Raw genomic sequence first — 56,510 nt, forward strand, 5'->3', positions numbered from 1 at the left:
CATACGGGGCCCTCTACCCGCTTACGTGGGGGCGTTCACCATGCTCTGCGCCGCCATCGTGAAGTAGCCCCAGAGCTGCCGCTCCAGCTCCTCGGGAAGCCCGAGCTCGTCCACCGCGACCCGCATGTGCCGCAGCCACGCGTCCCGCTCGGCGGAGCCGATGACGAAGGGAACGTGACGCATCCGCAGCCTCGGATGCCCGCGCCGCATGCTGTAGGTGTTGGGGCCGCCCCAGTACTGGATCAGGAAGAGGCGCAGCCTCTCCTCGGCCGGACCGAGGTCCTCCTCGGGGTAGAGCGCGCGGAGGTCGGGGTCGTCCGCGACCCCCTGGTAGAAGCGGTGCACCAGCCGGTGGAAGGTCTCCTCGCCGCCGACCGCTTCGTAGAAGGTCACCTGTTCAGCCATAGCGCTCCCACCCTATGTGAGACACGCCCCCTTCCTCACCTTGATCCACTGGGAAGGGGCTAGGGGGCGGGGGTGGCGACGGTGACGCCCGCCTCGTCGAAGGCCCGCTTGACGCGTTCGCGCAGCTCGCGGGCGATGTCGCCCTGCCGGCCCGGCACCGTCTTCAGCACGACGCGGATCACGACGGCGTCGCCCGCGAGGGCCTGCACGCCCCACACCGACGGCTGCTCCAGGACGATGTCGCTCCAGGGCGAGTCCGCGACCAGTTCGTCGGCGGTGGTCTGCAGGATCTCCTTGACCTTCTCGGTGTCCTCGTTGATGTCGACCGGGATGTCCAGGACGGCGCGCCCCCAGTTCTGCGACTCGTTCCCGACCTTCTTGATCTCGCCGTTCGGGACGTACCAGACGGTGCCGTCGACGTCCCGCATGCGGGTGACCCGCAGGGTGACGGCCTCGACCGTCCCCTTGGCGCTGCCCACGTCGATGACGTCGCCGACGCCGTACTGGTCCTCCAGCAGCATGAACAGCCCGGCGAGGAAGTCCTTGACGATGTTCTGCGCGCCGAAGCCGACCGCGACGCCGATGACGCTGGCGCTGGCCAGGATGGGGGCGAGGTTGAGGCCGAGCGAGCCGAGGATGCTGAACGCGGCCGTCCCCATGATGATGATGGACGCGATGGAGCGCAGCACCGAGCCGAGCGTCTGGGCCCGCTGGGCGCGCCGCCTGTTGAGCAGGGCGGGGCTGCCCTCGAAGACCGTCCGGGACCGCTCCCGGACCTTCTCCGACATCGTGCCCTCGGCCATCCGCAGCGTGACCTTGGTGATCATCCGGTGCGCGATGTTCTTCACGATCAGCGCCACCACGAAGGTCACGATGATCCACAGCAGCGTGGTGAGCGGCTTGTCCAGCCAGGTGGCCCAGAACTGGGTGAAGTCGGTGTTCTTCGAGACGTTCCAGACCAGCCGGCACGAGATGCTGGGGTCGGTGTTCTTGCAGGCCGCCTCCGGGGTCCCCTTCTCGGCCCAGGGCAGGAACGGCTTGGCGACCGGCGACGCGGCGAGCGGCACGCTGATCGACGCGAACAGAGACATGGTGTGGCAGACCCTCCCCGGCCATTGCGGTTCCACGCCACCTCGCCGTGGACCGGCGGCGGTACGAGCCCGATCGTAGGGGACGGTTCCGACCGGTTCATACGAACGCCGGGGCTGGTGGCGGGGACCGGCCGGGGAGGGGGGTCCACCGGGCGAACGTGTCCCGCGGGGACCGCGGCTGCCGCGCCCTTCGCCGCGGCCTCGCGGGACACGCCCGGCCTTGCGGGTCGCCCGGTCAGGGCGCCCGAGTCTGTGACGGAGCCCGGGCTCAGCGGCCCGGGGAGCGTCCGCTCACCCCGCGGCGAGCGGCTGGAGGACGTGCGCCAGCTTGAGGGCCGCGCCGCCGACGTCGTCGACGCGGTGCATGCGCTCGCCCCACGACCACCAGAAGTAGTGGTCCTTGGTCTCGGGGGCGGGGGCGCAGGTGACGTCCTCCGCGAGGCTCGCGGCCTCGGGGTTCACGACCCTCAGGAAGGCCGGCCCCGAGCGGGTCCTGACGACGCGCGCGACGAGGCCCCGCGTGTCCAGTTCGTGCTCCAGTTCTTCGAGGTAGCCGACGCGTCTGTCGCTGACCACCTTCGCACCCCCTCCATAGGCGGGCGGATCGCCCGCGGGCCCAGGGCCCGGTCGACCGGACGGTCGACACTCCGGATTCGCTCGATCACAACACGAGAGATTTGCAACTCTCACACTGACCGGTCAAGGGGGCGGCCGAGCGCCGAAGAACCGGATAACCCCACCTCAGGAGAAGTCCTCCTCCCCGCGGAGGAAAAATCTCTACCCGCGGGGTGCGGAGCGCGTCCCGGCCCTCATCAGTTCTCCGGAATCGCTTGGCGGGGACTGTGACGAGGATTACGCTGCGTGCGCAAGAGATTATCTGTTGTGGCCAAAACGACCGGTCGCCGTGGCCGGGACGACCGCCCACCCCCCGAGGAGGGCGGCGTGCCGGCCCGACGGGAGGAGGCCGGATGTCGGACCCCCCTCGGAGAGAAACGGACGTGGCTCGCCGGATACGCGCGCACGCCCTGGCACGGGGACGAGGTCCGGTAGAGATCGCCCAAGAGATCCACGAGCAGTGCGGGCCGCTGTTCGGGACCAGCAGGGTCAAGGCGCACCGGCTGGCCCACGGCGTCGCGCTGTCCGACATCGTGGCGCAGGTCAAGGCGCTCTACGAGGTCGACGGCAAGCCGCCGCCGCGGCTCGGGGAGACGCTGCTGTCCGCCTACGAGAGCGGCTACAAGCGTCCCGGCCCGGAGTACCTGCACTACCTGTGCGCCGTCTACCGAGTGGAACCCGACGCCCTCGACTACCAGAGTCCCTGCATCTGCGGCCGCGGACACGCGGCCCGTGCGGGCGCCGCGAGCGTCCCGCAACCGCGCGCGCCGGACCTGCGTCCGGTACCCGACCCCGACGCCATCGTCGGGGCGATCGTGCCCAGGAGCGAGGAGCGCCCCTGGGCGACCGTCAACGACCTGCGGGGCCATGACCGCGCCGACGGCCCCCTGACCATTGATGTGGGAGAGGAGGACATCGTGCTTCGTAGAACCCTTCTGCAGCTGCTGGCCGGAGCGGGCGTGGCGCTCGACGGTCAGTTCCTTGGGGCGGTCGACAACCTGCGCCGCAAGATGGACGACACCCTGGTCAGCGCGACCGTCTCGCCGACCATGCTCGACCAGTGGGAGGAGACCACCTACGGCTACGGCCGCCAGTACCAGGCGACCCCGTCGCTGCGGATGCTCTGCGACGTGCTGCTCGACTTCAGCGAGGTGCGCCGCATGTGCGACAAGCGCCAGCCGGTCGAGCTGCAGGAACGCCTGTGCCGGATCGCCGCGCAGCTGTCCGGGCTGTCCGGGCTCATCATGATCAACCTGGGGGACCACCGGCTCGCCCGCTCGTTCTTCCGCACCGCGCGGACCGCCGCCGACGAGACCGGCGACCGCCAGCTGCGCGCCTGGGTGACCGTCCGCGAGTCGCTCGTCCCGATGTACTACGGCGACCCGCGCGAGGCGCTGCACCTGGCCCGCAAGGCGCAGGACCTCGCCGGCCGGACCCCCGGCGTCGCCGCCGCCATGGCCCCCGCCGTGGAGGCGCGCGCACTCGGCATGCTGGCGATGCGCGGCCGCGGTGACGCCGCCCCCAGCGCCCGCCGCGCGCTCGTGCGCGGCCGCTCGGTGTTCGACCAGCTCTCCAAGACCGACACCTCCGACCTGGTGTTCGGGTTCACCGACCGGCAGATGGCCTTCTACGAGGGCGACACCTTCACCAACCTCGGCGACCACAAGCAGGGCGACGAGGTGCTCAGCCACGCCCTCACCCTGTACTCGCCCACCGACCGCGTCGACCTGACCCTGGTGCGGCTCGACCGGGCGATGTGCAAGCTGCACGCCGGCCACCCCGAGGCCGCGCTGACGGCGGGCCGCGAGGCCATCTACGACCTGCCGACCGACCACCGGTCCGACATCCTCGTGCACCGCGCCCGGCAGATCGGCGCGGCGGTCGCGACCCAGCACGGCCAGATCCCGGAGCTGGCGGACTTCTACGAGGCCCTCTCCGGCCCGTCGGTGAAGAGCCCGACCCAGGATCAGCCCGCCGCCGTCCGCCCGGGGGAGCAGGTCTGACCGGGATGAGCACCGACAACGCCTCCTGGCAGGGCCACCCCACGCTCGTCCGGCTCCAGGACGAGCCCCCCGAATGGCGCTACGGAGACCTGCGGATCCGCCGGTACCGCGCGGCCGACCACGGCGTCGTCCTGGCCCTCCACCAGAAGGGCCTGGCCCAGGTCGGCCTGCGCCCCGGCGACGGCGTCTACTACGACCACGACTTCTTCCAGATGGAGGACATCTATCTCCGCAACAACGGCGAGTTCCTCATCGGCGAACTCGACCGCCGGATAGTCGCGATGGGCGGCCTGCGCCGCGCCGACCTCATCCCCGGCGGCCGCGCCCGCGCCTACGGCGGCTACGCCCCCGGCGCCCCGGCCCTCGACGCCGCCGAGATGGTGCGCCTGCGTGTCCTTCCGGCGGTCCAGCGCCGCGGCTACGGCACCGCGCTCGTCCAAGCCCTGGAGGAACGCGCGACCGAGTACGGCTACCGCATCCTGCGCGCCGACACCACCGAACTCCAGACCCCCGCCCTGGCCCTCTACAGCAAGTTCGGCTGGACGGAGACCCGCCGCGAGTCCATAGGCGGCATAGTCAACATCTACATCCAAAAACTGATGCGCTGAAGCCCCAGACAACACGACGACAAACCGTCCACAGGAACAACCTCAGCCAGCACCGCAACCACGCAACAACCCCAACGGTTGCGATCGCGTCCGAAGGCAGGTTCGAGCGTGCGAGAACCTGATCGCGCAGCGAGCCGCCAAGGCGAGTCGGAGCGATGCCAGCGATCGCCGCGGTGCTCGACGATGGAGGGCCGCCAAGGCCCGAAGGAGGAGGCATCGCAATAGACACACCCGCTGACCTCGGCCCGCGCCGCAACCACGCAACAACCCCAACGGTTGCGATCGCGTCCGAAGGCAGGTTCGAGCGTGCGAGAACCTGATCGCGCAGCGAGCCGCCAAGGCGAGTCGGAGCGATGCCAGCGATCGCCCGCTTTTATCGACGATGGAGGGCCGCCAAGGCCCGAAGGAGGAGAAAAAAGCAATAAACACAAACCCCCTCCTGGAGGCTTCCCAACCCCAGGAGGGGGTCGATCGTGGGCACGGTTGGCCGTGCGTGTCGCTCCGGCAGCGTAGCGCGATCTTGGGGCGCGTGCTGTGGATCGGTCAGGGGCGACCGGCGGCCACCACCTGCATGAGGGGGTAGCGGCGCCGGCGGACGCCGGTGTAGCCGCGCTCGGTGAGGGCGCGGGTGATCTCGCGGTCGCCGAAGGCGGTGAAGCCGGTGGCGCGGCGCAGGAGTTCGGTGCCGAGGCGTGGGGCGGCGAGCGGGCGCCGGGAGGTGAGGATGACCAGTTTCCCGCCGGGTCTGAGGACGCGGGTCATGCCGTCCAGGGCCGCCCAGGGGTCGTCGAAGAGGTAGAGGGCGCCGAAGCAGCAGACGGCGTCGAACGCGGCGTCGCGGAAGGGGAGGTCGACGGCGTCGCCGCGGACGTAGGTCACGGGGTCGGCGGGGTCGGTGTCGGCGACGGCGCGGGTCAGCATGGTCTCGGACGCGTCGAGGCCGACGACGAGGCCGGACGCGCCGATGCCGGCGGCGAGGGCGCGGGTGACGTTGCCGGGTCCGCATGCCACGTCCAGGACGGTGGCGGGCGGACGGGCGGCGCAGCCGGGTTGCGAGAGGCCGAGCCAGTCGCGGGCCATCGCGTGCTCTTCGGCGGTGTCGGGGCCGAAGGGCCAGCCTTTGGCGAGGTTGAAGCCGACGGGCCGCCACACTTTCTCGTAGATCCGCGGCAGGAACGTCGACTCCATCACCGACTGGGCGAGGGACGGCGACCTCTTCGCGGACGGCCCCAGCAAGTCGAGGTACCCGGCGGACATGTCAGGCTCGCCGGGCGCCTCACGAAGCAGCTTCAGCACCCGCCCTGCCGACTCGCGCAACGTCGTGCTCATCCCACTATTAGATCACGCGTCAATTCATCGCTCGCCAGCGCCCACCTCAGCCACCACCGCAACCCCGCGACGACCTCAGTGGTCGCGATCGCGTCCGAAGGCAGGTTCGCGCGAAGCAAGAACCTGATCGCGCAGCGAGCCGCCAGGCGAGTCGGAGCGATGCCAGCGATCGCCAGCAGTGCCCGACGATGGAGGGCCCTCAGGGCCCGGAAGAGGACCGCACTGCGCAAGCAGGAACGTGAGGGTGTCGGCGGTGAGGTCTGCTGAGCGGGTTACGGAGCGGGCGGCGTGGCCTACTTCGGGTTCGTCGCGTAGGAGGATCGGGGCTTCGGAGGTGGTGGCGTGCTGGAGGGCGGCGCACATCTTGCGGGCGTGGAGGGGGTCCACTCGGGTGTCGCTGCCGAACGTCGTGAACAGGACGGCCGGGTAGGCGGTGCCGGGGTGGACGTGGTGGTAGGGCGAGTAGCCGATGAGCCAGCCGAATTCCTCGGGGTCGTCGGCCGTCCCGTACTCGTCGTTCCATGTCTGGCCGAGGCCGAAGCGCTCGTAGCGGACCATGTCCAGGAGCGGCGCCGAGCACACGACCGCCCGGTAGAGGTCGGGGCGCTGGGTGAGGGCGGCGCCGACGAGGAGGCCGCCGTTGGAGCCGCCGGAGATCGCGAGCTGGGCGGGCGTGGTGAGGCCGTCCGCGATCAGCTTCTCGGCGGCGGCGTGGAAGTCGTCGAAGACGTTCTGCTTGCGGTCCCGCATGCCGGCGCGGTGCCACTGCTCGCCTTCCTCGGAGCCACCGCGCAGGTTGGCGACCGCGTAGACGCCGCCCGCCTCGACCCACGCGAGGATGCTCGCCGAGTAGGACGGCGTGAGCGAGATGTTGAACCCGCCGTAGCCGTAGAGGATCGCGGGGCGCGGCCCGGTCAGGCCCGGACGGGACGCGACGAGCATGCGCACCTCGGTGCCGTCGCGGGAGGTGTAGGCGACCTGGCGCGTCTCGATCTCGGGGACGTCGACCGTGCCGGGCGCCGACGCCCACGGTGTCGTCTCTCCGGTGCGCGCGTCGTAGCGCAGGACCGCCGAGGGGGTCACGTGGTCGGTGTAGCCGAACCAGGCCTCGTGCCCGCCTTCGGGCCGCTCGACGATGCCGCCGATGGAACCGAGGCCGGGGGTCGGGACGGTGCCGAGCCGCTCCCCGGAGGCCAGGTCGTGCACGGTGATCTCGCTGATCGCGTGGCGCGTCCATCCGGCGAGCAGGACCGGGCGCTCCAGGCCGTCGAGGATCGCGAAGTCGGTGAGGACGGCCTCGGGGTCCTGGGGGAGGAGGTCCCGCCACGTCCCGTAGGAGAGGTCGGACGGGTCGGCGACGCACAGCCGGGACCGGGGCGCGTCGCGGTCGGTGAAGACGTAGGCGCGACCGTCGCGGCCCACGTGGATGCCGGTGGAGGCGTCGATGCCCTCCTGCACGGACCGCAGCGCGGGCGCCTCGGGGGAGGACGAGGTCAGGTCGGCGATCCACAGGTCGTTGCGGGGCGCGGTGCCCTGCGACGCGGAGATCGTGAGCCAGCGGCCGTCGCGGCTGACGCCGACCCCGTAGTAGTTGGTCTTGTCCATGTCCGCGCCGAAGACCAGGACGTCGTGGGTGTCGGGTTCGGTGCCGACGCGGTGCAGGTAGACGCGCCGGTGGTACTGCTCCTCGCCCGGCGGGACGTCCTGGGCGGGCAGCCGGCGCGTGTAGTAGTACGCCTCGCCGCCGGGCAGCCAGGCCACCGAGGAGTACCGGGCCCGGTCGATCGGCCCCTCCACCCGGTCGCCCGTCGCGACGTCGATGACGTACAGCAGCGACTCCTCGTCGCCGCCGGTGGACACCTTGTACGCCAGGAGGCGGCCCTCCTTGTCGGGCTGCCAGCCGTCCAGCGTCGTCGTCCCGGCGGGGTCGAGGGCCATCGGGTCGACGAGGACGCGCTCGGATCCGTCGGGGTCCACGGTGTGGAGCACCGGGTGCTCCTGGTCGGCGGAGCGGCGGGTGAAGAAGCGCCGCTCGCCCCGCCACACGGGGGCCCCGACGCTGCCGGCGCCGAGCAGTTCGAGCAGGCGGGCCCGCAGCGCGTCCCGGCCCGGCAGGGCGTCCATGATCTTGTGGAAGAGCCCGTCCTGCGCGGCGCGCCACTCGCCGGTCTCGGCGCTGTCCGGATCCTCCAGCCAGCGGTAGGGGTCGGCGACCCGGTGGCCGTGGATGTCCTCGACGATGTCCAGGCGCTGCGCGGACGGATACTGCGTCATGAATGAACTGTATTGGGCGTTAAGCGCTGGCCGGCCCAGTACTCCCCGCGGGTTCCGTGTTCGAGCGGGTGTGCGGTGGGGGATTATTGGGGTAGCGGACGACCTCCCTCAGACGCCACACTGATTATGGTCGGTTCGCCCCTGGGGAGGTCCTCATGGCGAGTGCGCAGGTGCCGGAGACGATAATCGGGCCTCGGTGGGAGGCGCGCTGCGCCGCGACCACCGGGGCGATCAGGCAGTGCGGCCCGGCGGAGGGCGTCTGATGCGACAGGTCCTCCTCCTGAACGCGACGTACGAACCCCTCACCACGCTGCCTCTGCGGAGGGCGGTCTGCCTCGTGCTTCGCGAGAAGGCGGAGATCGTCCATCACGACACCTCGGGTGACGTGCTCCATTCGGCCACGATGACGGTCGAGATCCCGTCCGTCATCCGGCTCCGCCGCTACGTCCGCATCCCGTTCCGGACCCGCGTGCCCCTGACCCGCGCGGCGCTGATGCGCCGCGACAACTTCCGCTGCGTCTACTGCGGCCGCCGCGCCGAGACGATCGACCATGTCCATCCGCGCAGCCGGGGCGGCAAGCACGTCTGGGAGAACTGCGTGGCCTCCTGCATGACGTGCAACCACAGCAAGGCCGACCGGCTGCTGTCGGAGCTGGGCTGGACGCTCAGCATCACCCCGGCCGTTCCGAGAGGGGCGCACTGGCGGCTCATCGGCCTCGTCCACGACGGCGATCCGCAGTGGGCCGCCTACGTCACCGAGCCCGCGGCCTGACGCGCACACCCGGGGGACGTATCCTGGGTGCGTGCCTCGCTATGACTACCGCTGCCGCGCGTGCGGGTCGACCTTCGAGGTCTCCCGCCCGATGATCAACTCGTCCGACCCGGCCCCGTGCCCGGCCGGCCACGACGACACCGTCAAGCTCCTGTCCACGGTCGCCGTCACCGGCACCTCCCGTGGCGGAGCGCCCCAGCCGCCGCCGAGCGGGGGCGGGGGCTGCTGCGGCGGGGGCTGCTGCTCCTGACCGGTCACCCGGCCTGGGCCGCGCGCAGCGCCCGGCCGGTCGCGGCGACGTCGTAGTTCGGCGGGACGCCCTGGAGCAGCACGGTGGTGCCGGGGATGTTGTCGGCGCGCATCGCGAGGATCTTCTGATAGGCGTCCGAGGCGTACCAGTCGCGGGCCTTGTCCATGTCGGGGAACTCGATGATGACGTAGGCGCCCTCGAACGGGCCTTCGAGCACCTCGGTCTCGCTGGCGTGCACGATGAAGCGGCCGCCGAACGGGTCCATGGTCTCCTGGATGCGCTCCATGTAGACGAAGACGTCGTCGTGTAGCGGCGGCTGGGGGGTCATGTAGGCGAGGGCGTAGGCGGTCATCGCGTTCTCCTTGGTGGTGGGGCCGGGCTGGTTCGCCCGACACCCACCACTTTGCCCTGGACGGGGAATGGAGGCGATTACCCGCCGGGTAATGCTCAGCCGTTCAGGCGGTCGAGCTGGGAGACGTCGCGCGCGGCGCCGGTCGAGGCGGACGTGGCCATCGCGGCGTAGGCCCGCAGGGCGGCGCTGACCGGGCGGTTGCGGTCGCGGGGCCGGTAGCCGCCGAGGTCGGCGAGCAGCTTCTCGCGGCGGATCTCCAGCTCGTCGGCCGGGACGTCCAGCTCCAGGACGCGGTTCGGGATGTCGATCACGATGCGGTCGCCGTCCTCGGCGAGGGCGATGATCCCGCCGCCCGCGGCCTCGGGGGAGGCGTGCCCGATGGACAGCCCGGACGTGCCGCCGGAGAACCGGCCGTCGGTGATCAGCGCGCACGCCTTGCCGAGCCCGCGGCCCTTGAGGAAGCTCGTCGGGTAGAGCATCTCCTGCATGCCGGGCCCGCCCTTCGGGCCCTCGTAGCGGATCACGACGACGTCGCCGGCCTTGACCTTCCCGCCGAGGATGCCCTCGACGGCGTCGTCCTGCGACTCGAAGACGACGGCGGGGCCGGTGAAGGTCCACAGCTCCTCGTCCACCCCGGCGGTCTTGACGATCGCGCCGTCGGGGGCGATGTTGCCGCGCAGGACGGCCAGGCCGCCGTCGGCGGTGTAGGCGTGCTCGGTGGAGCGGATGCAGCCGTTCTCGCGGTCGAGGTCGAGCGACTCCCAGCGGGCGCTCTGCGAGAACGCCGAGGTGCTGCGCACGCCGCCGGGCGCCGCGTGGAACAGCTCGACGGCCTCCGGCAGGACGTCGGGGGAGAGGACGTCCCACTTGGCGAGGAACTCGTCGAGGGACGCGGAGTGGACCGAGTGCGCCGACGCGTTCAGCAGGCCGGCGCGGTTCAGTTCGCCCAGCAGCGCCGGGATGCCGCCCGCGCGGTGGCAGTCCTCGACGTGGTACTTGCCGGTGGCGGGGGCCAGCTTGCAGACGCACGGGACGCGGCGGGAGATCGCGTCGATGTCGGTGAGCCCGAAGTCGACGCCGCCCTCGGTGGCGGCGGCGAGCAGGTGCAGGATCGTGTTGGTGGAGCCGCCCATCGCGACGTCGAGGACCATGGCGTTCTCGAACGCCTCGCGGGTGGCGATGTTCAGCGGCAGGACGGACTCGTCATCGCCGTCGTAGTACCGCTTGGCGACCTCGACGACGGTGCGGCCGGCGTCCTCGTAGAGGCGGCGGCGGGCGGTGTGGGTGGCCAGCACGGTGCCGTTGCCGGGCAGCGCCAGCCCGATCGCCTCGGTGAGGCAGTTCATCGAGTTGGCGGTGAACATGCCCGAGCAGGACCCGCAGGTCGGGCAGGCGCTCTCCTCCATCTCCAGCAGCTTGTCCTCCGGCAGGGAGGAGTCGGCGGAGGCGATGATCGGGTCGATCAGGTCGAGCTTGTTGCCGCCCATGACGCCCTCGACGGGCTTGCCGGCCTCCATCGGGCCGCCGGAGACGAACACGGTCGGGATGTTCAGGCGCAGCGCGGCCAGCAGCATCCCCGGGGTGATCTTGTCGCAGTTGGACACGCAGACCAGGGCGTCGGCGCAGTGCGCGTTGACCATGTACTCGATCGCGTCGGCGATCACCTCGCGGGACGGCAGCGAGTACAGCATGCCGTCGTGGCCCATCGCGATGCCGTCGTCGACGGCGATGGTGTTGAACTCGCGGGGCACGCCGCCGGCCTCCCGGACGGCGCCGGCGACGACCTTGCCGACCTCGTCGAGGTGGACGTGGCCGGGCACGAACTGGGTGAAGCTGTTGGCCACCGCGACGATCGGCTTGCCGAAGTCCTCGCGTTCCACGCCGCTGGCCCGCATGAGCGCGCGGGCGCCCGCCATGTTCCTGCCATGGGTGACCGTGCGTGACCTGAGCGGTGGCATCTTCGACCTCTCCAAACCTGTGACGTGCGGGGACGACGGGCCGCGCATGGTTCGGCGTGGGCGGGCGGGTCGCCTGGAAGGGTACGCGCAGCGGCGGATCGCGGCGCTGCCGCCGGCTCAGCGGAGGTCGCGCCCGGGCCGGCCCGTGACCTCCGATGCTACCAACCCGCCGGAGGGCAGGAAAAAAGCCGGGACGGCGGTGTCCCGGCTTTGCGGCGGGCGGCCCGGGAAAGGGGGCCGCCCTCGCCCTCAGTCGGGGTACTTCGGCGGCAGGGACTCCTCGGCCGCCTGGAAGATGCGCTGGACGTCGCCGTCGGTGAGGATCTTCGGGCGGCGGCGCAGGTACGAGCGCGCCCGGTTGCCCGCGTAGACGTCGACGTCGCGCACCCGCATGACCTTCCACGGGATGGACGGGCCGTAGATCGCCACGGACGGCTGCACCGGCACGTCGAAGCCGACCTGCTCGGCGAGGATCATGCTCGCCATCTGGGCCTCCCAGCGCGCCTCGTCCAGCCGGTCCTTCTTGTTGAAGGGGCCGTGGAAGAGCTTGAGGTGGGACATGGTGCGCACGGGGAGGCGCTTGTCCCACTTCTCCGAGTCGATGGCGTAGACGCCGCTCGGCCCGATGACCAGGTGGTCGATCCGCCCGTCGCTGACGCCCTCGTCGTCGCGGGGGACGGCCCGCGCGTGCAGCACGAGGTATCCGTTGCGCCGCAGGGACTTGAGCTGCCGCTCGGTGCGCCGTTCGGCCGCCGAGGACTTCTGCCAGGCGGTGACGGTGGAGCTCTTGCGGGACAGCCGCACGTAGTCGCCGATGACGACGAGCACCGCGACGGTCAGGCCGAGCCGCCAGCTCGTCAGCATGAGCGCGGCGGCGCCGGCGAGGACGGCCGCGCCGATCCGGTACGCCCAGCGGCGGATCTTGGGATCGTCGAGCGCCGCCGCGGCGGCGCTGCCCTCCAGCCGCTCCTTCACCGGTGTCTGGTCATCGTGTTCACGCGCCTCCTCGGACTCGGGTCGCGCCCTGGCATTCTGCGTGTTGCCCCGCTCCATGGTCGCCATGGTGACGCTCCGTGTTCCTTTCCCTTCGGGGGCATGATCCTCCGTGCGCAGAGTAATCATCGGGAGGGTGGGCGACCAGTCATGCCGGGTTAATGTTTTGTCGCCCCACGTCAGTGATTCTCTTACGGCACGGTCGGGTAGGCCAGTATTAATCTCCTTCCGCCGCTGCTGTCGTGTGTGCCCTCTTTGATGCCCGCGCACACGGCGTCTAGCGTTCCGGATCGTGACACAGATTCATGACCTCAGCGCCACCCGTATGGCCGCCGCCGTCCGTGCCCGGGACGTGTCCCCGGTCGAGCTCGCCGACCATTACCTGGCCCGCATCGAACGTCTGAACGAGCAGGTGGGCGCCTACGTGACGGTCACCGCCGAGCGCGCCCGCGAGGAGGCGCGCCGCGCCGAGAAGGCGGTGCTGGAGGCCGGCGACCCGGCGGAGCTGCCGCCGCTGCACGGCGTCCCGGTGCCGATCAAGGACCTGAACATGGTGAACGGCGTCCGGATGACGTTCGGCTCGGCGGTCTACTCCGAGCTGACCGGGTTCGCCGACGACCACGTGGTGGCCAGGCTGGCGGCGGCGGGGACGGTGCTCCTCGGCAAGACCGCGACCCCCGAGTTCGGACTGCCCTGCTACACCGAGGGAGCCGTGTCGCCCCCGGCCCGCACGCCGTGGGACCCGTCCCGGTCGGCCGGCGGGTCGAGCGGCGGCGCGGCGGCGGCGGTCGCGTCCGGGCTGGCGCCGATCGCGCAGGGCAGCGACGGCGGCGGCTCGATCCGGATCCCGAGCAGCGTGTGCGGGCTGTTCGGGATCAAGCCGACCCGCGGCCGGGTCTCGCAGGGGCCGGTCATCCCCGACCTGTTCGGGCTCTCCACCAACGGGCCGATCGCGCGCACCGTCCGCGACGCCGCCCTCATGCTGGACGTCATGGCGGGCCACATGCCGGGCGACCTGTACCGGGCGCCGGAGGCGGACGGGCCGTTCCTCGCCCGCGCGGACCGCGCGCCGGGCCGGTTGCGGATCGCGCGGAGCCTCCAGCCGCCGGTGCCGGACGTCGAGGTCCACCCCGACTGCGTCGCCGCCTACGAGGACGCGTCGGCGCTCCTGGAGGAGCTGGGCCACGAGGTCGTGGAGCTGCCGCAGGTGCTCGGCTCCGACCTCGTCCCGCACTTCGCGACGCTGTGGGGGGTAATGGCGACGATGACGCCCGTCCCCGAGGGGGGCGAGGACAAGCTCCAGCCGTTGACCCGCTGGCTGCGCGGGTTCGGCGAGAGGACGACGGCGCCGCAGCTGTTCCAGGCCCACGCGGCGCTGCAGGGCGCGCTGCGCGCCGCGTTCCCGGTGATGGACGAGTTCGACGCGATCCTGCACCCCACCCTCGCCATGCCGCCCGTGCCGGTCGGGTACTTCCACGACCAGGACCCGGAGGAGAACTTCCGGCGGCAGACGCACTTCACCCCGTTCTGCGCCATGTACAACATCTCGGGGCAGCCCGCGGTGAACGTCCCGCTGCACTGGAACGGCGACGGCCTGCCCATCGGGGTCATGCTCGCCGGGCCGCTCGGCGCGGAGGGCACGCTGATCTCGCTGTCCGCGCAGCTGGAGGAGGCCCGCCCCTGGATCGGCCGCACGCCGCCGGTCTGGACGGCGTGACGCGACCCGCACCGGGCATGGTGCAGGCGTGGCTGACGACGAACTGATCAGACTGGCCGGGCACCACGGCGTCGCGACGCGCTACGAGGACTGGCGGGGACGGGAGACGGCGGTCTCGCGCGACACGCTCGCCGCCGTCCTCGCGGCGCTCGGGGTGGACGCCTCGACCCCCTCCTCCGTCCGGGCGGAGCTCGAACGGCACCGGGACCGGGCGCGGGAACTGCCGCCGGCCGTCGTCGTCCGCCGGGCCGGCGCCGGCACCGCGGGCCGGATCCGCGCGGCGCTCGGCGGGCACCTGGACGCCGGCGCCGAGGTGGAGATCGAGTCCGGCACGGACGAGGTCCTGGCGCCGCGCGCTCATGTGCCGCCCGCCGAGCGCTCCTTCGAGCCGCTGGACGGGCTCGCGGACGTCCCGCCCGGCTGGCGCGGCCTGCGCGTCCGGAACGGCACGCGGACGCGGTACACGCAGCTGCTGGTGGCGCCCGGCGCGCTGACGCCGCCGCCCAGGATGTGGGGGTTCACGGCGCAGCTGTACTCGGTGCGGTCCGCCGCGTCGTGGGGCCTCGGAGACCTGCGCGACCTGGCGGATCTCGCGGACTGGAGCGGGCGGGAGCTCGGCGCGGGCTTCGTGCTGGTCAACCCGCTGCACGCGACCGAGCCGGTCGCGCCGGTCGGGGCGTCGCCGTACTCGCCGATGAGCCGCCGCTTCCCCTCGCCGCTCTACCTGCGGATCGAGGACATGCCGGAGTACGCGGACCTGCCCGCCGCGGACCGGGAGCGTTTCGCGGCCCTCGCCGCCGGGCTGCGCGCCCGGGAGGGCCTGCTGGACAGGGACGCGGTGTGGGCCGCGAAGCTGGAGGCCCTGGAGGCGATGTACGGCCGGCGCCGGGACCGCGACCCGCGGTTCGAGGAGTTCCGGCGGAGGGAGGGCGCCGCGCTCGCGAGCTTCGCGACGTGGTGCGCCATCAGCGAGGAGCAGGGCACCACGGACTGGCGGCGCTGGCCGTCCGGGCTGCGGGGCGCCCACGACCACGGCGTGGTGGACGCGCCCCGGTACCACGCCCGCGCCGGCTTTCACGAGTGGCTCCAGTGGAGGCTGGACGGGCAGCTCGCGGCGGCGCAGCGCGCGGCCCGGGACGCGGGGATGCCCCTCGGGGTCATCCACGACCTGGCGGTCGGGGTGCCGCACGGCAGCGCCGACGCCTGGATGTACAGCGCCTCCTGCGCGGCCGGGATGAGCGTCGGGGCGCCCCCGGACGAGTTCAACCAGCGCGGGCAGGACTGGGGGCAGCAGCCGTGGCGGCCGGGCGCGCTCGCCCTCGACGGCTACCGGCCGTTCCGCGAGATGGCCGCCGCCGCGCTGCGGCACGCCGGGGGGATCCGCCTGGACCACGCCATGCAGGTGTCGCGGCTGTGGTGGGTGCCCGAGGGGGCGTCCCCCGCCGACGGCACCTACGTCCGCTACGACCGCGACGCCCTGCTCGGCTCGCTGTCCTGGGAGGCCGAGCGCTTCGGCGCCGTGGTCGTCGGGGAGGATCTCGGCACCGTCGAGCCGGAGGTCCGGGTGGCGCTGGCCGACAGCGGCGTCCTCGGCACGTCCCTGCTCTGGTTCGAGCGGGACGGGCGGGGCCGGCCCAAGCCGCCGGACCGGTGGCGGGAGCTGTCCCTGGCGACCGTCGGCACCCACGACATGCCGCCGATCACCGGGTTCGTGCACGGCGACCACATCGACCTGCGCGACCGCCTCGGGCTGCTGACCCGTCCCCGGGCCGAGGAGGAGGACGACCACCGCCGCCAGCTGGCCGACTGGCTCGCCGTGCTGCACGCCGAGGGACTGCTCTCCGCCGAGCCGGCCGAGGTCGTGCGGGCGCTGGCGGACGGCTCCGCCGCCCACGACGAGGAGATCGTCACCGCGCTGCAGGAGTTCCTGACCCGCACCCCGGCCCGGCTCATCGGCATCTCCCTGGCCGACGCCGTGGGCGAGCGCCGCACGCAGAACCAGCCGGGCACCGTCGACGAGTACCCGAACTGGCGCGTTCCGCTCGGGGACGCGGAGGGCCGCCCCGTCCTCCTGGAGGATCTCAGGGCCCGCGGCGCGCTCCGGCTCTTCAGGCGAGCGAGGACGTGATGCGCTCGGTGACGTCGCGCAGGAGCGTGTCGGGCCGCAGGTCGGTGGTGGCGATCGCCGAGAAGACGGCCGGCAGGCCCGGCAGGGGGTAGGAGTCGTCGTCCGCCAGCGCGGACTTGCCCAGCGGATGCCGGGACAGGGACCTGCGGGCGCGCGTCCAGGCCGCCTGGACCTCCTCGGGCGAGGGGACCCCGAACCCGTGGCCGACCGGCGCGGCGTGCCGCAGCTTCACCAGGGCGCCGTCGGAGAAGTCGGCGGCGAGCCTGCAGCGGTCGCTGAGGTCGGCGCGGACGAGGTCCTCGATGCGGGTCATGACCGTGCAGGGGGTGCGGCAGCGGGCGGCGCAGTCGCCGAGCGCGGCCGCGACCTGGCTGTGCTGGCGGTCGAGGTAGGCGCGCCAGCCGGACGGCGGCTCCTTGGCGACCCGCAGGGTGCGCTCGCAGGCGGAGCGCTCCGGCCGGGTGTGGTCGCACACGCGCGCCGTCCCCGGCTCGACGGGGACGCCGAAGCGGCTGCCCTCGCCGCCCACGGCGGCCCTGATCCGGGCCGGGTCGCCCGCGTGGCCGAGGACGGTCTCCCAGGCCAGCATCGGCAGGTACTCGCCGGCGATGTGGACGGCGGCGACGAGCGCGGCCATGTCGCGGCGGTGCCAGCGGATCGCGATGACCTCCAGCAGCAGCCGGTAGGCGGGGCGGAGGCTGGCGAGCGCCCCGCGGGGGTGCTCGCGCGCCGCCTGCGGCATGCGGCTGGCGCGGGCCCGGTCGAGGAGGTCCCGCGGGACCTCGCCGGCCGCCTCCGGCATGCCGAAGTCCTCGGCGTCCAGGTCCAGGACGCGCTGGCCGAACGCGCACAGCGCCGCGACCGGCGCGGCGCGGCCGTCCGCGGCCAGGGTGCCCTGGGTGATCAGCGCCTCCAGGTCGCCGAAGGCGTAGCGCCGCGCCAGCGCCGTCAGTACGTCCCGAGCCGTCTCCACCGCGTCCCCTCCCCGTGACCATGTAACGATCGCATGGTCACGGGGCCTTTGGGCCGGTTCGGCAGGACGGCCGCGGACGGATCAGGCGGAGGCGGCGTCCTTCGCCCGGGCGCGCAGGGCGCGGGCGACGCCGTCGCGGCCCTCCGACAGGAGCCGCCGCAGCGCCGCCGGCGGGTCGTTCTCCGCGATGTAGGCGTCGGTGCGGTCGACCGTGGACTGCTCGATCACCAGGAAGGGGTAGGCGACCTCGGCGAACGTCTGGGACATGTCGCTGGTCCACTCCTTCCACACGCGCCCGACCTCGGCGAAGTACGCGTCGAGGTAGGGGACGAGCAGCGTGGCCTGGTCCGGCTCGACGAAGCCGCCGAGCGTGGCCCGGTAGACGGCGTTCGGCAGGTCGCCGGCGACGATCCGCTCCCAGGCGGCCGCCTTGGCCTCGGGGGTCGGGATCGCGGCCTTGCAGGCGGCGGCGTGCCGCTCCCCGGCGGCGGTCCGGTCCCGCTCGTGCTCGGCGTCGATCTCGGCCTCGCCCGCCTTGCCGGTGGTGACGAGGCGGCGCAGCAGCGCCCAGCGCAGGTCGGTGTCGACGGTGAGGCCGTCCAGGACCTGCGAGCCGTCCAGCAGCCCCTGGACGAACGCCAGGTGCTCACCGGTGACGGCCGACGCGGTGAACGCCAGGGTGTAGGCGAGCTGGAGGTCCGAGCCGGGCTCGGCGTCGCGGGCCAGCTCCGACAGGGTGTCCGCCATCAGGGCGAGGCCCTCCTCGCGCCACGCCGGGTCGGCGTACTGCTGGACGGCGGTGCGCGCCTGCCGCAGCAGCGTCTGCGTGACCGAGATGTCGGTGACGCCGCGGATCCCCTTGACCACCAGCCGGACGTAGTCGCGCGTCGCCATCTCCGCGTCGCGGGTCATGTCCCACGCCGCCGACCAGCACAGTGCGCGCGGCAGGCTGTCCTTGACCTCGCCGATGTCCTCGACGAGCGTCTTCAGGGAGTGCTCGTCCAGGCGCACCTTGGCGTAGGTGAGGTCGTCGTCGTTGACCAGGACCAGGTCGGGCCGCTTCTCGCCGACGAGCTGCGGGACCTCGGTGCGGGCGCCGACCACGTCCAGCTCGACCCGCTCGCGCCGCACGAGCCCGTCGGCGGTCTTGTCGTACAGGCCGATGGCGAGGCGGTGCGCCCGCAGCGTCGGGTAGTCGGCCTTGGCCTCCTGGAGCACGGCGAACGAGGAGAAGTTTCCCTCGCCGTCGACCTCGTACTCGGGCCGCATCGTGTTGACCCCGGCGGTCTCCAGCCACTCCTTCGACCAGGACGCCAGGTCGCGGCCGGACGTCTCCTCCAGCGCGCCCAGCAGGTCGGTGAGGACGGTGTTGCCCCACGCGTGCCGGTCGAAGTAGCGCCGCACGCCTTCGAGGAAGTTGTCGAGGCCGACGTACGCCACGAGCTGCTTCAGCACGGACGCGCCCTTGGCGTAGGTGATCCCGTCGAAGTTCACCTCCACCGCGCGGATGTCGGAGATGTCGGCGGAGATCGGGTGCGTGGACGGCAGCTGGTCCTGCCGGTAGGCCCAGGCCTTCTCCAGGTTCGCGAACGTCGTCCACGAGCCCTTCCACTTGGTGGCCTCGGCCTGGCACAGGACGCTCATGTACGTGGCGAAGGACTCGTTCAGCCACAGGTCGTCCCACCAGCGCATGGTGACGAGGTCGCCGAACCACATGTGCGCCATCTCGTGCAGGATCGTCTCGGCGCGCCGCTCGTAGGCCGCGTCGGTCACCCTGGACCGGAAGACGTAGTCCTCCAGGAAGGTGACGCAGCCCGCGTTCTCCATGGCGCCCGCGTTGAACTCGGGCACGAAGAGCTGGTCGTACTTCGAGAACGGGTACGGGCGGCCGAAGACCTTCTCGAAGTAGCCGAACCCCTGGCGGGTCACGTCCACGATCGCGTCGGCGTCGAGGTGCTCGGCCAGCGAGGCGCGGCAGTACACGCCGAGCGGGATGACGGTGCCGTCCTCGCGGCGGTACTCGTCCCGGACGACGTGGTAGGGCCCGGCCACGAGCGCGGTGATGTAGGTGGAGATCTGCGGCGTCGGCAGGAAGTGCCACGTCCCGTCTCCGGCCGTCTCGGCGGCCTCGTTGGTGACGACCTCCCAGTTCTGCGGCGCCTTCACGGTCAGCTCGAAGGTGGCCTTCAGATCGGGCTGGTCGAAGCAGGTGAACATGCGGTGCGCGTCGGCCGTCTCGAACTGCGAGTACAGGTACACGCTGTCGTCGACGGGGTCGACGAACCGGTGCAGGCCCTCACCGGACCGGGAGTACGCGCAGTCGGCCACGACCCGCAGCTCGTTGTCGGCCGCGAGGCCGGGCAGCGGGATCCGGCCCTTCTCGGCGTCGTAGGACCCGGGGTCCAGGGCCTCGCCGTTCAGGGTCACCTCCCGCACGACGGCGCCGTGCAGGTCGATGAAGGTGGACGCGCCCGTCTCGGCGCTCCCGAACCTGACCACGGTGGTGGAGCCGAACCGCTCCTCGCCCGTCGTGAGGTCCAGGTCGACCGCGTACGACGCGACGCTGAGCAGCCGGGCCCGTTCCCGCGCCTCGTCGCGCGTGAGGTTGCCTGCCACATGAACTCCTTGGTCGGCTTAAAGGCTTGGTGCCCCCATGTCTACCAACCGGACGACCCGACGGCCCGTCCGCCACGGCCTTCGGGGACCTCTCGCCGACGGGAATCGGGACGGCCGCCCCCGGGTTGTCGCTGGGGACATGCGCAATCTCTAGGAGGCGACGTTGCCCGAGGACGTTCCCACACCCGTGGATTTCTGGTTCGACCCCCTGTGCCCCTGGGCGTGGATCACCTCCCGCTGGATCCTGGAAGTGCAGGAGCAGCGCCCGATCGACGTGCGCTGGCATGTGATGAGCCTGGCCGTCCTCAACGAGGACAAGGACATCCCCGAGGACTACCGGCGGATGCTCGCCGACGCATGGGGCCCCGTCCGCGTGTGCATCGCGGCCGAGCAGAAGTACGGCTCCGAAGTGCTCGGGCGGCTCTACACCGAGATGGGCACCCGCAGGCACCACGAGCGGCAGAAGTTCGGCCGCGCGTTCTTCGAGGAGTCGCTGACCGCGGCGGGCCTGGACCCGGCCCTCGCGGACGCCGCCGAGTCCACCGGCTACGACGAGGCCCTGCGCGCCTCCCACAAGGACGGGATCGACCGGGTCGGCCAGGAGGTCGGCACCCCCGTGATCGAGGTCGAGGGCCACGCGTTCTTCGGCCCCGTCATCACCCCCATCCCGCGCGGCGAGGACGCCGTCAAGCTCTTCGACGGCGTTCTGGCGGTCGCGAGCGTCCCCGGCTTCTTCGAGCTGAAGCGCACGAGGACGGCGGACCCGAGCTTCGACTGAGCGCGGAACGCGGCCGTCCTCGCGCCCTTGCCGGCGGGCCACACACCGGTTGCTATTGCAAGGATGTTGCAACTACGAGGTGTATGCCGACAAACTGGTCCTGCTGGCTGTAAAGAGGTAGGGGTGGTTGAGTCGTGCACGTACCGGACGGATTCATCGACGCGCCGGTCTCGCTCGCGGCGGGCGCCGTCGCGGTGGCCGGGGTCGGGGTCGCGCTGCGCGGCGCCCGGCGGGAACTCGACGACCGCACCGCGCCGCTCGCCGGGCTGACGGCCGCGTTCGTGTTCGCCGCGCAGATGCTCAACTTCCCGGTGGCGGCCGGGACGAGCGGGCACCTGCTCGGCGGGACGCTCGCCGCGATCCTCGTCGGGCCCTATACCGGCGTGCTGTGCGTGTCGGTGGTCCTGCTCATGCAGGCGCTGCTGTTCGCGGACGGGGGCCTGACCGCGCTGGGCGTCAACATCACCACGATGGCGCTGGTCACCGTGGTCGCCGGCTACGGGCTGTTCCGGCTGCTGCTGCGGGTGCTGCCCAAGACCCGCGCCGCCGTGTCGGGGGCGTCGTTCGCCGCGGCCGTCGTCTCGGTGCCCGCCGCGGCCGTGGCCTTCACGCTGATCTACGCGATCGGGGGGACGGCCGACGTCTCGATCGGCAAGGTCGCCGCCGCGATGATCGGCGTGCACGTGCTGATCGGCGTCGGCGAGGCGCTGATCACCGCCGTGACCGTGTCGAGCGTGCTCGCCGTCCGGCCCGACCTGGTGTACGGGGCGCGCGGGCTGATGAAACCGCTGGAGCTGCGCACGGGCGGGCGGAACGCCGCCGAACCGAAGCCGTCCCAGGCCTGAGGAGGACCACGATGACCACCAAGCGTTTCTTCGCCGGGTTCCTGCTCGTCTCCCTCCTCCTGGCCGGGATCGTCAGTTACTACGCCAGCGCGAACCCCGACGGCCTGGAGAAGGTCGCCGAGGACAAGGGCATCAGCGCCAAGGAGAAGGACCACTCGCTCAAGGACTCCCCGCTCGGCGACTACGGCGTCAAGGGCGTCGACGACGCGCGGCTGTCCGGGGGGCTGTCCGGCGTGATCGGCGTCGGCCTCGTCCTCCTCGTGGGCGGCGGGCTGTTCTGGACGGTCCGGCGGCGCGGCCCGGCCGCCGCGCAGGCCGCTCCGGAGCGGGACGAGACGGCGCCGTCCGAGCCGTCCCGGAAGGGCTGATGGGCGCGGGCCACGCGCACCGGCTCTACGTGCCGGGCGCCTCGCCGGTGCACCGGCTGCCGCCGCAGTGCAAGCTCGTCGCCGTCCTGGCGTTCGTTCTGCTGGTCGTCGCCACGCCGCGCGAGCGGATCTGGGCGTTCGGCGTGTACGCGCTGCTGCTCGCGGCCGTGACGGCGGCGGCCCGGGTCCCGTTCGGGACGGTCGCGCGGCGCATCGTCATCGAGGTGCCGTTCGTCGCGTTCGCCTTCCTCATGCCGTTCGTCGCGAACGGCGAGAAGATCACCGTGCTGGGGCTGCGGGTGAGCGAGAGCGGGCTGTGGGGTGCCTGGAACATCCTCGCCAAGGGAACCCTCGGCGTCGTCGCCTCGATCCTGCTCGCTGCCACGACCGAGCCGCGGCTGCTGCTGCTCGGCATCGAGCGGCTGCGGATGCCGCAGCTCATCACGCAGATCGCCACGTTCATGCTGCGGTACGCCGACGTCGTCGCCGCGGAGCTCGGCCGGATGAGGGTCGCGCGGGCGGCCCGCGGTTTCGAGGCCCGCGACATCCGCGCGACGGGGGTCCTCGCCAGGTCCGTGGGCGCGCTGTTCCTGCGCTCCTACGAGCGCGGCGAGCGGGTGCACCTGGCCATGGTGAGCCGCGGGTACGAGGGCCGCATGCCCGTCATCGACACCGTTGGCGCCACCGCCGCGCAGTGGACGGCCGCCGCCGCGCTGCCCTCGGCCGCCGCGCTCGTCGCGCTGGCTGCTTGGATTGCCCCATGACCCCGTCGCTCGAGGTGAAGGGCCTCGCCTACGCGTACCCCGATGGCACGCAGGCGCTGTACGGCGTCGACCTCACGGTCGGGCGCGGAGAGCGCGTCGCGCTGCTCGGGCCGAACGGCGCCGGGAAGACCACGCTCGTCCTCCACCTGAACGGCATCCTGCACGGCGGCCTGGGCGAGGTCAGGGTGGGCGGTCTCGCCGTCGGCCCGAAGGACAGGAAGGCGCTGCGGGAGATCCGACGCCGCGTCGGCATCGTCTTCCAGGACCCCGACGACCAGCTGTTCATGCCGACCGTCCGGGAGGACGTCGCGTTCGGCCCCGCCAACCTCGGCCTGCGCGGCGCCGAACTGGACCGCCGGGTGGCGGACGCGCTCGCCCGCGTCGGCATGGGGGACGCCGCCGACCGCCCGCCGCAGCACCTCAGCTTCGGCCAGCGCCGCCGCGTCGCCGTGGCCACCGTCCTGGCGATGGAGCCGGAGATCCTCGTGCTGGACGAGCCGTCCTCCAACCTGGACCCGGCCAGCCGCCGCGAGCTCGCCGAGATCCTGCTGAGCCTCGACGTGACGGTGCTGATGGTCACGCACGACCTGCCGTACGCGGCGGAGCTGTGCCCGCGGTCGGTGATCCTCTCCGGCGGCGTCATCGCCGCCGACCGTCCCACCCGCGACCTGCTCACCGACGCCGAGCTGCTCGCGGCGCACCGCCTGGAACTGCCCTTCGGGTTCGACCCGGCCGCGGCCCTGCGCTGACCGACCCGCCCGCCTGCCGCGCCGGATCGCCGGCACTTCGGCCGTTCCGCTTGCCTGCCCGGCCCCGCTCCGGAAGACTCGTTGCCTGACAGTGGTAACGGTTTTCATATCCAGAATGGGGGCATTCATGAAGGTTGCGTTCGTCGGCAAGGGCGGCAGCGGCAAGACCACCCTGTCGGCGCTGTTCGTCCGCCATCTGGCCGGACGCGGGCTGCCCGTGGTCGCCATCGACGCCGACATCAACCAGCACCTCGGCGTGGCGCTCGGGCTGGACGAGGGCCGCGCCGCCAAGATCCCCGCGCTGGGCGACCGGCTCACCGAGCTCAAGGAGCACCTGCGCGGCGCCAACCCGCGCATCTCCTCGGCGGCCGCGATGGTCAAGACCACCCCGCCCGGCTCCGGGTCGCGGCTGCTGCGGTTCCGCGGCGACGACCCCTTCCACGAGGCGGGCCAGGAGGTCGACGGCGTCACGCTGCTCGCCACCGGCCCGTTCAACGACGACGACCTCGGCGTGGCCTGCTACCACTCCAAGACCGGCGCGGTGGAGCTCTACCTCAACCACCTCGTGGACGGGTCCGGCGAGTACGTCGTCGTCGACATGACCGCCGGCGCCGACACGTTCGCCTCCGGGCTCTTCACGCGGTTCGACCTGATGTTCCTGGTCGCCGAGCCCACCCGCAAGGGCGTCGGCGTCTACCGGCAGTACACCGAGTACGCCCGCGACTACGACGTCGCCATCCGCGTCGTCGGCAACAAGGTGCAGTCCGAGGAGGACGTCGCCTACCTGCGCGAGCACGTCGGCGACGACCTGCTGACCTGGGTCGGCCAGTCCGCCGCCGTCCGGGCGCTGGAGCAGGGCCGCGACGGCGTCGAGCTGGAGGACCGCAACATCGCCGCCCTCGACGTCATGCGCGCCGAGGTGGACGGCCGCGTCAAGGACTGGGACGAGTTCCAGCGGCAGGCCGTGGAGTTCCACGTGAAGAACGCGCGGAGCTGGGCGAGCCGGGCCGCGGGGGAGGACCTCGAAGCGCAGGTCGACCCCGGGTTCCGCTTCCCCGTCCCCGCCGCCTAGCGCCTACTGCGGGTAGTCCGGGCCCTACCGGCGGAGACGGAACCGCACTACTCTGCCCGCCATGACGATGCGGCGGATGCTCGCGATGACGGGCGGCGCGGTGGCTCCCATGGCGCTCCTCGCGCTGCTCTTCGGCAACCAGTGGGTCGTCGACGAGATCAACAAGAGCCACATCAGGTACGACGAGGGCATCGGGCCCGTGGTGACGTGGCTGCTCACGCTCTCCTGGCGGATCACGCCGATGGGGAGCCTCGGCGCGAAGCAGGTGCTGCTGGACGACTTCAGCCTGCTCGTCTTCTTCGGCGTGCTGGTGGCGCTGGTGCTGGCGGGCGCCCGGCTGGCCGACCCGGAGCGCGGGCCGTTCGGCGCTTTGATCATCGGCTGGTGGGCGGCGGTCGTCGCGGGCGGCGTGTCCGGGATCGTGGCCGCGCCGCTCACCCGCTGGGCGTTCGAGTTCCAGGAGACGTCGTTCAGCGCGACCTTCAACGCCACGGTCGGCCAGGGCGCCTCCTTCGGCTTCGCGTTCGGCTGGCTCGCCGGGCTCGGCGCCCTGGCCGGGTTCTTCCTCGCCCGCACCCGTGAGTCCGGGCCCCGGCCGCGGCAGCCCTACGCCCCGGCCCAGCCCTACCCGCCCCAGCAGGGCATGCCGATGCAGCGGCAGCCGTATCCGCAGCAGATGCCGCCGCACCCCTCGGCCGTCCCGTACGTCCCGCCGCAGGGGCAGCCGCAGCAGCCCGCCTGGGGCGCCGCTCCCGTCCCGCAGCCTCAGCAGCCGGGGCAGTTCGGCGTGCCGCCGGTGCCCCCGCAGCCGTCCGCGCCGCCGCAGGAGCAGGCGACCCCCGAGGCACCGGAACCGCCGGAAGCGCCCGAGGAGCCCGAGGAGCCGGAGGGGCGGGAAGAGGAGAGCCCGGAAGAGGAGAGCCCGGAAGAGCCGCCGGAGAAGCCGGAGGAGCCGGAGGAGCCGAAGGACGCCCCTGCCGGCGGCCCGCAGGACGCGCCGGAGGACGACGACCTCGATCTGGCCGACCGGACGATCATCGACCGCAAGCGGGACGACGACGGCTGACCCCCGCGCGCGGGCACGGCGCGGGCCTGCGACAATCGGGCGCATGCGCGTGTTTCTTGGATCCGACCATGCCGGTTTCGAACTGAAGGAGCACCTGGTCTCCTGGCTGAAGGCGAACGGGCACGAGGCCGTCGACTGCGGCGCGTTCGTGTACGACGCCGTCGACGACTACCCCCCGTTCGTCCTGCGGGCGGCCGAGCGGACGGCGGCGGAGCCGGGAACGCTCGGCGTCGTGATCGGCGGCTCCGGCAACGGCGAGGCGATCGCGGCGAACAAGGTGAAGGGCGTACGGGCCGCGCTGGTCTGGAACGACGAGACCGCCGTGCTCGCCCGCGAGCACAACGACGCGAACGTGATCGCGCTCGGGGCGCGCCAGCACGACCTGGACACCGCGACCCGCTTCGTGGAGCTGTTCCTCGCGACGGCCTACTCCAAGGAGCCGCGCCACACCCGGCGGATCAGGATGCTCGGCGCCTACGAGCACACCGGCGAGCTGCCCCCGCTGCCGCGCGAGGGCTGATCCTGGCTGTGTTTCACAGTCCTGGCCCACTTCGCTCGCCTGGCGGCTCGCTACGTGACCTGGCCTGGGCGAACGCGGCATCGCTTCGCGATCTGCCCGGTTCCGCTCGCCTCCGGCTTCGCGGCACCGGGCAGGTCACGCGTTCGCGCGCGTGGCCGAGGCCACTTCGAGTCAGGCTGTGAGTCCCTAAAGCCCGTTCTCGGGGGGCCGGCGGGCGCCGCGCTTGTCGAGGCGGCGCCGCTCGTTCTTCTCGGCCTTGGTCCGCCTGCCGGTGTCGCCGGGCCTGTTCGGGGCCGATCCGGAGGCGGCCGCGGGTCCGGCGCCGGCGGGCGGCTCCCCGCCCCCGGCGGGCGAGCGCGAGACGTCGCGGGCCCGCATCGCCGCGTCCACCGTGATCCGCATGCCCGGCTGAACCATGGGCCGCTCCCTCCGAGATAGTCGCAAGGCCACATTTACCCTGATTTCACGTAGCACGAGCGTTACGATGCGTCACTGGTGCCCTCGGATACTGACCGACCGGGCGCATTGCTCGATACAGTGCCGGAGTCATGCTTCAACGTCTGGTGCAGCTGCTCCCGCCGCGCGTGCGTGCCGTGCTGCGCAGGATCCCGTTCCTGGTCGTGCTCTACCGGTGGCTCAGGCGGGGCACGCTGACCAGGGACAGGTACGTCTTCGCGGCGCTGGCGATCCTCGCGGTCGCCATCGGCATCGCCACGTCCGGCGACTCGCGCGGGCTGGCCCCCTCCGGGGCGCTGGTGCTGATCGTGGTGGTCGGCGGGCTGCTGCTGAAGGTGCGGAGCCTGGCCGCCCTCCTGGCCGTGGTGGCCGCGATGGCCGCCTACAACGTCTGGAAGGACGTCGCGGCGTTCGGCCTCGGCATGATCGCCACGCTGAGCATCACCGCGGTGCTCGCGATCACCCTGGCCCGGACCCGCCAGCAGCTCGGCGTGCAGGGCCTGCGCGGCGACTCGATGCTGCTGGAACTGCGCGACCGGCTCCGGCGGCACGGCGAGATGCCCGAGCTGCCGGACGGCTGGAGCTCGCAGGTCGTGATGCTCCAGGCGGGGGGCTCCTCGTTCGGCGGCGACTTCGTGGTGTCGGCCTCCGACGGCGACAAGCTGGAGGTCGCGCTGGTCGACGTGTCCGGGAAGGGCACCGACGCCGGAACGCGGGCGCTGATGCTGTCGGGCGCCTTCGGGGGGCTGCTTGGATCGGTCCAGCCCGAGGCCTTCCTGCCCGCCTGCAACGTCTACCTGCAGCGCCAGCGCTGGGACGAGGGCTTCGTGACGGCCGTCCACGTCGTGGTCGACCTGCGCACGGGGGAGTACACCGTCGAGTCGGCGGGGCACCCGCCCGCCGTCCAGTTCGACGCGGGCAGCGGCGCCTGGCGGGTCAGCTCCGCCAAGGGCGTGGTGCTGGGCGTGGTGCCCGATCTGAACTGCGTGCCCGAGCGGGGGCAGCTCCGGCCGGGCGACGCGCTGCTCCTGTACACCGACGGCCTGGTGGAGTCGCCGGGCAGCGACCTCGACGCCGGCATCGACCGGCTGCTCGGTGAGGCGGAGCGGCTGGTCCCGCAGGGGTTCGGCAGGGGCGCGCGGGAGCTGGTGGAGACGATGGCCGCCTCGCGCGACGACGACTGCGCCCTCGTCCTGGTCTGGCGCACCTGACGGGCGCGGCCCAGAGGGCCGGGCTCAGTGCCTGGACTTGGCCTTTCCCTTGGCCTTGCCGTGCTTCGCCGCGTGCTTCGGCTTCGACTTCGGCTTCTTCTTCTCCTGGGGCTTCTGCTTCGGCTTCTGCTTGTGGGTCTTCACCAGGGGCCGCCGGGAGGTTCCGGCCCTGACGGCGTTGGCCTTCTTGGCGGGGGCGGCGGAGACCGCCGGCGCGGACGGCGCCGGCGCGCCGGGCGAGGCGGGAGGCGCGGCCTTGGCCCCGGTGATCCCGAGGATGATGGCCCCGAACAGCAGGGTGCCCGCCGCGGCGCCCGCGCCCGCCAGCAGCCGAGTGCGGGTGGACGTCGTGGCGTCCGCCACGCCGAGCGGCGTGAACGCCCTGGTGTCGGTGTCCTCGGCGCTGGACTCGCGGGTCCGGAACGGCGTCGAGGGCCCCGGGACGGGGCGTCGCCGCCGGGAGCGCGGCGGGAGGGAGCGCCGGGCCGCGGCCCGCGACGGCGTGTCCTCCGGCGGAGCGGGGCGGGGTGCGAGGCGGCCCGCGGCGTGCGGCTGCGGCTGCTCGACGAGGGCGAGCAGCAGGTCGGTCGCGGTGGGCCGGTCCGCCGGGTCCTGCGCCAGCGCCCACCGGACGAGCGGGACCAGCGAGTCCGGCAGGCCGGACAGGTCGGCGTCCCCGGCCGCGGTGCGCAGCGTCGCGGGGTCGCCGCCGATCGGCATCTGCCCCGTCCCGGCGTGGGCGATGAGGCAGCCCCAGGAGAAGATGTCGGCCGCCTGGGACGACGGGCCCCCGACGAGCACCTCCGGGGCGATCCACCCGGGGGTGCCGAACACCTGGCCGGTCGTCGCGGCCTCGTCCGGCTCGTCCTGGCTGCCCGCGATGCCGAAGTCGATGACGCGGCACCCGGACAGGGTGAGCATCACGTTGGCGGGCTTGAGGTCGCGGTGCACGAGGCCCGCCGCGTGGATCGCGGCGAGCGCCGAGGCGACGCCCACGGCGACGCCGTGCAGGTCGGCGGGCGGCAGCGGGCCGCCGGCGGTGAGCCGGTCGTGCAGGGACACGCCCCCGACGTAGTCGGTGACGAGGTAGGGGAGGCCGTCCTGCTCGCCGTGCGCGAGGACCCGCGCGGTGCAGAACGATGCGACCCGGCTCGCGAGGTGCGCCTCGTCGCGGAAGCGCCGCCGGTACGAGGGGTCGCCGGCAAGGTGCGGATGGATCGTCTTCACCGCGACGCGCCCGCCCGACACGGGGTCGGCTCCCAGGAAGACCGTGCCCATGCCGCCGGATCCGAGCCTGCCCAGCAGCCGGTGGCCGCCGACCTCGCGGGGATCGGCGGGTTCGAGTGGCCTGAAGTCAGTATCCATGCGGTGCCTCAGCACCCCCCTTCCGTCTCTCCCGCCCACCCATCCCCTTTCGGCGGCGAATTATGGCGGGTTTTTCCGAAGAAGGGCGGAAACGTGATCGTCACGTCGATGTAGCACCCCGTGCATCGGGGACGTGCAGAGTGAGGGAAGCGGTGCCCGCGTGGACGGCTCCCCAGGGGTGGGAGGCGCCGTCCGCGCGGGCACCGGTCCGGTATGTGGCGATGTTTCGCAGGGCAATGGCCCGGTAAGAACCAGTTCTGCGCTCTCCCCCCGGCGCGTCGACGCGGCGCGGCGCCCGCCGCCGCGTGCGAGCGGAAGGGGGAGGGGCGCCGGGGTGCGGATACTCGGGGACCTGCTGTCGCCGTCGTACTGGTCCGTGCGGACCCGCGTGACGGCGGCCGCGACTCTGATCGTCACGCTTCTGCTCATCGTCGGCGTCACGCTCTTCTACCAGGCCCTCCGCGGAACCGTTTACCGAGGCCTGCACGACCGGGGCACCCTGGTCGTCACCGACCTGGCCACGCTCGTGCGCGAGACCGACCTCCGGGGGTCGATCCGCGTCGAGGATCCCGGCTACCCGCTGCTCCAGGTCCTGGACGGTCAGGGCAACGTGCTCGCGGCCAGCGAGTCCCTGCACGGCCGCGGCCCGCTGAAGGTACCGGTCTCGCCGGTGGCGGGGCGGCCCGAGTACCACACCCTGCGCTTCCAGGGGCTCGCCGACTTCTACTTCGTCACCGAGCGGGTGGACACCCGCTTCGGCACCCGTATGGTCTACGCCGGCGCGCCCATCACGACGTTCACCCGCTACAGGCCGGTGTTCATCTCGCTGCTCATCGTGACGGTGCTGGTCGCGGCATCCGTGGTGGGGTGGATCGTGTCCCTGTCGGTCCGGCGGGCGCTGCGGCCGGTCCGGGTGATGAGCGCCGAGATGGCGGAGATCACCGGCGGCGCCGACCGGCGGGTGACCGTGCCGGAGCCGAACGACGAGGTGTCCGAGCTGGCCGACTCGGTGAACGTGATGCTGAACCGGCTGGAGGACGTCCTCGCCCGGCAGCGCGCGTTCGTCGCGGACGTCTCGCACGAGCTGCGCAGCCCGCTGACGGGCCTGCGCACCCAGCTGGAGGCGGCGCTGGAGCAGCCGGAGGACGAGGACTGGCCGGCGGTCGCGCGAGCGGCCCTCGCCGACGCCGACCGGCTGCAGGCCATCGTCAGCGACATGCTCCTCCTGGCGAAGCTGGGCGCGGGCGTGCACGTCGCGCGGGAGCGGGTCGACCTCGGCGAGCTGGTCCGGGCGGAGGTGAGCCGGCGGCCCCGCCGCGTCCCGGTCGAGGTCGCGGCGGACGAGGGCGTCACGGCCCGGGTGACCGAGGCCCACCTGGTCCGGCTGCTGACGAACCTCCTGGACAACGCCGAGCGGCACGCGGAGTCGCGGATCTGGGTGAGCGTGTCGGCGGACGGGCCGGAGGCGGTGCTGGAGGTCCGCGACGACGGCGCCGGGATCGCGCCGGAGGACCGCGAGCGGATCTTCTGGCGTTTCCACCGGCTCGCCGAGGGCCGCGAGCGCGACCGCGGCGGTACCGGCCTCGGGCTGACGATCTCTCGCGACATCGCCCGCGCGCACGGCGGCACGCTCGTGGCCGCCGACAGCGACCAGGGCGCCCGTTTCGTCCTGCGCATCCCCCGCGAGGGGGCTTAGGGGAGTGCGAGGGGCGGGCGCCGGGTGCCGTGGGGCGTCGCCCGCTCGAACGCGTGGCCGATCCGCAGGACGGCGAGGTCCGCGTGGTGGGGGCCGACGATCTGCAGGCCCACGGGCAGCCCGTCCGAGGTGAACCCGGCGGGCACCGACAGCGCGGGGCACCCGGTCGCCGAGATGAGGAAGCACGACCGCATCCACTCCAGGTAGTCGCGCATCGGCCGCCCGGCGACCTCGCCGGGGTACTCGGCGCCGGCGTCGAAGGGCGGGACCTGGCTGACCGGCAGCAGCAGCGCGTCGTAGCGTTCGAAGAACTCACGGACGCGGTGGAACAGCGCCGTGTGGAGGGTCTCGGCGCGGCCGAGGTCGGCGCCGGTGAGGGAGCGGCCGGCGTCGATGTTCTCGGCGAGGGAGGGCTTGAAGTCGGCGCGCCGCTCGTCCAGCAGGGGGCGCAGGGTGATGTCCCAGTGCCAGGCCCGCAGGGTCCGGAACACCTCGTCGGCGCCGGTGAGGTCGGGCGAGGCCTCCTCGACCGCGCAGCCCATCTCCTCGAACACCTTGGCGGCGGGTTCGAGGACGCCGGTGACGGCCGGGTCGACGGGGATCGTCCCGCCGAGGTCGGGGGACCAGGCGAGGCGCAGCCCGGCGAGGTCGCGGTCCAGCGGCACGGCGAACGCCGAGCCGGGCGTCTCCAGCGCGATCGGGCTGCGCGGGTCGGGGCCGGCGAGCACCGACAGCAGCAGCGCGACGTCCGCGACCTCCCTCGCCATCGGGCCCTGCACGCCCAGCGTCGACCAGCCCGCGAGGACCGGCCAGGACGGCACCCGGCCCGGCGAGGGGCGCAGCCCGACGACGTTGCAGAACGAGGCGGGGTTGCGCAGCGAGCCGCCCATGTCGCCGCCGTCCGCGAGCGGCTGCATCCCGCACGCCAGGGCGGCCGCGGCGCCGCCGCTGCTGCCGCCCGCCGACCGGGAGAGGTCGTAGGGGTTGCGGGTCAGGCCGAACACCGGGTTGAAGGTGTGGGAGCCGGCGGCGAACTCCGGCGTGTTCGTCTTGCCGAGCGTGACGGCGCCCGCGGCGCGGATCCGCTCGATGACGAGCTCGTCGCGTTCGGGGACGTGGTCGGCGAAGATCGGCGACCCGGAGGTGGTGCGGATTCCGGCGGTGGCGTGGGTGTCCTTGTGCGCGACGGGCAGGCCGTGCAGCGGGCCCGGCGGCTCGCCGGCGGCCAGCCGCTCGTCGGCCTCGCGCGCCTGCCGTTCCGCCCGCTCGGCGACCAGCGTGACGATGGCGTTGACCTGCGGGTTCGTCCGCTCGATCTGGTCGAAATGCGCTTGCAGGACCTCGCGCGCCGACAGTTCGCGGGCGCGGATCCGGCGCGCCAGGTCGCGGGCGGACGCGAAAACGATCTCCTCGGACACAGGCCCTCCTCGTGCGCGGGTCCCCACCAGTGTCCACCCCGCCCGCCCGCCGATCCCAGGGTGAGGTCATCATGCAGGGGAGACCGGCGGGAGGGGCTTCGTGACGGAACGTGTCGGGGCGCGCGATCTGCTGTGCCGGGTGCTGGACGAGGGCGCCTGGACGTCCTGGGACGCTCCGCCCGCCGAGGCGCCGCCCCCTTCCTCCGCGTACGCCCGGGATCTCGCCGCCGCCCGCGAGCGCAGTGGCTGCGACGAGGCCGTCCTGACGGGGGAGGGCCGGCTGCGCGGGCGCCGCGTCGCGTTCGTCGTGTCGGAGTTCCGGTTCCTCGCGGGCTCGATCGGGCTCGCCACGGCCGACCGGATCGTCGCGGCCGTCGAGCGCGCCACCGCCGAGGGCCTGCCGCTGCTCGCCGCGCCCTCCTCCGGCGGCACCCGCATGCAGGAGGGGACCGCCGCGTTCGTGCAGATGGCCCGCATCACCGCCGCCGTCATGGCGCACCGGGCCGCCGGACTGCCCTACCTGGTCTACCTGCGGCATCCGACGACCGGCGGGGTGTTCGCGTCGTGGGGGTCGCTCGGGCACGTGACGGCCGCCGAGCCCGGCGCGCTGATCGGGTTCCTCGGGCCGCGCGTCTACGAGGGCCTGTACGGGGAGGCGTTCCCGCCGGGGGTGCAGGTCGCCGAGAATCTGGCGGCCAAGGGCCTGCTGGACGCCGTGGTGGCCATCGACGACCTCGCCGGTGTCGCGTCCGCCGCACTGGACGTGCTGTGCGGGCGGCCGCCGTCGGCTCCCTCGCCCCTGCCCGGGAGCGTTCCGCCGGAGGGGACGGCGTGGGACTCGATCGAGCGGTCGCGCCGCCCCGACCGTCCGGGCGTGCGTGAACTGCTGCGGCACGGCGCCGCGGACGTGACGCCGCTGTCGGGCACCGGCCAGGGGGAGGCGGAGCCCGGCTTGCTTCTCGCCCTGGCCCGTTTCGGGGCGGCGCCGTGCGTCCTGGTGGGCCAGGACCGGCGCGGGCAGCGCGGCGGCCACCCGCTCGGCCCGGCCGGGCTGCGGGTCGCGCGGCGCGGGATGCGGCTCGCCGCCGAGCTGGGCCTGCCGCTCGTCACCGTGGTCGACACGCCCGGCGCCGTCCTGTCGGCCGACGCGGAGGAGGGCGGGCTCGCGGGCGAGATCGCCCGCTGCCTCGCCGACCTGATCACCCTGCCCGCGCCGACGCTCTGCCTGCTGCTGGGCGAGGGCACGGGCGGGGCCGCGCTGGCGCTGCTGCCCGCCGACCGCGTCCTGGTGGCCCGGCACGCCTGGCTCTCGCCGCTGCCGCCCGAGGGCGCCTCGCTGATCGTCCACCGGACCGCGGCGCGGGCCGGGGAGATGGCCGAGGAGCAGGGCGTCCGGTCGGCGGACCTGCTGCGCGGCGGGCTGGCGGACGCGCTCGTCGACGAGCGCCCGGACGCCGCCGACGAGCCGGAGGCGTTCTGCCGGCGCGCCGCCGCGGCGGTGGAGCGGGGGCTGTCGGGTCTCGCGCCCACCGGCCCGGCCGCCCGCCAGGCGCGCTACCGTCGGGGATCATGACCGAGACCGTGTCCGGCGCCTACGACGCCGTCGCCGACCTGTACGCCGACCTCTTCCGCGACGCGCTCGACGAGCTCCATCTGGACCGGGCGATGATCACCGCGTTCGCTTCGATGGTCCCGGCCGGGCCGGTCGCCGACCTCGGCTGCGGCCCCGGCCGCGGGACGGCGCTGCTGCACGGCCTCGGCCTGGACGCGTTCGGGCTCGACCTGTCGCCCGCCATGATCGCCCGGGCCCGCGCCGACCATCCGCACCTGCGCTTCGACGAGGGCGACATCACGGCGCTCGACCTCCCGGACGGCGGCCTGGCTGGCGTCCTGTCGTGGTATTCGACCATCCACCTGGGGCCGGCGGAGCTCCCGCGCGCCTTCGCCGAGTTCCACCGGGTGCTGGCCCCCGGCGGCCTGGTCCTGCTCGGGTTCCAGTCGACCGACGAGGACGAGGCGGAGTCGTTCGACCACAAGGTCGCCCTCGCTTACCGCAGGCCCGTCGACGACATGGCCGAGCTGGCCGTCCAGGCCGGGCTGGTGGAGGTGGCGCGGCTCCTGCGCCGTCCCGCGGACAACGAGCGCCCCGTCCCCGCCGGCTGCCTGCTGGCTCGCAAACCCTGAGGCGACCGGCGGTCACCGCTGGGCGGACGCCTGCACCAGGGCCGTGAAGAGGGATCGCTGGGCGCGGTCGGTGGCGGCGGTGTCCTCTGGGTGCCACTGGACGCCCAGGAACCACGCCCGCGGGTTCGCGAGTTCGGCGGCCTCGATCGTGCCGTCGGCGGCGCGGGCGGTGGAGGTCAGGGCGGGGGCGAGGGCCGCGATCGACTGGTGGTGGTAGCAGGACGCGGCGGTCTCCTCGGCGTCCAGGGTCTTGGCGAGCAGGGTGCCGGGCCCGACCGCCACGGGGTGGACGCGGTGCCGGTGGTCGGGCTCCATGTGCTGGTGGAGGGTGCCGCCCAGCACCGCGTTCACCACCTGGAGCCCGCGGCAGACGGCGAGGGTCGGCAGTCCCGCCTCCAGGGCGTGGGCGGCCAGGGCGAGGTCGAAGGCGTCCTGCTCGTCGTCCACGTCGTAGAGGGCCTCGTGGGCGGACGCCGCCCCGTAGTGCCGGGGGTGCAGGTCGCCGCCCCCGGGCAGCAGGACGCCGTCGCAGCGCCCCAGGCGGGACGGGTCGAACGGCGCGGCCGGGTGCATGAGGAACGGCTCGCCGCCCGCCCGGTACACCGCCTCGACCAGGGCCCGGGACGCGACCTCGGCCCGGTGCCGCAGGGCCGAGGCGCTCGCGGAGAACCGGGCGGGGAGCGCGATGAGGGGCCTCACAGCTCGATCCAGGTGGTCTTGAGGTCGGTGTACTTGTCCAGCGCGTGCGGGGACTTGTCGCGGCCGTGGCCCGACAGCTTGACGCCGCCGAACGGGACGCTCATGTCGCCCTCCTCGTAGCAGTTGACCCAGACCGTCCCGGCGCGCAGGGCGCGGGAGACGCGGTGGGCGGTGGAGAGGTCGGAGGTCCAGACGGCGGCGGCCAGGCCGTAGTCGGTGGCGTTGGCCAGGCGGACCGCCTCATCGACGTCGTCGAACTCCAGGACGGCCAGGACGGGCCCGAAGACCTCCTCGCGCGCGATCCGCATCCCCGGGTCGACCTGGTCGAACACCGTGGGGGCCAGGAACCGGCCCTCGGCGCGCCCGCCGGCGCGCACGCGGGCGCCGTCCGCGCGGGCCGCCTCCACGTGCGACACGACGCGGGCGTGGTGCGCGGCGGAGACCAGCGGGCCCATCTCGGTGGCCGGGTCGAGCGGGTCGCCCACCCGCAGCGACCCGGCGCGGGCGACGACCCGGTCCAGGACGCGGGAGGCGACCGAGCGGTGGACGAGGAGCCGGGACGGGGCGGTGCACATCTCGCCGGCGTTGAAGAAGATCCCCCGGGCGGCGGTGTCGGCGGCGGCGTCCAGGTCCGGGGCGTCCGGGAGGATGATGTTGGGCGACTTGCCGCCGAGTTCGAGCCAGACGCGCTTGAGGTTGGACCCGGCGGCGTAGCGCAGGAAGTGCCGCCCGACCTCGGTGGAGCCGGTGAACGCCAGGACGTCGACGGACGGGTGCTCGCCGAGGGCGCGGCCCGCGGTCTCGCCGGGGCCGTTGACGACGTTGAACGCCCCGGGCGGCAGCCCCGCCTCGGCGGCGAGCGCGGCCAGGTGCAGCGCCGACAGCGGCGACTCCTCGGCGGGCTTCAGCACGACCGTGCAGCCCGCGGCCAGGGCCGGGGCGATCTTCCAGGCGGCCATCGTCAGCGGGAAGTTCCACGGGACGACGGCCGCGACGACGCCGGCGGGTTCGCGGGTCACCAGGGCGAGGGAGGAGGAGGCGGTGCGGGGCGCCTCGTCCCGTTGCTTGTCGGCGATCTCGGCGTACCAGCGCAGGCAGCCGGCGACGGCGCGCAGCTCGATCCCGTACGCCTCGGAGATCGGCTTGCCCATCTCCAGGGTGACGAGCAGGGCGAGCGTCGCGCGGTCGCGTTCGACCAGATCGGCCCAGCGCAGCAGGGCCGCCTTGCGCTCGGCGGGCGCGAGGCGCGGCCAGGGGCCGGTGTCGAAGGCGCGGCGCGCGGCGGCGACCGCGGCGTCCACCTCGGCGGCGCCGCCGGACGCGACGTGCGCGATCGTCGCGCCGTCGCGGGGCGCCACCACGGGGACCGAGCCGGAGCCGGTGAACTCCCCGTCGACGTGGTGGCCGGTGTGCGGGACGAGCCCGGCGGCACGGGCGCGCCATTCCTCGTAGGGGACGTCGGGCACGGACCCTCCCTCAAGTCGTTTGATCCCGAACAATAGCCGGGACGGCTTGACCGCCGCCATCCCCGCTTCCTAGATTATTTGGGACCAAACAAACTGGAGGTGCGCAGCGATGGCAACAGTCGCGGGCGTCGCCGTCGAGCCCGGGCACTGGATCGGCGGTGAGCGCGCCGCCTCCGGCGCGGTGTTCACCGACGTCTCCCCGATCGACGAGCGGCCGATCGCCGAGATCGCGCGGGGCGGTCCGGCCGAGGTGGACGCGGCGGTCGCCGCCGCGCGGCGGGCCTTCCCCGCCTGGGCCCGGACGGGCAGGGACGAGCGGGCGCGGCTGCTGCACGCCATCGCCGACGGCGTGGAGAAGCGGACCGAGGAGCTCTCCCAGGTCGAGACCGCCGACAACGGCGCCCTGATCCGTTCCCACCGGCGCGGGGTCATGCCCCGCGTCGCGCACAACTTCCGGTTCTTCGCCGACCGGCTGCTCGGCCTCGGCCACGACGACTTCGACACCCGCGGGCACGCCAACCACGTCGGCTGGGACCCGGCGGGCGTCTGCGCGCTCATCACCCCGTGGAACGCGCCGCTGATGCTCGCCACCTGGAAGATCGCGCCCGCTCTCGCGGCCGGGAACACCGTCGTGCTGAAGCCCGCCGAGTGGACGCCCCTCACCGCGTCCCTGCTGGCCGGGATCGCCGCGGAGGCCGGCCTGCCGGACGGGGTGTTCAACGTCGTCCAGGGCTACGGCGCGGAGGTCGGCGGGCCGCTCACCGCGCACCCCGACGTGCGGCGGATCAGCTTCACCGGCTCGGTGCCCACGGCCCGCCTCATCGCCGCCGCGGCCGCGCCGAACCTGACGCCGCTGTCGCTGGAACTGGGCGGCAAGTCCCCGCTGCTCGTCTTCGCCGACGCCGACCTCGACCTGGCCGTGGACCTCGCGGTCGAGCAGTACGACAACGCCGGCCAGGTGTGCCTCGCCGGGACCCGGCTGCTCGTCGAGTCGTCCGTCGCGGACGAGTTCACCGCGCGGTTCGTGGAGAAGGCGTCCAGGCTCCGGCAGGGCGACCCCCGTGACGAGTCCACCGACGTCGGCCCGCTGATCCACCGCCGCCACCTCGAACGGGTGGACGGCTTCGTCCGGCGCGCCGAGGAGGCCGGGGCGCGCGCCCTCATCGGCGGCGGCCCGAACGGCGAACTGGGCGGCCTCTACTACCGGCCCACGCTGTTCACCGGAGCCCCCGACGGCGCGGAGATCCTCACCGAGGAGGTCTTCGGACCCGTCCTCACCCTCCAGACGTTCGACACCGAAGAGCAGGCCGTCGCCATGGCGAACGGCACCCGGTTCGGGCTCGCCGCCACGCTCGCCACGGGCGACCCGGAGCGCGCGCGGCGCGTCACCGAGCGGCTCGTGGCCGGGACGGTGTGGGTCAACTGCTTCTTCGTCCGCGACCTGCGGGCGCCGTTCGGCGGGTCCCGGCAGTCCGGGGTCGGGCGCGGGGGCGGCGACTGGAGCTTCGACTTCTACTGCGACCTGAAGAACACGGTGACGGCGCCATGGGCGAGGTAGTGGGCGCGGGCCTCCTCGCGCACGTCCCCACGATCGTCCTGCCCGAGGTCACGCGCCGCGAGCTGAACGGCGGCGAGGACACCACCCTCGTCTCCGGCCTGCGCAGGCTCCGCGCGGACGTCTTCGAGCGGGACGACTACGACACCGTCGTGGTGCTCGACTCGCACTGGGCCACCACCGTTGAGTTCGTCACCACCGCGCAGGACCGCCGCGCCGGGCTCTACACGTCCGAGGAGCTGCCGCGCGGCATGTGCCGGATGCCCTACGACTTCCCCGGCGACCCCGAACTGGCCCGGGCGGTCGCGCGCTACGCCGACAGGCACGGGACTTACATCACCCCGATCGACGACCCCTACCTGCCGATCTACTACGCCACCGTCAACCTGTGGACGCACCTCGGCGTCCGCGACGACCCGTACCTGGGCGAACCGGGCCGGCGGTGGATGTCGATCGGCGTGTGCCAGACCGCCGACACCGAGGACTTCCTGCGCCTCGGCCGCGCCCTCGGCGACGCCGTCGCCGCGACCGACCGCCGCGTCCTGCTGATCGCCTCCGGCGCGCTGTCGCACACCTTCTGGCCGCTGCGGGTGATCCGCGACCACGAGGCGTCCGGCCCCGAGCACATCTTCACGCCGCAGGCGCGGGCCGCCGACGAGCAGCGCATCGCCTGGCTCAGGGACGGCGACCACGCACGCGTCCTGGACGCCATGCCGGAGTTCCTGGCCTTCAGGCCCGAGGCGCGCTTCGGCCACTACCTCATGATGATCGGCGCCCTGGGCGAGCACGCCTGCACCGCCCCCGGGCGCCTCTACAGCGAGTACGAGAACTCCGTCGGAACGGGCCAGGTGCACCTCTGGTTCGACCGCCCCGCGAACGGATGGACCGCCTGATGACCGAGTACCGGAGAATCCTGCTGGACGGCGCCGCGACCCAGGTCGTCCGGGACGGCGACGACCTGCGCGCCGCGGACGGCCGCCGGGTGCGCGCGGCGGACGCCGTCCACCTGCCGCCGTGCGAGCCGTCGAAGGTGGTCGCGGTGCACCTCAACCACCGCAGCCGCGTGGAGGAGTTCCAGACGAGGCTGCCGCCCGCGCCGACCTACTTCCACAAGCCGGTCTCGGCGCTGAACGCCCACGGCGGCGCCGTCGTCCGCCCGGAGCGGTGCAGGTACCTCAACTACGAGGGCGAGATCGCGATCGTCATCGGCCGGACGGCCCGCAACATCTCCGCGAAGGAGGCAGGCGGGTACATCGCCGGATACACGGTCGCCAACGACTACGGCCTGCACGACTTCCGCGACACCGACGCGGGCTCGATGCTGCGCGTGAAGGGCTCCGACACCCTGTGCCCCCTGGGGCCGGGCCTGGTCACCGACTGGGACTTCCACGGGAAGTACCTGCGCACGTACGTCAACGGTGAACTGGTGCAGGACGGCAGCACCGGCGAGATGGAATGGGACATGCACTACCTCGTCGCTGACATCGCCCGCACCATCACGCTCTTTCCGGGGGACGTGCTGCTGTCCGGCACGCCGGCGAACTCGCGTCCCGTCCAGCCCGGCGACGTCGTCGAGGTCGAGGCCGAGGGGCTCGGACGGCTCCGCAACCACATCGTCGCCGGCCCCGTCCCCGTGCGGGACGACTGCGGCGCGCAGCCCACCGAGTCCGAGGAGGTCATCTCCACCGCGTTCGGCGGCGACTGGCAGTTCCGAGGCATCCGCCCACCGCGCCGCTGAGTCCCGGGGGGCGCGCCCCTATCGGACTCAGGAGGTCAGGGTGGCGGCGTGTTCGACGACCTTGCGGCAGAAGGCGCCGACGCCGTCCGGGTCGTCGGTGAACTGCGACGGCTTGATGCAGAACGTCGTGAAACGATCGACGGGGCAAGGGTCAGCCGCGCGAGCGGCGGCCCGAGCGCCGGGGCGGCGGCGGCGACTGCTCCCGCAGCGCGGCGCGCCGCTCCTCGCCCTCGGCCTCCAGGTGCTCGACCACCGACCGCAGCGTCCGGGCGAGCGCCCGGTTGTCCTCGCCGCTCAGCCCCTCCACCACGAACGCCTCCTCGGCGTTGAACGCCGGGAACAGCTGCCGCATCAGCTCCCGACCCTTGTCGGTCAGCCGCAGCAGGACCAGCCGCCCGTCCGTCGCGTGCGAGCCGCGCTCGATCAGGCCGCGCCCCTCCAGCGTCTTCACCACCCCGGTGAGCGTGCCCTTGGAGATGCCGGCCTCCTCGGCGACGTGCCGCGTCTCCATCTCGTCCCAGATCCACACCACCCACAGGACGACGAACGACGTCCAGGTCAGGTCGGCGCCGCGCAGGACCGAGCTCTCGAAGTGCTGCCGGATCGCGGCGGCGGCGCGGTAGACGTTGGACACCGCCATCATCGCGTCGTGCCGCAGCGGCACGTCCCCGAGCCGCCGCTGGATGGCCTGCTCGGTCTCTTGCAGGGTGTGATGCCCGGTCACGTGCGTCCTCCCGTAGGGCCCGGCGCCGACGGATCGCTTGCGCGCCTCTGGCGGGCCGAAGATGAATCTACTCTCGTCGACGGTCGTTCGGCTCCGTACGATCCCCGTGGTCCGGCCCCGGGATTCCCCCGTGCGGGGGAGGGCGGTGGCGCTCGCGGGTGATCAACGCGGGCGGCGCGGGCGCGAGGGTGGGGCCATGACCCTTGCGAGCACGCCTTCGGTTCCGTTCGCGCGGCTGCGCGCGGGCTGGGACTCCGCGCACGCCCCGGTCGCGGGCGTCCCCCGGTGGGCGCGGATCGCGGCCATGGCCGTCCCGTTGACCGTCCTGCCGTCCGGGCTGTGGCGGATCGCCGCCTTCGCCCTCCACCTGCCGATCCTCAGCGGCAACGCCCTGGAAACGGACGCGGCGGGAGGCGACCTTCCCGGCTGGGTGCCGCTGGAGGCGTACGTGGTGCTGCTGTCGATCCTGTCGGAGGCGGTGGCGTTCACCGCCCTCGGCATGATCGCCGGGTGGGGCGAGGTGTTCCCGCGCTGGCTGCCGGGCCTGCGGGGACGGCGCGTTCCGATCTCGGTCGCCGTGGTCCCGGGCGTCGTGGGCGCCGCGATCCTGACCCCGATGTGGACCCTCTCCGTCGTGAACTGCTTGGTGTTCCAGGAGACCGTCCAGGGGCGCCCGCTGCCCGAGGGCTTCCCGATCCACTTCCACGACTGGCAGGGCGTGCTCGGCGCCGTCGCCTACGCGCCGCTGGTGGCGTGGGGGCCGCTGCTCGCCGCCGTCACGCTCGCCTACTGGCGCCGCCGGACGCGCGCGTCCTGACCGGTCAGGCGAGGCGGCGGCCCCCGTTCCACACGACGCCCACCTGGCGGTAGTAGGCGGCGATGGGCTCCTCGACCGCCAGGCGCGACAGCTCCTCCGTGGGGGAGTCGAACAGGCGCAGGTCGGCCTCGCCCTTCCAGGCCGGGCCGGCCTCGAAGGAGGAGGCGCCCGACTCGATCAGCTCGTCGAGGGCCGGGGCGCCGCCCGGCTCGATGGACGGCAGGAAGCGGTGGTGGGCCATCGGGTGCCCGTTGACGAAGCCGTTCGTCTCGGACGGTTCGTGCAGCGTGACGACCGCTTCGGCGAGGCGGCGGTCGGCGGCGGCCAGGGTGGCGCCGAAGCGGCCGCCCGCGGCGATGCGGGGCGCGGCCCGGCCGTAGGGGTGCGGGCGGGTCTGGTGGATCGAGCCGAGCTTCTTCGGGTAGCCCTGGTGCAGGCCGCGCGCGATGGCGAAGTCCTTGTCGACCCAGATGTGGACGCAGCGCGAGTAGGTGCGCCCCTCGAACGAGCAGCGGACGACGGCGAAGCACTCCTTGTACTGCGCCCGCACGGGGTCGAGCAGTTCCTCGCCGGACTCCGAGCAGGACTGCCAGTCGGCCCAGATGAGCGCGACCGCGCCCGGGTCGTCCGGGGCGGGGGACAGCGGCGCCGGCAGCAGTTCGGCCACGCGGGCCGGATCGGTGCGGTACTCGACCGTGAGCAGGTCGCCCGAGTAGTGCCACGGCGGGCTCGGAATCAGCGACGAGCGCCCCGTCGCGGTCTTGGGGTGCAGGAAGCCTCGCACGGTCGCCACCACGTACCTCCAACTCGTTTGGGCCCATACGATAAGCCCGCCATGCCCCGTTCCGCCACCCGCGCCCGGTGATCAGGTGGTTTCTCGTCGCAACCCTTGCCAGGGTGCACTCGCCGCCATATGGTTTGGTCCCAAATGATTCGAGGGGAGCGCGCGTGAGCCGACCGGTCGAGGACGTGGTGCAGCGGCTGACCGCCGACGGGATCGACGTGGTCCGGGTGTCCTACACCGACCTGATCGGTGTCGAGCGCGCGCGGGACGTGCTCGTCGAGCGGCTGCCCCAGGCCGTCGAGCACGGCCTGTCGTTCTGCCGGGCGATCTACCACACGACCCCGCGCGGCGGCACCGTCGAGGTCCCGGGCGGGCTGGACGCCGGGCTCCCCGACATCTGCGTGCGGCCCGACCTGTCGACGCTGGCGACCGTCCCCTGGGAGGACGGCGTCGCGTCCTGCCTCGGCGAGGCGTGCGAGCCCGGAAGCCGCGAGCCGTGCCCCGAGGGGCCCCGGGAGGTGCTGCGCCGGGCGATCGGCAGGCTGCGGGAACTCGGGCTGGAGGCCGTCGCCGGGCCCGAGCTGGAGTACTACCTCTGCGAGCCCGACCCGTCCTCGCCCACCGGCTGGCGCCGGTACGGGGACGCGCCCGGCAACGTCTACACCGCCGGCCGCAAGGGCGACCCGGACGGGCACCTGCTGCGCACGCTCCGGCACCTGCGCGACCTCGGCCTCGGCGTCACGATGGGCAACCACGAGTTCGGCGGCGGGCAGTTCGAGATCAACCTCGCGCACTCCGGCGCGCTCGACGCCGCCGACCGCGCGTTCCGGTTCAAGGCGGCCGTCCAGGAGATCGCCCGGCTGGACGGACGGCTCGCCACCTTCATGGCCAAACCGTTCAACGACGAGGGCGGCTCCGGCTTCCACGTCCACCTGTCGTGCCTGGAGGCCGACGGGCGCAACGTCTTCGAGGGCGGGGAGCCGGACGGGCTGTCCGAGACCGCCCACCACGCGATCGCCGGGGTGCTGGCGCACGCCCCCGCCCTGACCGCGCTGCTGAACCCCACGATCAACTCCTACAAGCGGTTCGGCCCGGACAGCCTCGCCCCCTGGCTCATCGACTGGGGCCTGGACAACCGCAGCGCCATGGTCCGGATCCCGCCCGAGCGCGGCGCCGCGTCCCGGCTGGAGGTGCGCCTCGGGGACGCCTCCGCCAACCCCTACCTGGGCGTCGCCGGCCTCGTCGCCGCCGTCTACCTGGGGATCCGCGACAAGGCGTCCGCGCCGCCGCCGCTGGAGGGATACGGCTACGACGCCGCGAAGGCGCCCGTCCTGCCCGCCGACCTGCCCGCGGCGCTCGACGCGCTCGCCGCCGACGAGGCGCTCACCGAGGTGCTCGGCCAGGAGTTCACGACCGCGTTCCTGACCTACAAGCGGGACGAGGCCGCGCGCTTCCGGCGGCACGTCACCGACTGGGAGTTCCGCGAGTACGCCTACCACCTCTGAAGGAGCTCCCGTGCCGCACGACACCCTCGCCGTGGACCTCGCCGACCTCGACAACTTCATGGACGGCGAGACGCCCTGGCGGATGTTCGAGGCGCTGCGCCGGGCCGAGCCCGTCCACTGGAACCCCGAGACCGACGGCGGCCGCGGCTTCTGGTCCCTGACCCGGCACGCCGACGTCGTCGCCGCCGACCGGGACTCCGCCACGTTCACCTCCGAGCGGTTCGTCAACCTGGAGGAGGTCGACGACCGGCAGGCCGCGCTCCGCCGGTCGATGCTGGAGACCGACGGCCCCCGGCACCTGGCCCTGCGCCGCCTCCTGCAGCGCGAGTTCACCCCGCGCGCCGTCGCCGGCTACGCGACCTTCCTGCGCGGCCTCACCGCCGCGACCCTCGACGCCGCCCTCGCCGGGAGCGCCTTCGACTTCGTCGCGGAGATCGCCGCCGACTTCCCGATCAACGTGCTGGCCCGCATGCTGGACGTCCCGGACGGCGACACCCGCAGGCTCATCGACTGGGGCAACCGGATCATCGCCAACACCGACCCCGACCACGCCGACGTCCTGCTGCACGGCCCCGAGAGCGAGTTGTACCGCGACCTGCCGTTCCGCAGCCCCGCGGCCCTGGAGGTCTTCGAGTACGGCCGCGACCTCGCGGCGCGCCGCCGGGGCGGCGAGGGCACCGACCTCGTCAGCCGCCTGGTCAACCAGGTCCCGGCGGACGGCGAGCCGCTCACCGCGCGCGACTTCGACAACTACTTCCTGCTGCTGGTCGTCGCGGGCAACGAGACGACCCGGCACGCCATCACGCACAGCATGCGCGCCCTGATCGACCACCCGGACCAGGCCGAGCGGCTGCGCGCCGGCCCCGGGCTCATGCCGGCCGCGGTGGAGGAGTTCCTGCGCTGGGCCTCGCCCGTCTACCACTTCCGCCGCACCGCGACCCGCGACACCGAACTCGGCGGGAAGGCGATCCGCGAGGGCGACAAGGTCGTGCTGTGGTTCGCGTCCGCCAACCGCGACGAGGCGGTCTTCACCGACCCGCAGCGCTTCGACATCACCCGCACCCCGAACGACCACATCACCTTCGGCAAGGGCGGCCCGCACTTCTGCCTGGGCGCCGCCCTGGCCCGCCTGGAAATGCGGATCATGTTCGAGGAACTCCTGCCCCGCCTCGCCGACATCCGCCCGGCCGGCGAGATCCGCCGGATCCGCTCCAACTTCGTCAACGGCATCAAGCAGATGCCCGTGACCATCACCCTCGCCTGAGCAAAGGCCCTCACGGCCCCTCAGTGAGACCGACACGCTCGCCCCGAACCGGCACAGCGTTCAGGTCCCCGGCACAGCGTTCGATTCCGGGCTTCCGGAGATGGCCGGGTCCCGCGCGTTCAGCCCTCTGCGGCCTTGCCGGGGCCAGAGGAATCCTCTGGCCCTCCTTCAGGTTCCCTGAGAACGACGTGGTTCTTCTTGGCCCACTTCCGTATCTCGGTTACCTTCCCCTTCCGTCGACGCTTCGACGTCACCTGGAGTTCGTTGACGGTGATGCCGTAGTCGCCAAGCAGATCGATGACCGCGCTGGCCGGAACCGCGGGTTCCTTCTCGGCGGCGTCCTGTGCGGGGGCCAGGTAAGCGACTGTGGCCCTTCGAATGAACTCCGACATCGTGATTCCCGCCGCGGAAGCCGCGGATTTCACCTGTTCGAGCTCCTCGGCGGCGAAGCGGGTGGAGACGACGCGGTCGAGTTGGATCGGTGTGGCGGTCTCCATGTACTCGGCGTAGCGTTCGACGTTGGCCAGGTGATACTCGGCCTCCTCGGCCGGTGTCATTCCCCGGAACGGCCTGATCTCTTTCTCCTCGCCCATGACCTTCACCTTTTCCTCGGATCGTCGTAGGCCGTGACCGGCCGCGCCATGTCCAGCTCCAGCACGCCCCACTCGCGATGCACGAAGATCGGGTACGTGAACACGACGACTATCCGCCGTCCGCCGTCGGTCGTCCCGCGTAACACGTACCGCTCTTCGTGTTGTTCACCGTCGGGCACTCGAAAGATTTCATGGTCGTTGTGTGCGGCCTGCTCGACCTCGGCACGAGTGACCCCGTGACCGCCTGTACCAGGTGTTGGCTTCGTCCCAGTCGAGCGGAAGCTCGAACTTCATATCTCCATCACGTCATACACCGTAAGCGCGATGTATGACACAGGCTACCCGTTCGACCAGGTGGTCACACGCTCTCGCGCCGGGGCTGTCTCGCTCGGCTACCGGGGAGTACGGTGTGCGGGAGCCGAGGGCTGGAGGCTGGTGTGGCGTCGTTGACCGAGAAGGTTCCGCCGGGGGTGACCGGGGCCGTGCTCCGCGCCGTGTTCGCGCTGCCGGGGCCGGTGAAGCGGCTCGTCGCCGGGGCGCCGGTGCGGCGGGACGGGCACGAGCTGGCGCTGGACGCGCAGCTCCTGCTGGCGATGATGCGGCTGGAGGGCGAGCGGAGGCTGGCCGGGGGCACGGTCGAGGACGCGCGGCGGGGGATCGCCCGGGGGCAGGCGTACCTGCCGAAGGTGCCGGCGCGGCCGGTCCGGACGCGGAAGGTGGACGCGGGCGGCGTGCCGGCGCGGCTCTACACGCCCAAGGGCCTAGCGGAGGGGACGCCGCTGCTCGTCTTCTACCACGGCGGCGGCTGGGTCATCGGGAGCCTCGACACCCACGACACGGTGTGCCGGTACCTCGCCGTGCACGCGGAGGTGCGGGTGCTGTCGGTGGACTACCGGCTCGCGCCCGAGCACCCGTACCCGGCGGCGGCCGACGACGCGCTGGCCGCCTACGAGTACGCGGCGGCCCACGCCGCCGACCTCGGCGCCGACCCCGGAGCCGTCGCGGTGGGAGGCGACAGCGCCGGCGGCAACCTCGCGGCGGTCGTGGGGTTGACGGCGCGGCGGAGGCCGGACTTCGCGCTGCTGTACTACCCGGCGGTCGACATGTCCGTCCTGCGGCGGTCGCGGGACCTGTTCGCCGAGGGCTTCTACCTGACCGACGACGACATGACGTGGTTCAGCGACCACTACTGCCCGGAGGCGCGGCGCGCCGAGCCCGCCGCCTCGCCGCTGGTCGCCGAGGACCTCTCCGGCTTCCCGCCCACCTACCTCGTCACGGCCGGGTTCGACCCGCTGCGGGACGAGGGGGAGGAGTTCGCCGAGCGGCTGCGCAAGGCCGGCGTGCCCGTCGCGCTGCGGCGGCAGGAGGACCTCATCCACGGGTTCGCGAACATGTGGTCCCTGGGCGGGCGCTTCCGGGAGGCGGCGTCCGAGGCGGCCGGGGCCCTGCGCACCGGGCTGTACGCGGGGCCCCGCGGCCGGGGCTAGAGGGGCAGGCCCGTGAGGACCATGACCTTCTCCTCGGTGTAGTCGGCGATCGCCGACCGCAGCCCCTCGCGGCCGACGCCGGAGTCCTTCACGCCGCCGTAGGGCATCTGGTCGGCGCGGTAGGACGGGACGTCGCCGATCACGACGCCGCCCACGTCCAGCTCGCGGTGGGCGCGGAACGCCACGTCCAGGCTCCGGGTGAACACGCCCGCCTGGAGGCCGAACTTGGAGTCGTTGACGAGGGCGAACGCCTCGTCGGCGCCGTCCACGGCCTGGACGAACATGACCGGGCCGAAGACCTCCTCGCGGGCGATCTTCGAGTCGGCGGGGACGTCGGCGAGGACGGTCGGCGCGTACGCGGCGCCCTCGCGGGTGCCGCCGGTGAGGACGCGCGCGCCCGCGGCGACGGCCTCGTCCACCCAGGCCTCGACGCGCTCGGCGGCCGCCTGGTCGACGAGCGGGCCGACCTGCGTCTTGTCGTCCCACGGGTCGCCGGTGACGAGGGAGGAGACCGTGTCGACCAGCTTCGGCAGGAACTCGTCGAGGACGGACCGGTCGACGTAGACGCGCTGGACGGCGATGCAGCTCTGCCCCGCCTGGTAGTTGGCGAACAGGCCGATCCGCTTGGCGGCCCAGTCGAGGTCGGCGTCGGGCAGGACGACGGCCGCGCCGTTGCCGCCGAGTTCGAGGGTGACGTGCTTGCGCGGCGCCCGGTCGTTGATCGCCCAGCCGACCGGCACGGAGCCGGTGAACGACACGATCGGCAGCCGCGGGTCGTCGACCAGGGCGGAGGCCCGGTCGTTCGGCACCGGCAGGACCGAGAACATCCCGGCGGGCAGGTCGGTCTCGGCCAGCAGCTCGCCGAGCAGCAGCGCCGACAGGGGCGTGGCGGGGGCGGGCTTGAGGACGATCGGCGCGCCCGCCGCGATCGCCGGGGCGATCTTGTGGGCGGCGAGGTTCAGCGGGAAGTTGAACGGCGAGATGCCGAGCACCGGGCCCTTGGGCACCCGGGTGACGTAGGCCATCCGGCCCTCGGCGGCCGGGTCGGTGTCGAGCCGCTGCGTGGTGGCGGCGATGCGGCGGGCCTCCTCGGCGGCGAACCGGAACGTGGAGACCGCGCGGGCCACCTCGCCGCGCGCCCACAGCAGCGGTTTGCCGTTCTCGCCGGTGATCAGCCGGGCGACCTCCTCGGCGCGCTCGGCGAGCCGCGCGGACACGTGCGCGAGGGCCTCGGCCCGCACGTGCAGCGGCAGCGCCGCGGCCTCCCGGCGGACGGCGTCGGCCGCGGCGACCGCCTCCTCCACCTGCGCGGGCGTCGGCACCGCCGCCGTCCCGACCACGCGGCCGTCGTAGGGATGCGTAACGGTCAGCTCACCGTCACCGGTCTCGGGCCGGCCGGCCAGCCAGAATGGGGTCACGTTCATGCGTTTCACGGTATCCGCGGCGGGCCCGATTGGGAGTCGCCATGCTGTCCAATCCGCTCCTCACTGTTGGACGCGATGGCGAGCGCGATCCACAGTTCGGCGCGGACGGCCGGATCGTCCGGGTCGCGCCCGAGGAGCTCGGCGGCCTTGCGCATCCGTGACCGCAGCGTGTGCCGGTGGACGCCGAGGGCCCGCGCCGCCGCCTCCCCCTGCCCGTTGGCCGCCACGTAGGCCCGGACGGTCTCGACGAGGCCCTCCGCGCGGAGAGGGGCGAGGAGCGCGCCGGCGAAGGCGTGCGCGAGGCCGGGGTCCAGGAGCCCGAGCACGCCCTGCCCGGGGAGCCGGGAGTAGTGCAGGACGTCCCGTCCCGACCGCCCGGCCGCGGCGAGGGCCTCCTCGGCCTGCCGCAGGGCGGGCCGCAGGTCGCCGGAGGCCGGGTCGCTGACGCCGACCGGGCCGCTGCCCGCGAGGAGCCGCTCGACCGTCCCGAGCGTCCCGTCCGGCACGATCACGGCGATGTGCCCGCCGAGCGGCACCGCCGGGCACCGCTCCCCGGCGGGGTCGGACTCCAGCGCGTCCAGGACGGCGGCGCCGCCCGCGCAGGCCAGCACCCGGACGGGCCCGCGCGGGAGCGACGGGCCCTCGCCGGGCCGGCCGAGCAGCAGCGCCGCCAGCGACGCCCGGAGGTCGCGCCCGGTGCGGGGCGTCTCCGACTGGAGCGTCAGCAGGGCCACGGCGGCGCCCACGATCGTGTGCGCGGTGGGCGGGAGCGGCGCGTCCGCGCCCACGGCGAGGAACCCGCGCGGGCGCCCGCCCAGCCCGACGCGCTGCACGACGATGTGGTCGTCGGGGATCGCCAGCGCGACGCTCGCGGCGGGGCCGCCCCCGTCGGGGCGGCGCCGCAGCCGGGCCAGTTCGGGCGCGAGGTCCCCGGCGCGGTCGCGGGCGCGGGCGGGTTCGGCGTGCCGGACGTCGCCGGACGCGTCCAGCAGCAGCGCCCATCCGCCGAGCAGCCGGGCCAGGCGGGCGACCAGCGCGCCGGGGCCGGTGAGCGCGGCGCGGGTCAGCTCGCGCTGGGCCTGGAACGCGCGGGTCACGTCCTCGTACCACTCGGCGGCGAGGACCCGGGAGACCGCCTTGCCGATCGCGATGAACGGGGTCGGGCGCGGCACCTCCAGCAGCACCAGCCCCTGGTCGCGGGCCGCGGCGAGCAGCTCGGCGGGGACGGTCTCGTGGATGACGCCGACCGCGAACCCGAGACCGGCGACCCCCTGCGCGACCAGCCGGGACACGTAGCCTTCGGCGTTCGCGGCGGTGAGCCGCATGCCGGTGGTCAGCACCAGCTCGCCGCCCTCCAGGAACGGGGTCGGGTCCTCCAGCTCGCTGACGGCGACCCACACGACCGGGGTCGCGGGGAGCGGTCCGGTGAGCGATCGCAGTCCGAGCTGGGGGAGGGCGGCCACGGCGGCCAACGTGGGCGGCATGTCAATCCCTGTGCAAAGTGTCTACCTCGCCGGACGGATTTCGCCGTCCCGTACGGTTCATCGTAGGCGGCGCCCGGCTTATGTTCAGGCCATGACCAGCCAGGACACCACCCTCGCCGCGAGCGCCTCCCGCCTGCCGCAGGAACGCCGCGTCGTGACCGAGATCCCCGGCCCGCGCTCCCGCGCGCTGCACGAGCGGCGCCTCGCGGCGGTGCCGCCCGGCGTCGGCAGCGTCCTGCCGGTGTACGTGACGGACGCGGACGGCGGCGTGGTCGTCGACGCCGACGGCAACTCGCTGATCGACTTCGGCTCCGGCATCGCGGTCACGAACGTCGGCAACGCCAACCCGCGGGTCGCGGCGCGGGTGAAGGCGCAGGCCGAGCGGTTCACCCACACCTGCTTCATGGTCGCGCCGTACGAGTCCTACGTGGCGGTGTGCGAGAACCTCAACCGGATCACGCCCGGCGACCACGAGAAGCGCTCCCTGCTGGTCAACAGCGGCGCCGAGGCGGTGGAGAACGCCGTCAAGATCGCCCGGTACGCGACGGGGCGGCAGGCGGTCGTGGCGTTCGACCACGGCTACCACGGCCGGACGCTGCTGACGATGACGCTGACCGCGAAGAACATGCCCTACAAGCAGGGGTTCGGCCCGTACGCGCCCGAGGTCTACCGGATGCCGCTGGCCTACCCCTACCGCTGGCCCACCGGCCCCGACGACTGCGGGCCGGAGGCGGCGGCGCTGGCGATCGAGCAGATCACCAAGCAGATCGGCCCGACGAACGTCGCGGCGCTGCTGATCGAGCCGATCCAGGGCGAGGGCGGGTTCATCGAGCCCGCGCCCGGGTTCCTGCCGGCGCTCGCCGAGTTCAGCCGGGCCAACGGCATCCTGTTCATCGCCGACGAGGTGCAGACGGGCTTCGCGCGGACCGGCGACCTGTTCGCCTGCGAGCACGAGGCGATCGTGCCCGACCTGGTCGCGACGGCGAAGGGCATCGCGGGCGGGCTGCCCCTCGCGGCCGTCACCGGGCGCGCCGACATCATGGACAAGGTGCACGGCGGCGGGCTCGGCGGCACCTACGGCGGCAACCCGCTCGCCTGCGAGGCGGCGCTCGCCGTCCTGGAGGAGATCGAGGAGGGCAAGCTCACCGAGCGCGCCCGCCGGATCGGCGAGATCATGCTGCCCCGGCTGCGCGCCCTCGCGACGCGGCATCCGGCGATCGGGGACGTGCGCGGGCGCGGCGCGATGATCGCCATCGAGCTGGTGCGGGAGGGGACGAAGGAGCCCGACCCCGAGCTGACCGCGCGGATCGCCCGCCGCTGCCACGAGAACGGCCTGCTCGTGCTGACCACCGGGACGTACGGGAACGTGATGCGCTTCCTGCCGCCGCTCGTCATCTCCGAGGAGCTGCTGACCGAGGGGCTGGACGTCCTGGACGCGGCCTTCGAGAGCTGACCCGCGCCGGCGTCGGCGCGACCGCCGGTCTCCGCCCGGAGGCCGGCGGTTCCGGCCTGCCCGGCTCCTGTGAAGCACGTCACTCCGTTATGCGTCCGTTATTGACCGCCCGTCGTTTGGCCCCGTACGTTCGCCATGATGTTTGGGCCCAAAGGAGGGGTGGAGATGACGGTGACCCCGGACCTGGTCCTGCTGGACGGCGAGGTCCTCACCGCCGACGCGCGGTTCCGCGTGGCGCGGGCCTTGGCGATCACCGGCGGGACGATCAGCGCGGTCGGCGGAACCGAGGAGATCCGGGCGCTGGCGGGCCCGCGCACGCAGGTCGTCGACCTGCGCGGGCGGACGGCGCTCCCCGGCGTCAACGACTCGCACCTGCACGGCTGCGCGTTCGGGTCCACCCGCCCGCCGCTCGCGCTGGACCTCGGGTTCCCGGCCGTCCGGTCGATCGCCGACATCCGGGAGGCGGTCAGGGAGGCGGCGTCCCGGACCCCCGAGGGCGAGTGGATCCGCGGCAACGGCTGGGACACCGGCTACCTCGCCGAGTGCGCGGACGGCGCCCGGACGCCGGACCGGGCCGACCTCGACGCGGCCGCCCCGGCCCACCCCGTCTACCTCCAGGACTTCAGCGGCCACCTCACCTGGGTCAACTCGCGGGCACTGGAACTGGCGGGCGTTGACGCCTCCACCCCCGTCCCCGAGGGCGGGGTCGTCCACACCGATGGCGCGGGCAACCCGACCGGCCTGCTCGCCGAGGGCGCGCAGGAGCTGATCCAGCGGCACCTGCCCGCCTTCACCAGGGCCGACGTCGAGCGCGCCATCCGGGCGGCCGTCGCCGTCCTGCACCGCGAGGGCATCACCAGCTTCACCGAGCCGGGCCTCGGGCCGGGCGGCGCGAGCCTGTTCGCGGGCGCCTCGGGCCAGCTCACCCTGGACGTCTACGGCGACCTCGCCCGCGCCGGCGACCTCGCCGCCCGGGTCAGCGTCCTGCTGCTGCTCACCGGCATGGGCGGCTCGGCCGCCGAGATCGCCGAGGGCCTCGCGAACGCGACGGTGCCGCGGGACGTGGACCCGCGCATACTGCGCGTCCTCGGCGTCAAGGTCTTCGCCGACGGCACCCCGCCCAACAGGACCGCCTGGATGCACCAGGAGTACGAGGGCGGCGGCGGCTTCGGCTGCCTGTGCGTGCACGGCGCCGCCGACGCGCTGCGCACCCGCGAGCTGACCGAGATGGTCCGGCTCGCGCACGTCGCGGGCCACCAGCTCGGCGTGCACGTCACCGGCGACCGGGCGCTGGACGCCGTGGTGGACGCCTTCGAGGCCGCGCAGGTCGAGCACCCCCGCGACGACCCGCGGCACTACGTCATCCACGCCGACCTTCCCGGCGCGCAGAGCCTGCGCAAGCTCGCCGCCCACGGCTTCGGCGCGAACATGAACCCCGCCATCCAGTGGACCATCGCCGACCTGGTGGAGGAGCTGCTCGGCCCCGAACGGGCCGCCTACCAGTACCCGGTCCGGTCGGCGGTCGAGGCGGGCATCCCCGTCACCGCGAGCTCCGACGCCCCCGTCACCTACCCGAACTGGCGGCAGGGCGTCGCGGCGATGCTGCTGCGCGAGTCCAGGGCCAGCGGCCGCACGTTCGGGCCCGGGGAGCGCGTCGGGCTGCCGGACGCCGTGCGCGCCTACACCTCCAACGCCGCGTGGCAGGACTTCGCCGAGGACTGGAAGGGCAGCCTCGAACCCGGCAAGGCCGCCGACGTCACCGTCCTGGACGGCACCCTGACCGCCCTCGACCCGCACGACCTCCCGGACACCCCCGTCGCGATGACCGTCTTCGACGGCCGCGTCGTCCACTCCACCGAAGGCGTCTGAGCCGCGGACCGCCCGTCGGCGGCCGGGTTCCGGGTCACGCCGCGCCGAGGCTCTCCGGGTACAGGCCGGCGAGGATGTCGTAGGAGCGCAGCCGGTCGGCGTGGTCGAAGACCTGCGTGGTCACCATGACCTCGTCGACCCCGGCCCGGCCGATCAGCTCGTCCAGCTGCTTGCGGACGGCGTCCGGGCCGCCGACGACCTGGTCGGACAGCCGCGCGTCGATCATCTGCCGCTCCACCGGCGTGTACGGGTAGGACGCGGCCTCCTCCGGCGTCGGCAGCAGCCCCGGGCGCCCCTGCCGCAGCCGCAGGAACGACAGCGCCTGCGGAGCGGCCAGCTCGCGGGCCCGCTCGTCGGTGTCGGACGCCGTCACCGACACCCCGATCATCGAGTACGGCGCGTCCAGCGCGCCGGGACGGAACGACTGCCGGTACAGGGTCAGCGCGGGCACGGTGTTCTCGGCGCTGAAGTGGTGCGCGAACGCGAACGGCAGGCCGAGCAGGCCGGCGAGCCGCGCGCTGTACCCGCTGGAGCCGAGCAGCCACACCGGCGGCTCGTTCCCGGCCGCCGGGGTCACCTTGCTGTCGGCGGCGAAGTACTCGCGCAGCTCGACGACCTGCTCGGGGAAGTCGTCGACCGACAGCGCCTCGGCGGACCGGCGCAGCGCCCGCGCGGTCGCCTGGTCGGTGCCGGGCGCGCGGCCGAGACCGAGGTCGATGCGCCCGGGGTGCAGGGCCTCCAGCGTCCCGAACTGCTCGGCGACGACCATCGGCGCGTGGTTGGGCAGCATGACCCCGCCCGATCCCACCCGCATCCGGGAGGTCGCCGCCGCGACCTGCCCGATCAGCACGGCGGTCGCCGAGCTGGCGATGCCGGGCATCGCGTGGTGCTCGGCCAGCCAGTAGCGGTGGAAGCCGAGCCGCTCGGCGTGCCGGGCCAGGTCGAGCGTGTTGCGCAGGGCCTGGCCGGACGTGGAGCCGGTGACGACGGGGGCGAGATCGAGGACGGAGAGGCGCACGGTCATACCCTGTGCCAACCCGTCCCGGGCCGGTCCTCTTCCCGCTAGCCCTTCATCGCGGCGACGGCGGCGACGGCGACGGCCGCGATCAGGACGGGCGCCGCGATGCTGATCCACGACCAGTTCACCAGGGTGCGGGCCCGCGCGGGGTCCTCCGCGAACCGGGTCTCCGCCCGGGTGTACAGCAGGGCGCCCACCACGACCAGCGGCAGGCAAGCGAACGTCGTGAGAAGGCCGAGGACGAAGGCGGCGACCTGCCCGAACCGTGTGTAGGTGCCGTCCGGGCCGATACCGAACGCGAGGCGGGGAGCGGGCGCCGAGGCGGGAACGGCACCGGAGACGGCTTCGGTCATGAGCGCACCCATCTCTAGGAATGTGACCTGGATCATACGCTCGGTGATCGGGGTGTGCGAGAGGGCCGGCCGCCTCTTTTCGGCGGCCGGCCCTGGGGAGGTCGCTCAGCGCAGGTCGAGGCCTAGCAGGACGGGGTCGTGGTCGGACGACCGGAACGCGTCCGGCCTGTAGAACGCGGGCGGGTTGTACTCGGTGTTGTAGTCGAGGAACACCGGCTCGTCGCTGTTGATGTGCCAGATCGTCGCGCCGGTCACGCGCCGCGACAGCGCCCTGCCCGCGAGCGCGTGGTCCAGCTCGCCCGACTGCCCGTCGAAGACGTAGCTGTACCGCTGGCCCGGGCGGACGAACCGCTGCGTCTGCCCGACCAGCCCGGCGCCGGTGAGCGCCTTCACCGGGTCCTCGGCGGTGTAGGCGTTGAGGTCGCCGACGACGAGCGGGTTCGGCACGCCGGCCGCGAGATCGGCGACCGCCCCGGCCTGGGCGACGCGGCGGGCGTTGTAGCAGCCCTGGCCGTCGCCCTGGTCCTGGTCGGGGCCGGTGGCCCCGCCGCAGCCCTTCGACTTGAGATGGTTGACGATCATGGTGAACGCCGTCCCGCCCGCCCGGGGGCGGAACGTCTGCACCAGCGGCGGCCGGTCGAACACCGGGTCCTGCGACGAGCGCGCGTCGCCGACCGGCGTGACCTTCGACGGCCGGTAGATCAGCGCGACGTGGATCTCGTCCGTCCCGGGGTAGGGGTGCCGCACCCACGTGTACGTTCCGGCGCCGGCCGCCTGGTTCAGCCGGTCGACGATCGCCCCGACGGCGGTGTCGCCGTTGTTCTCGACCTCCATCAGCCCGACGACGTCGGCGTCCAGGCCCCGCAGCGCGGCGGTCAGCTTGGCGAGCTGCCGCTCCTGCTCCTCGGCCGTGTCCGCTCCTCGCCTGTCGAGCGTCGTGAACCAGTTCAGCGTGTTGAAGCCGGCGACGCGCACGTCACCGCCGACGTTCTGCGGCCGCTTCCGCCCCGGGTTCGCGTTGTCGAACCGCGCGGGCCTGGTCGGCTGCAACGTGTAGGCGCCGAACTGGTAGGTGAGCACACCGGTCAGCCCGGTCGTGGCGTCCCCGATCCGCAGGACGCGGGGGTCGGTGTACGGGATCGTCGCCGGGTTCTGGACGTTCGACCCGTCGTCGACCAGGAGCCGCCGCGCGTCGTTGCCCGCCTGGGTGGTGCCGTGCCCGTCGGTCGGCTGGAAGAGGCGGCCGCCCGCGGAGACCGTGATCTGCCCGTACCGTCCGAGCTGGTAGGTCTCGGTGGCGGTGAGCCGCTGGCCGAACCGCAGCAGCATGCCCTCGTACTGCTCCAGGCCCGCGCCGCCCTTGAGCGGCAGCCGGACGGCCGTGGGCGCGACCTTCCCGGTGCCGCACACGTCCACGGCCGACACGGGGGACAGTTCGGTGAGCCCGTTGTACTCGACGGCCTTGCCGGTGACGAGGACCCGGTCGCCGACCGCGACGTCGGTGGTCGAGTAGACGAACAGCCCGTCGGAGGTCCGCGGATCCGCGTCGGGCGCCGGGTCCTGGACGAAGAAGCCCTTGAGCTGGTCGGAGCGCTGGAGGTCCGCGGTCACGACCCCCTCGACGCGGACGGTCTGCCCGGCGAGGGGGGTCGTGCTGCCGCTGCCCTGGACCTCGGCGATCTGGTGGTCGGCGGGGATGCC

The 56,510-nt window shown here is 73.3% G+C and carries 50 protein-coding genes and 1 pseudogene (2 of these 51 only partly in view); 27 read left to right on the plus strand and 24 right to left on the minus strand.

The window, feature by feature from the left end:
• From BJY14_RS31395 to BJY14_RS31410, 4 genes and pseudogenes are all read right to left on the minus strand, one after another.
• Positions 1-3, minus strand: partial view of a glycoside hydrolase family 13 protein gene (locus tag BJY14_RS31395; RefSeq protein ID WP_179846914.1) — the start only. It extends 1,569 nt beyond the left edge of the window; the window shows 3 of its 1,572 coding nt (coding positions 1-3); it begins with the start codon at positions 1-3; its stop codon lies off the left edge, out of view.
• Positions 4-27: 24 nt separating this feature from the next.
• Positions 28-393, minus strand: a pseudogene (locus BJY14_RS31400) (globin); the annotation flags it as partial.
• A 71-nt stretch (positions 394-464) separates the two neighbouring features.
• Positions 465-1,496, minus strand: a complete 1,032-nt coding sequence (locus BJY14_RS31405) for a mechanosensitive ion channel family protein (protein WP_179846916.1) — start codon at positions 1,494-1,496, stop codon at positions 465-467.
• Positions 1,497-1,787: 291 nt separating this feature from the next.
• Positions 1,788-2,072, minus strand: a complete 285-nt coding sequence (locus BJY14_RS31410) for a hypothetical protein (RefSeq protein ID WP_179846917.1) — start codon at positions 2,070-2,072, stop codon at positions 1,788-1,790.
• A 422-nt stretch (positions 2,073-2,494) separates the two neighbouring features.
• Here BJY14_RS31410 and BJY14_RS31415 point away from each other — a divergent pair, with 422 nt between their 5' ends.
• On the plus strand, positions 2,495-4,114 hold the full coding sequence (locus BJY14_RS31415; RefSeq protein WP_312879487.1) for an NsdA family TPR-like regulatory protein: 1,620 nt from the start codon (positions 2,495-2,497) through the stop codon (positions 4,112-4,114).
• Between the two features lie 5 nt (positions 4,115-4,119).
• Positions 4,120-4,722 (plus strand): GNAT family N-acetyltransferase, encoded by a 603-nt coding sequence (locus BJY14_RS31420; RefSeq protein ID WP_179846918.1) that lies wholly within the window; start codon positions 4,120-4,122, stop codon positions 4,720-4,722.
• A 543-nt stretch (positions 4,723-5,265) separates the two neighbouring features.
• Here BJY14_RS31420 and BJY14_RS31425 read toward each other — a convergent pair.
• Together BJY14_RS31425 and BJY14_RS31430 are read right to left on the minus strand one after the other, a co-directional pair.
• Positions 5,266-6,051, minus strand: coding sequence for a class I SAM-dependent methyltransferase (locus BJY14_RS31425; RefSeq protein ID WP_179846919.1), 786 nt, complete (start codon positions 6,049-6,051; stop codon positions 5,266-5,268).
• Positions 6,052-6,126: 75 nt separating this feature from the next.
• Complete coding sequence (locus tag BJY14_RS31430) at positions 6,127-8,325, minus strand: prolyl oligopeptidase family serine peptidase (protein WP_179846920.1); 2,199 nt, start codon at positions 8,323-8,325, stop codon at positions 6,127-6,129.
• Positions 8,326-8,587: 262 nt separating this feature from the next.
• On the opposite strand from BJY14_RS31430, the gene BJY14_RS31435 reads away from it, so the two are divergent.
• Positions 8,588-9,097, plus strand: coding sequence for an HNH endonuclease (locus BJY14_RS31435; protein WP_179846921.1), 510 nt, complete (start codon positions 8,588-8,590; stop codon positions 9,095-9,097).
• Positions 9,098-9,128: 31 nt separating this feature from the next.
• Entirely contained in the window at positions 9,129-9,347 is a 219-nt protein-coding gene (locus BJY14_RS31440) for an FmdB family zinc ribbon protein (RefSeq protein ID WP_179846922.1), read from the plus strand.
• 4 nt (positions 9,348-9,351) lie between these two features.
• Here the strand turns inward: BJY14_RS31440 and BJY14_RS31445 are convergent, their stop codons facing one another.
• The 3 genes from BJY14_RS31445 to BJY14_RS31455 all read right to left on the minus strand — a co-directional run bounded on the left by BJY14_RS31445 (position 9,352) and on the right by BJY14_RS31455 (position 12,719).
• Positions 9,352-9,699, minus strand: a complete 348-nt coding sequence (locus BJY14_RS31445; RefSeq protein WP_179846923.1) for a DUF1330 domain-containing protein — start codon at positions 9,697-9,699, stop codon at positions 9,352-9,354.
• A 95-nt stretch (positions 9,700-9,794) separates the two neighbouring features.
• On the minus strand, positions 9,795-11,657 hold the full coding sequence (gene ilvD / locus BJY14_RS31450; protein WP_179846924.1) for a dihydroxy-acid dehydratase: 1,863 nt from the start codon (positions 11,655-11,657) through the stop codon (positions 9,795-9,797).
• Between the two features lie 249 nt (positions 11,658-11,906).
• Positions 11,907-12,719: a nuclease-related domain-containing protein gene (locus BJY14_RS31455; protein ID WP_179846925.1), complete on the minus strand. Its 813-nt coding sequence runs from the start codon at positions 12,717-12,719 to the stop codon at positions 11,907-11,909.
• Between the two features lie 223 nt (positions 12,720-12,942).
• Here BJY14_RS31455 and BJY14_RS31460 point away from each other — a divergent pair, with 223 nt between their 5' ends.
• Entirely contained in the window at positions 12,943-14,367 is a 1,425-nt protein-coding gene (locus BJY14_RS31460; RefSeq protein ID WP_179846926.1) for an amidase, read from the plus strand.
• A 28-nt stretch (positions 14,368-14,395) separates the two neighbouring features.
• Complete coding sequence (malQ, locus tag BJY14_RS31465; protein ID WP_179846927.1) at positions 14,396-16,495, plus strand: 4-alpha-glucanotransferase; 2,100 nt, start codon at positions 14,396-14,398, stop codon at positions 16,493-16,495.
• Here the strand turns inward: malQ and BJY14_RS31470 are convergent.
• Entirely contained in the window at positions 16,476-17,468 is a 993-nt protein-coding gene (locus BJY14_RS31470) for a hypothetical protein (RefSeq protein ID WP_179846928.1), read from the minus strand. The two genes, malQ and BJY14_RS31470, sit on opposite strands and share 20 nt — an antisense overlap.
• A gap of 81 nt (positions 17,469-17,549) precedes the next feature.
• On the minus strand, positions 17,550-20,084 hold the full coding sequence (gene pepN / locus BJY14_RS31475; RefSeq protein WP_179846929.1) for an aminopeptidase N: 2,535 nt from the start codon (positions 20,082-20,084) through the stop codon (positions 17,550-17,552).
• Between the two features lie 163 nt (positions 20,085-20,247).
• Between pepN and BJY14_RS31480 the strand changes: the two genes are divergently transcribed.
• The 8 genes from BJY14_RS31480 (at position 20,248) to BJY14_RS31510 (ending at position 26,246) form a co-directional block, all read left to right on the plus strand.
• The gene (locus tag BJY14_RS31480) at positions 20,248-20,862 is read left to right on the plus strand and encodes a mycothiol-dependent nitroreductase Rv2466c family protein (RefSeq protein ID WP_179846930.1); all 615 of its coding nucleotides are present in this window, start codon (positions 20,248-20,250) and stop codon (positions 20,860-20,862) included.
• 134 nt (positions 20,863-20,996) lie between these two features.
• Positions 20,997-21,707 (plus strand): energy-coupling factor ABC transporter permease, encoded by a 711-nt coding sequence (locus tag BJY14_RS44605; RefSeq protein ID WP_258944450.1) that lies wholly within the window; start codon positions 20,997-20,999, stop codon positions 21,705-21,707.
• A gap of 11 nt (positions 21,708-21,718) precedes the next feature.
• Positions 21,719-22,075 (plus strand): PDGLE domain-containing protein, encoded by a 357-nt coding sequence (locus BJY14_RS44610; RefSeq protein WP_218905673.1) that lies wholly within the window; start codon positions 21,719-21,721, stop codon positions 22,073-22,075.
• Positions 22,075-22,839, plus strand: a complete 765-nt coding sequence (cbiQ, locus tag BJY14_RS31490; protein ID WP_179846931.1) for a cobalt ECF transporter T component CbiQ — start codon at positions 22,075-22,077, stop codon at positions 22,837-22,839. The genes BJY14_RS44610 and cbiQ overlap by 1 nt, the downstream gene beginning before the upstream one ends.
• Positions 22,836-23,588, plus strand: coding sequence for an energy-coupling factor ABC transporter ATP-binding protein (locus BJY14_RS31495; protein ID WP_179846932.1), 753 nt, complete (start codon positions 22,836-22,838; stop codon positions 23,586-23,588). Before cbiQ ends, BJY14_RS31495 begins: the two co-directional genes overlap by 4 nt.
• Before the next feature lie 127 nt (positions 23,589-23,715).
• The gene (locus BJY14_RS31500; protein WP_179846933.1) at positions 23,716-24,660 is read left to right on the plus strand and encodes an ATP-binding protein; all 945 of its coding nucleotides are present in this window, start codon (positions 23,716-23,718) and stop codon (positions 24,658-24,660) included.
• A 61-nt stretch (positions 24,661-24,721) separates the two neighbouring features.
• Positions 24,722-25,726 (plus strand): glycosyltransferase family protein, encoded by a 1,005-nt coding sequence (locus tag BJY14_RS31505; RefSeq protein WP_179846934.1) that lies wholly within the window; start codon positions 24,722-24,724, stop codon positions 25,724-25,726.
• Positions 25,727-25,769: 43 nt separating this feature from the next.
• Complete coding sequence (locus BJY14_RS31510; RefSeq protein WP_179846935.1) at positions 25,770-26,246, plus strand: ribose-5-phosphate isomerase; 477 nt, start codon at positions 25,770-25,772, stop codon at positions 26,244-26,246.
• Between the two features lie 186 nt (positions 26,247-26,432).
• Here the strand turns inward: BJY14_RS31510 and BJY14_RS31515 are convergent, their stop codons facing one another.
• Positions 26,433-26,663 (minus strand): hypothetical protein, encoded by a 231-nt coding sequence (locus tag BJY14_RS31515; protein WP_179846936.1) that lies wholly within the window; start codon positions 26,661-26,663, stop codon positions 26,433-26,435.
• 131 nt (positions 26,664-26,794) lie between these two features.
• On the opposite strand from BJY14_RS31515, the gene BJY14_RS31520 reads away from it, so the two are divergent.
• Positions 26,795-27,913 (plus strand): PP2C family protein-serine/threonine phosphatase, encoded by a 1,119-nt coding sequence (locus BJY14_RS31520; protein WP_179846937.1) that lies wholly within the window; start codon positions 26,795-26,797, stop codon positions 27,911-27,913.
• Between the two features lie 24 nt (positions 27,914-27,937).
• Here BJY14_RS31520 and BJY14_RS31525 read toward each other — a convergent pair whose 3' ends face one another.
• A complete protein-coding gene (locus BJY14_RS31525) occupies positions 27,938-29,278 on the minus strand; it encodes a serine/threonine-protein kinase (protein ID WP_179846938.1) in 1,341 nt (446 codons plus the stop codon).
• Between the two features lie 334 nt (positions 29,279-29,612).
• Here BJY14_RS31525 and BJY14_RS45805 point away from each other — a divergent pair, with 334 nt between their 5' ends.
• Positions 29,613-30,974, plus strand: coding sequence for a sensor histidine kinase (locus BJY14_RS45805; RefSeq protein ID WP_179846939.1), 1,362 nt, complete (start codon positions 29,613-29,615; stop codon positions 30,972-30,974).
• Here the strand turns inward: BJY14_RS45805 and BJY14_RS31535 are convergent.
• Positions 30,971-32,392, minus strand: a complete 1,422-nt coding sequence (locus BJY14_RS31535; protein ID WP_179846940.1) for an amidase — start codon at positions 32,390-32,392, stop codon at positions 30,971-30,973. The two genes, BJY14_RS45805 and BJY14_RS31535, sit on opposite strands and share 4 nt — an antisense overlap.
• Before the next feature lie 100 nt (positions 32,393-32,492).
• Here BJY14_RS31535 and BJY14_RS31540 point away from each other — a divergent pair, with 100 nt between their 5' ends.
• The gene (locus BJY14_RS31540) at positions 32,493-33,965 is read left to right on the plus strand and encodes a carboxyl transferase domain-containing protein (protein ID WP_179846941.1); all 1,473 of its coding nucleotides are present in this window, start codon (positions 32,493-32,495) and stop codon (positions 33,963-33,965) included.
• Positions 33,962-34,576, plus strand: coding sequence for a class I SAM-dependent methyltransferase (locus BJY14_RS31545; protein ID WP_179846942.1), 615 nt, complete (start codon positions 33,962-33,964; stop codon positions 34,574-34,576). The genes BJY14_RS31540 and BJY14_RS31545 overlap by 4 nt, the downstream gene beginning before the upstream one ends.
• Positions 34,577-34,588: 12 nt before the next feature.
• Here the strand turns inward: BJY14_RS31545 and BJY14_RS31550 are convergent, their stop codons facing one another.
• Both BJY14_RS31550 and BJY14_RS31555 read right to left on the minus strand, forming a co-directional pair.
• On the minus strand, positions 34,589-35,275 hold the full coding sequence (locus BJY14_RS31550; RefSeq protein ID WP_312879488.1) for a gamma-glutamyl-gamma-aminobutyrate hydrolase family protein: 687 nt from the start codon (positions 35,273-35,275) through the stop codon (positions 34,589-34,591).
• Positions 35,272-36,741, minus strand: a complete 1,470-nt coding sequence (locus BJY14_RS31555; RefSeq protein WP_312879489.1) for an aldehyde dehydrogenase family protein — start codon at positions 36,739-36,741, stop codon at positions 35,272-35,274. Before BJY14_RS31555 ends, BJY14_RS31550 begins: the two co-directional genes overlap by 4 nt.
• 109 nt (positions 36,742-36,850) lie before the next feature.
• Between BJY14_RS31555 and BJY14_RS31560 the strand changes: the two genes are divergently transcribed.
• From BJY14_RS31560 to BJY14_RS31570, 3 genes are read left to right on the plus strand one after another with little or no spacing between them, the layout of a single operon-like run.
• On the plus strand, positions 36,851-38,299 hold the full coding sequence (locus tag BJY14_RS31560; protein WP_179846944.1) for an aldehyde dehydrogenase: 1,449 nt from the start codon (positions 36,851-36,853) through the stop codon (positions 38,297-38,299).
• Entirely contained in the window at positions 38,287-39,189 is a 903-nt protein-coding gene (locus BJY14_RS31565; protein WP_179846945.1) for a DODA-type extradiol aromatic ring-opening family dioxygenase, read from the plus strand. Before BJY14_RS31560 ends, BJY14_RS31565 begins: the two co-directional genes overlap by 13 nt.
• Complete coding sequence (locus BJY14_RS31570) at positions 39,189-40,034, plus strand: fumarylacetoacetate hydrolase family protein (protein ID WP_179846946.1); 846 nt, start codon at positions 39,189-39,191, stop codon at positions 40,032-40,034. The genes BJY14_RS31565 and BJY14_RS31570 overlap by 1 nt, the downstream gene beginning before the upstream one ends.
• A gap of 151 nt (positions 40,035-40,185) precedes the next feature.
• Here the strand turns inward: BJY14_RS31570 and BJY14_RS46790 are convergent, their stop codons facing one another.
• A complete protein-coding gene (locus tag BJY14_RS46790; RefSeq protein WP_179846947.1) occupies positions 40,186-40,758 on the minus strand; it encodes a MarR family winged helix-turn-helix transcriptional regulator in 573 nt (190 codons plus the stop codon).
• 196 nt (positions 40,759-40,954) lie between these two features.
• Between BJY14_RS46790 and BJY14_RS31580 the strand changes: the two genes are divergently transcribed.
• Complete coding sequence (locus tag BJY14_RS31580) at positions 40,955-41,575, plus strand: hypothetical protein (RefSeq protein ID WP_179846948.1); 621 nt, start codon at positions 40,955-40,957, stop codon at positions 41,573-41,575.
• A gap of 4 nt (positions 41,576-41,579) precedes the next feature.
• Here BJY14_RS31580 and BJY14_RS31585 read toward each other — a convergent pair whose 3' ends face one another.
• The gene (locus BJY14_RS31585) at positions 41,580-42,368 is read right to left on the minus strand and encodes an acetoacetate decarboxylase family protein (RefSeq protein WP_179846949.1); all 789 of its coding nucleotides are present in this window, start codon (positions 42,366-42,368) and stop codon (positions 41,580-41,582) included.
• Positions 42,369-42,523: 155 nt separating this feature from the next.
• On the opposite strand from BJY14_RS31585, the gene BJY14_RS31590 reads away from it, so the two are divergent.
• Together BJY14_RS31590 and BJY14_RS31595 are read left to right on the plus strand one after the other, a co-directional pair.
• The gene (locus BJY14_RS31590; RefSeq protein ID WP_312879490.1) at positions 42,524-43,864 is read left to right on the plus strand and encodes a glutamine synthetase family protein; all 1,341 of its coding nucleotides are present in this window, start codon (positions 42,524-42,526) and stop codon (positions 43,862-43,864) included.
• Between the two features lie 10 nt (positions 43,865-43,874).
• Complete coding sequence (locus BJY14_RS31595; RefSeq protein ID WP_312879491.1) at positions 43,875-45,128, plus strand: cytochrome P450; 1,254 nt, start codon at positions 43,875-43,877, stop codon at positions 45,126-45,128.
• A 119-nt stretch (positions 45,129-45,247) separates the two neighbouring features.
• Here BJY14_RS31595 and BJY14_RS31600 read toward each other — a convergent pair whose 3' ends face one another.
• A complete protein-coding gene (locus BJY14_RS31600) occupies positions 45,248-45,721 on the minus strand; it encodes a plasmid mobilization protein (protein WP_179846950.1) in 474 nt (157 codons plus the stop codon).
• A gap of 437 nt (positions 45,722-46,158) precedes the next feature.
• Here BJY14_RS31600 and BJY14_RS31605 point away from each other — a divergent pair, with 437 nt between their 5' ends.
• On the plus strand, positions 46,159-47,208 hold the full coding sequence (locus tag BJY14_RS31605; RefSeq protein ID WP_179846951.1) for an alpha/beta hydrolase: 1,050 nt from the start codon (positions 46,159-46,161) through the stop codon (positions 47,206-47,208).
• On the opposite strand, the gene BJY14_RS31610 is transcribed toward BJY14_RS31605, so the two are convergent.
• Both BJY14_RS31610 and BJY14_RS31615 read right to left on the minus strand, forming a co-directional pair.
• The gene (locus BJY14_RS31610) at positions 47,205-48,632 is read right to left on the minus strand and encodes an aldehyde dehydrogenase family protein (protein ID WP_179846952.1); all 1,428 of its coding nucleotides are present in this window, start codon (positions 48,630-48,632) and stop codon (positions 47,205-47,207) included. The two genes, BJY14_RS31605 and BJY14_RS31610, sit on opposite strands and share 4 nt — an antisense overlap.
• A 5-nt stretch (positions 48,633-48,637) precedes the next feature.
• Complete coding sequence (locus BJY14_RS31615; protein ID WP_179846953.1) at positions 48,638-50,116, minus strand: PucR family transcriptional regulator; 1,479 nt, start codon at positions 50,114-50,116, stop codon at positions 48,638-48,640.
• A gap of 91 nt (positions 50,117-50,207) precedes the next feature.
• Here BJY14_RS31615 and gabT point away from each other — a divergent pair, with 91 nt between their 5' ends.
• Both gabT and BJY14_RS31625 read left to right on the plus strand, forming a co-directional pair.
• On the plus strand, positions 50,208-51,569 hold the full coding sequence (gene gabT / locus BJY14_RS31620) for a 4-aminobutyrate--2-oxoglutarate transaminase (RefSeq protein ID WP_179846954.1): 1,362 nt from the start codon (positions 50,208-50,210) through the stop codon (positions 51,567-51,569).
• A gap of 165 nt (positions 51,570-51,734) precedes the next feature.
• On the plus strand, positions 51,735-53,438 hold the full coding sequence (locus tag BJY14_RS31625; RefSeq protein WP_179846955.1) for an amidohydrolase: 1,704 nt from the start codon (positions 51,735-51,737) through the stop codon (positions 53,436-53,438).
• Between the two features lie 34 nt (positions 53,439-53,472).
• On the opposite strand, the gene BJY14_RS31630 is transcribed toward BJY14_RS31625, so the two are convergent.
• The 3 genes from BJY14_RS31630 to BJY14_RS31640 form a co-directional block, all read right to left on the minus strand.
• Entirely contained in the window at positions 53,473-54,462 is a 990-nt protein-coding gene (locus BJY14_RS31630) for an LLM class flavin-dependent oxidoreductase (RefSeq protein ID WP_179846956.1), read from the minus strand.
• Between the two features lie 38 nt (positions 54,463-54,500).
• Positions 54,501-54,809 (minus strand): hypothetical protein, encoded by a 309-nt coding sequence (locus BJY14_RS31635; protein ID WP_179846957.1) that lies wholly within the window; start codon positions 54,807-54,809, stop codon positions 54,501-54,503.
• 105 nt (positions 54,810-54,914) lie between these two features.
• A protein-coding gene (locus tag BJY14_RS31640) for an ExeM/NucH family extracellular endonuclease (protein ID WP_179846958.1) crosses the window boundary here: on the minus strand, positions 54,915-56,510 show its 3' portion. 93 nt of this gene lie beyond the right edge of the window; only the last 1,596 of its 1,689 coding nucleotides appear in the window; the start codon falls outside the window, past its right edge — the gene reads right to left on this strand; the stop codon is at positions 54,915-54,917.

Source organism: Actinomadura luteofluorescens (assembly GCF_013409365.1).
In the GTDB taxonomy this organism is placed as follows: Bacteria; Actinomycetota; Actinomycetes; order Streptosporangiales; family Streptosporangiaceae; genus Spirillospora; species Spirillospora luteofluorescens.

Coding starts and splice junctions, on each gene's coding strand:
- BJY14_RS31405 (WP_179846916.1), bottom strand. CDS start 1,496: ATGTCTCTGTTCGCGTCGATCAGCGTGCCGCTCGCCGCGTCGCCGGTC.
- BJY14_RS31420 (WP_179846918.1), top strand. CDS start 4,120: ATGAGCACCGACAACGCCTCCTGGCAGGGCCACCCCACGCTCGTCCGG.
- BJY14_RS31425 (WP_179846919.1), bottom strand. CDS start 6,051: ATGAGCACGACGTTGCGCGAGTCGGCAGGGCGGGTGCTGAAGCTGCTT.
- BJY14_RS31430 (WP_179846920.1), bottom strand. CDS start 8,325: ATGACGCAGTATCCGTCCGCGCAGCGCCTGGACATCGTCGAGGACATC.
- BJY14_RS31435 (WP_179846921.1), top strand. CDS start 8,588: ATGCGACAGGTCCTCCTCCTGAACGCGACGTACGAACCCCTCACCACG.
- BJY14_RS31445 (WP_179846923.1), bottom strand. CDS start 9,699: ATGACCGCCTACGCCCTCGCCTACATGACCCCCCAGCCGCCGCTACAC.
- ilvD (WP_179846924.1), bottom strand. CDS start 11,657: ATGCCACCGCTCAGGTCACGCACGGTCACCCATGGCAGGAACATGGCG.
- BJY14_RS31455 (WP_179846925.1), bottom strand. CDS start 12,719: ATGGCGACCATGGAGCGGGGCAACACGCAGAATGCCAGGGCGCGACCC.
- BJY14_RS44610 (WP_218905673.1), top strand. CDS start 21,719: ATGACCACCAAGCGTTTCTTCGCCGGGTTCCTGCTCGTCTCCCTCCTC.
- cbiQ (WP_179846931.1), top strand. CDS start 22,075: ATGGGCGCGGGCCACGCGCACCGGCTCTACGTGCCGGGCGCCTCGCCG.
- BJY14_RS31495 (WP_179846932.1), top strand. CDS start 22,836: ATGACCCCGTCGCTCGAGGTGAAGGGCCTCGCCTACGCGTACCCCGAT.
- BJY14_RS31500 (WP_179846933.1), top strand. CDS start 23,716: ATGAAGGTTGCGTTCGTCGGCAAGGGCGGCAGCGGCAAGACCACCCTG.
- BJY14_RS31505 (WP_179846934.1), top strand. CDS start 24,722: ATGACGATGCGGCGGATGCTCGCGATGACGGGCGGCGCGGTGGCTCCC.
- BJY14_RS31510 (WP_179846935.1), top strand. CDS start 25,770: ATGCGCGTGTTTCTTGGATCCGACCATGCCGGTTTCGAACTGAAGGAG.
- BJY14_RS31515 (WP_179846936.1), bottom strand. CDS start 26,663: ATGGTTCAGCCGGGCATGCGGATCACGGTGGACGCGGCGATGCGGGCC.
- BJY14_RS31520 (WP_179846937.1), top strand. CDS start 26,795: ATGCTTCAACGTCTGGTGCAGCTGCTCCCGCCGCGCGTGCGTGCCGTG.
- BJY14_RS31525 (WP_179846938.1), bottom strand. CDS start 29,278: ATGGATACTGACTTCAGGCCACTCGAACCCGCCGATCCCCGCGAGGTC.
- BJY14_RS31545 (WP_179846942.1), top strand. CDS start 33,962: ATGACCGAGACCGTGTCCGGCGCCTACGACGCCGTCGCCGACCTGTAC.
- BJY14_RS31560 (WP_179846944.1), top strand. CDS start 36,851: ATGGCAACAGTCGCGGGCGTCGCCGTCGAGCCCGGGCACTGGATCGGC.
- BJY14_RS31565 (WP_179846945.1), top strand. CDS start 38,287: ATGGGCGAGGTAGTGGGCGCGGGCCTCCTCGCGCACGTCCCCACGATC.
- BJY14_RS31570 (WP_179846946.1), top strand. CDS start 39,189: ATGACCGAGTACCGGAGAATCCTGCTGGACGGCGCCGCGACCCAGGTC.
- BJY14_RS31580 (WP_179846948.1), top strand. CDS start 40,955: ATGACCCTTGCGAGCACGCCTTCGGTTCCGTTCGCGCGGCTGCGCGCG.
- BJY14_RS31600 (WP_179846950.1), bottom strand. CDS start 45,721: ATGGGCGAGGAGAAAGAGATCAGGCCGTTCCGGGGAATGACACCGGCC.
- BJY14_RS31610 (WP_179846952.1), bottom strand. CDS start 48,632: ATGAACGTGACCCCATTCTGGCTGGCCGGCCGGCCCGAGACCGGTGAC.
- BJY14_RS31615 (WP_179846953.1), bottom strand. CDS start 50,116: ATGCCGCCCACGTTGGCCGCCGTGGCCGCCCTCCCCCAGCTCGGACTG.
- gabT (WP_179846954.1), top strand. CDS start 50,208: ATGACCAGCCAGGACACCACCCTCGCCGCGAGCGCCTCCCGCCTGCCG.
- BJY14_RS31625 (WP_179846955.1), top strand. CDS start 51,735: ATGACGGTGACCCCGGACCTGGTCCTGCTGGACGGCGAGGTCCTCACC.
- BJY14_RS31630 (WP_179846956.1), bottom strand. CDS start 54,462: ATGACCGTGCGCCTCTCCGTCCTCGATCTCGCCCCCGTCGTCACCGGC.
- BJY14_RS31635 (WP_179846957.1), bottom strand. CDS start 54,809: ATGACCGAAGCCGTCTCCGGTGCCGTTCCCGCCTCGGCGCCCGCTCCC.